Genomic DNA, 55,993 nt, shown 5'->3' with positions numbered 1-55,993 from the left:
CAGGCCGGCCATCCGGGCCAGTTCGACGGAGCCTTCGGTATGTCCGCGACGCACCAGTACGCCGCCGTCCACCGCTACCAGCGGGAACACGTGGCCCGGGCTGACCACGGCATCGAGCCCGGCATCCTTGGCGATCGCCGCGCGAATCGTGGTGATGCGATCCGCCGCGCTCACGCCGGTGGTCACGCCCTCGCGCGCCTCGATCGATACGGTGAACGCCGTTCCGTATTGGCTGCGATTGTTCTCCACCATGGGGCGCAAGCCAAGCTCGCGCACCTTGGCAGCCGTCAGGCAGAGGCAAACGATGCCGCTGCATTCGCGGATCATCATTGCCATGTTCGACGGCGTGAGGCATTCGGCGGCCAGGATGAGATCGGCCTCGTTCTCGCGGTCGTCGTCGTCGAGCAGCACAACGGGGCGCCCTTCGCGCATGGCGTCCAGCGCCTGCGCAATGCGCAAGGCCAATGGGCGCTCGTCGGCATCGGCTACGAGCGTGATGGAATCGGATTCGTTGGAAAAGGTTGGCATGAAACGCTCCTTGCTAGCTGATCAGTGGGCGTTTCAGGGGAGGATCAACGGCAGCGCGCAGGCAAGCACGGCGGGCGCCTGACATGACGGTACGCGTGCGTGCGCGGACAAATGCGTCCTGCCGCGGCAAGCGTGACCATCCATGCCCTGCGCGCGAGGCAGCCAGGCAGGCTCCCGCCCATCTTCTTTCATCCGGACTATGACCGTCGGCCCTGGCTTCGCACCAGGTCTGCTGACCCTGCACGGCATGTGCAGGCGCTCGCGGGCTCGCCGCATCGCACTGGACGTACGCTGCGCCATACCGCCGGTGGGGACTTGCACCCCGCCCTGAAGACGTAACGGTGCCGGCATGCCGCGCCAAACCTTGGAGGCAAGGCGCGAAACGTGCCGGCCGGCGGATGTTAGCACGACTGTTCGTTTTTCTTGGGGTGCAAGGTGCTCCACCGTGTACTACAACTAACTCAGGTGTGATGAAAAAGGGACTATGCGCGTCACCACCCGACCCCGGACGCGCGGCGCGGATCCGGGTCTCCCGACAACAACGAGCCTATCTATGCGACCGCTGCCCGATGCCCGGCCTGGCTGTTCCACTCCTGCCACCCTGCGCCGAACGCTATCCCGGACGCGATGTATCCGACAGGCAGCATTGGTCGCGGTCCTGTCAGGCGCGGCCCTTGGGAGTGGCCCGGTGCAGGCCGCCCCGCCAGTACCCGCCGTCCAGATCGGCTATGGAATCGACACCAGCCACGACGTCCAGAAGGTGGAAGCCGCCTTCCTGTGGGACTCCGGCTTTGCCTGGGGCAACCCGCAGGGCCTGCTCCTCGACCTGCTTTGGGAGGTAAACGTTGCACGCTGGCATAGCACCAGCGATAACAATCCCCGCAATCCCTGGGAATTCGGCTTCTCGCCGGTGGCCAGGCTGGCCTGGAAGCGCTATAGCTGGGTGCCGTTCCTGGAACTGTCGCTTGGCCTGCGCCTTTTGACCGAAACCCGAACTTCCGACGATCACGTCTATTCCACCGCCTTCCAATTCTCGGAATACGCGGGCGTCGGCGTGGCGTTCGGCAAGGAGCAGCAATTCGCGGTCGGCTACCGCTACCAGCACATCTCGAATGCCGGGATCAAGCAGCCCAATCCCGGCACAGGCTTCAGCACGGTGTATCTGCGCTACCGCTTCTGAGGTTGCGGTGCAAAATCTTGCGCCAGCGTCTCGAACACCGCGCGCGTGGCCTCGTCGGCCGGAAAGAAGCACTCGATGCGCATTTCCTGCAGCGTGACGTCCTGCGGAATGCCGAGCGTGGTGATCGTGGAAAACAGCGAAGCGCGGAACGCGCCTGCGCGCAGCGTCACCGGCAGCACCGGCGGCGGCGGACCATCGGCCGCTTCGTCGTCAGGCAACAGCGCGCCGCCCGGCCCCACCATGTCTGGATGCCAGACCGCGATGCGCGCAAAGATTTCGCGCGCGGCCTGGTCGTTTGCCTGGACCTGGAGTTCCTGCCAGACGCGCCGCAGCAGGTAGCGGCCGACCTGCCGGGCGTTCTCGATCACCGGCCACAAGCCATGCGGATCGAACACGGTCAGCATCAGGTTGACGCGACCGCCGCCATCGTCCAGGGCTGCGGGCGCGCGGCCGGCCAGCAACACATCCAGCATGCGGCGATAAGCGGGATTGGCGTCGACAAGGTTCCAGAAGCGGTCGAGCACCACCGCCGGGAACGGCTCCTGCTTGGCAAGGATCAGCGAAATGGCCTGCTGGACCATCTGCAACGGCGGCGAGACGAGAGTGTGCTCGCTATAGCCCGGTGCAAAACCGCCCGCCAGCAACATGCGGTTGCGCTGGCGCAGCGGCACACCGAGCCGTTCGGCCAGCGCCAGCACCATCTCGCGGCTGGGCCGGGAACGGCCGGACTCGAGAAAGCTGATGTGGCGCTGCGATACTCCGGCCGCAAGCGACAGCGCCAGCTGGCTGTAGCCGCGCCTGCCGCGCCAGTATCGCAACAGGGCGGGAAATTCAAGCGCCGTCTCGGAACCAGGTGTCAGGGTTTCCATGTGACGTATTACACCATGAGGCATGCCGTCCGGCGATTACTTTACAGGTAATCAGGACGATTCATGGACCCCGATGCCAATGTGGTGCAACCTCATGAACGGGAACCCCGAATCTGTATTGCATACCCTCGGCCACGCGTTCAGCCGAGGGGAAAAGAACCACTCGTCAGCAGTTGCCTTTCTTGGCATGGCCTGGAGGGCAGAAGCTCTGGTTGCCGTACTGATCCACCCTGCAGTTTCCCTTCTTGGCCTGGCCTGGCGGGCAGCCGGGGCCGCCTTGCTCTGCACGATAACCGTCGTCATATGGAGCCACTACGCAGCCGGCCAGCAGGGCCGTACTCGCAATCAGCAGGGCGAATCCTCGGAGCATTGTTTTTCCTGTCGTGGGGATTGTTGTCAGGCGAAGCATAACGGACCGGCTTGTGCCCGGCAGTAACAATTCGCAATTTGTCCACTTTTATACGATACCTGCACGCAGCTTTGGCCAGTATCTTGTAGTAGCAACATTGCCATTCAGCTGTCGCCTGGAGGTAGATCGAACAAGCGCGGCCTACGCCACACCGTGACTAGGTGTAACAGGCGCGAATGGTATGCTTGATCTTTTGATTCCCGCGCGCAAAGGGCGCGCATCCTGATGGAAATTGCCATACTGCTGGCGCTGATTCTGCTCAACGGTCTGTTCGCCATGTCCGAAATTGCGCTGGTCACCGCCCGCAAGGCGCGCCTGCAGCGCCAGATTGAGGACGGCGACCGGGGAGCGATCGAGGCTGTCAAGCTTGGCGAAGACCCGACCCGGTTCCTGTCGACCGTGCAGATCGGCATTACGTCGATTGGCGTGCTCAACGGCGTGGTGGGCGAATCCACGCTGGCACAGCCGCTTGGCGTGTGGCTGCAGGGCTTCGGGCTGCCGCCGACCACGGCTGGCTACGTGGCTACGGCCATTGTCGTGGCTGGCCTGACCTATTTCTCGATCGTGCTGGGCGAACTGGTGCCCAAGCGCCTGGGCCAGCTGGCTCCCGAGGCCATTGCACGGCAGGTGGCCCGCCCGATCGGCTGGCTTGCCGTGGCCAGCACGCCGTTCGTCAAGCTGCTGTCCGGGTCGACGCGCCTGGTCCTGCGCGTACTGGGCGTAAAGACCGACCGCGGTCCCGGAGTGACCGAGGAGGAAATCCACGCACTGCTGGTGGAAGGCTCGGAGGCCGGCGTCATCGAGCATCACGAGCACACCATGGTGCGCAACGTGTTTCGCCTTGATGACCGTCAGCTGGCCTCTCTGATGGTGCCGCGCGGCGACGTGGTGTATCTCGATATCGAAGTCCCGCTGGAAGAAAACCTCAAGCGCATCGAGGAGTCGGACCACTCCCGCTTTCCGGTCGTGCGCGGCGGCATGCATGACATTGTCGGCGTGCTCAGCGCGCGCCAGTTGCTGGCCCGCCGCCTGCGCGGCGAGGAAGCCGACCTCATGACCGTGGTGCAGCCGGCGGTATTCGTGCCCGAGAGCGTCACGGGCATGGAACTGCTGGAAAACTTCCGCGGCTCCGGCGGCCAGATCGCGTTCGTGATCGACGAGTACGGCGAGGTTCTTGGCCTGGTCACGCTGCAGGACCTGATCGAAGCCATCACCGGCGAGTTCAAGCCGGACAGCGTGGACGAGGAATGGGCGATCCAGCGTGAAGACGGCTCCTGGCTGCTCGATGGCCTGATCCCCATACCCGAATTGAAGGACCGCATCGGCCTGCGCCAGGTGCCCGAGGAAGAAAAAGAGCGCTACCACACGCTCTCCGGGATGCTCCTGCTGCTGCTTGGCCGGCTGCCGCAAACCGCGGACAGCGTCCAGTGGCAAGACTGGCGCTTCGAGATCCTGGACATGGACGGCAAGCGCATCGACAAGGTGCTGGCCTCGCGCGTCGTGCCGTCCGAAGGTCCCGAAGAGGAAACCACCGGCTGACGCCGGCGTCCTCCCTCTGTCGTCGCAGCCCCTGGCCAACAACCAGGCCGGGCGGCTGTCAAGGCCGGCGTGGGAGGTACCGGCCAAATCTATATTGGCGACCCCGGCGGTACGCTCCTGGCGCCCTCCCTGCCGTATGATCGAATCTGCAACACACCGGCCATCGCGATATGCCTGCACGGCAACGTGTGAACGCGGTGGCAGAATTCGAGAATAACTGCAGAACGGGATGCGCGGACAGTGGCTGGCGACTTGCCGGCCCGGTCCGCAAAAATGGATCGCATGCACCAAGACGACGCCGGCGACAGCGCCGGTCAGCGTACCGGAAATGCGTACGACATGGTCCAGCCCGCCGCCTTCGTGGCTGCGCTGGCGAATTGCCGCGCCTGTTCCGGCGGCACGCAACTGGTCATTCTCGTCATTAGACTGGACCGCTTTGCCAGCGCCTGCGAATCCGTGGGGCCCAAAGGGGCGGCGCGCCTGCGCCAGCTCGTACAGGCGCGCCTGGCGCGCTGGCTACTGCCGGAAGCCCGTATGTACTGGCTGGGGCCGGCCGACCTGGCCGTTGTCACCCCACTGTCGGCCACCACGCAGGACCCGGCGCGGCTGGGACAGCGCATGGCCGATGAACTGGCGCGCCCTTTCTCGCTCGATGGCCTTGAGCTGTTCCTGTCCTGCAGCATCGGTCTGGCCCTGGACCACCCCGACATAGCAGCCGAGCGCATCCTGCAGCAGGCGTTTGACGCCATGCTTCGCATCTGCCGCCAGGGGGGACACGGGCTGGGCAGTGCCATGCGCGCCGGCACGCCTGCGGCGGACCAGATGGTCGCGGCCTTGCCGCACGCCCTGGAGCGTGGCGAACTCAGCCTGCACCTCCAGCCGACGGCCGATTTCGACGGCGCGCGGATCAGCGGCTACTCCGTGCGGCTGCGCTGGCGCCATCCCGCCCTGGGCAGGGTTGCGCCGCAGGACTTCCTGCCGGCGCTGGAAAACCTCGGACTGATGGGACCGGTGGGCAACTGGCTGCTCGGGAGCCTGGCGCCGCTGGCGCGCGCGGCAGCCGATATCGGTCCGCTGCAGTTCACCCTTCAGGCATCGAGCGCCCAACTGCATCAACTGGATATGGTCGACGCGCTCGCGCGTACCCTCGATGCCGGAGCCATCGCGCCACAGCGGCTTTGCATCGAGGTGCCCTGCACCAACCTGCCGGACGACGCAGAACTGCTCGCCAGGTTCGAAGCGTTGCGCCGGCGCGGCCTGCAGCTTTCGGTCAGCGATTTCGACAGCCGGCAAGAATGCCTGGAGACATTTGACTGGCTGCGGCCCGACCGTGTCACGCTGGACGTGCGCAGTCTCGGCCACGCCCACCAACCCGCCAATGCGGCTGCCGGCTTGCAAGCGGCCTGCGCCGTGGCACGCAAGGCAGGCGCCGTCGTCTGTGCCAGGGGCGTGGAAACACGCAAGCAGCTGGAGCAGGTGCACGGCTGGGGCTGCCACAGCGTCCAGGGCTATCTGCTCGCCCAGCCATTTCCGGCAGCCTGGCTTGCCCAGACCCATTGGGCAATCCAGCAGCGCGCCAGGGAACTGCTCGGGCCGGCCGCCTAATACGCCCGTAGCCAATACGCCCGTTGCGGCGCGGCCCGGGTGTGCAGGCTCGTCCGATTTACAAATTGCGACATATGAAAATGTGATGCCAATCGGCACTGGCGGTAAAATCTGGAGAAAATGTCCATGACCTGTAAGGAGCCCGGCGTGAAGAAAGGTTGGATCTGGTGCGTACTGTTCGCGACCCTGCTGGCTGGCTGCAATACCATGGCCGGACTTGGCCAGGATATCCAGCGCGGCGGCCAGAAACTGGAAGGCGCGGCAGACCGCCACAAGTAAGCGGCAAGCCCCTCTTGCAGAGGCTCGGCGCCCCCAAGGAAAAACGGCACGCAATGCGTGCCGTTTTTCCGTTCATGCCATATGCGCGACAGCGTCCGGTGGCTCAGCCCCGCCGCAGTGCCGCAGCCTCTTGCGCAAGCTTGCGGATGCGGCCCCAGTCGCCGGCGGCGACGGCGTCCTTGGGCACGACCCAGGAACCGCCTACGCACACCACGTTCGGCAAGGCAAGGTAGGTCGGCGCCAGCGCGGCGTCAATCCCGCCGGTCGGGCAGAAACGCAACTGCGACAGCGGCCCGTACAGTGACTTGAGCATCGGCACGCCCCCCGCGGCCTGGGCCGGGAAGAACTTCAGGAAAGTGAAGCCGGCCTCCAGCGCGGCCATGGCCTCGCTGGCCGTGGCCACGCCCGGCAGCAGCGGGATGCCGGCATCCCGCGCACCTGCCGCCAGCGCGGGCGTCAGGCCCGGCGATACGGCAAACTGAGCGCCAGCATCGCGCACGGCGTGGAGCTGCTCGACGGTCAGCACCGTGCCGGCGCCCACGCACGCGCCCGGAACCTTCGCGGCCACGGCGCGCATCGCGTCCATCGCCACCGGCGTACGCAGCGTGATTTCCAGCAGCGGCAGGCCGCCGGCCACCAGCGCTTCGCTGACATGCAGGGCCTCGTCGACGGAACCGAACTCCAGGACAGGAATGACCGGCACATTGGCCAGTCGCGCGAGCAGCGGGGAAGTTTGAACTTGCATGGCAGTCTGGATCGTTGCGGACTAGAAGTTGGATCGGGAAATCAATCGATCAGGCAATCACGGACACCGACTGCGCCAGCCTGGCGAGCACGGTCTCCGCGGAAGGTATCGGCGCCACCGCGCCATACCCGGTGGTGGACAGCGCCGCGGCCACGTTCGCATAGCGCGCGGCCTCGAACGGATCGGCGCCCGCGGCAAGCCGCGCGATGAAGCTGCCACCGAAGCAGTCGCCAGCACCCGTGGCATCGACAGGCGTGACGGCAAACGGCGGCACTAGCGTGCGCGACTCGGCCGTGGCCACGTAGGCGCCCTCTTCGCCGAGCTTGAGCGCTACCAGGCCAACGCCGCAGCCAAGCAGGTAGTCGGCGATCGCGTCGCGGTCATCGAGTCCGGTCAGCACGGTGATGTCATCCCAGCTGGGCAGGCATACATCCGTGAGCGAGAACGCCTCGCGCATGATGCCGCGCGCCCGCGCCAGCGACCACAGGCGCAGCCGCAGATTGGTATCGAGCGACACCTTCACGCCGGCCTTGCGCGCATGCTCCATAGCGGCCAGGCCAGCATCGCAGGCGCTTGTGCTGATCGCCAGGCTGATGCCCGACAGGTGCAGGAACCTGGCCTGCGCGATCGCGGCCAGCGGCAGCTGCTCGTGATGGTAGCGGGCCGCGGCGGAGCCTTCGCGCAGGTAGTCGAAGCGATGGCCATGGTTGTCATGGCTGACGAAGTACACGCCGGTCGGCGCTGAGGGATCGACGCGGACGTGGCGCGTGTCCACGCGCTCGCTCGTCCACAGCGCCATCAGCCGTTCGCCGAAGCCGTCGGCACCCACCGCGCTGATATAGCCCGTGGTGGCGCCCTGCCGCGCGGCCGCGATGCAGAAGTTCGAAGTGTCGCCGCCAAATCCCTGCAGGTAGCGGCTCGGGTCGTCGGGCTGCTGGTTGAACTCCACCAGCGGCTCGCCATAGGCCAGGATATCGATGCTCATGGCGTGCTCGTCTCAGAAGAAAGTCTGGACAATGTCGATGACGCGCATGTCGCCGTTCAGTACGGGAATATGCCGCCACTTGTCGAAGGTCAGGCACGGGTGCGAGATGTCGAAGGCGATCATGTCGCCGACCCGTATATCGTCACCCGCGTGGATCTGCAGGTATGCATGCTGGTCCATCATGCCCGTGACTTCCCAGTGCGCGGGCACCGCCACCGGCGCGGCGCTGCCCGGGCGGTAGATCACCGCCGGAATCGGCATGCCGGCGTCGAACGCCGCGTCGCGCTTGCCCATGCCGATGATGGCCCGGTCGGGCTCGGGCACGGATTGCACATACGCCCACAGTTGCAGCGCGGGCAGCAAGCCTTCGCGCATCTTCTGTGCCACCGGGTTGCTCGCCAGGATGCGCTCCTGCGCGGCCTTGTAGATGCCCACATCATGCGTCAGGTAGCAGCCGGGGCGCAGCACCACCTCGATCGGCGTGCCGATATCGGTGCGGGCAAATTCCTCCGCCACCACGTCGTACCAGGCCGAGCCGGCACCCGACATGATCACCGGGCTGCGGCCAAAGCGGCCCTGCTGCGCGATCTCGCGGGTGACCGCCACGGTGCGTTGCAGGAAACGGCGGATATCGGCCTCTTCCTTCAATACCCCTTCATAGATCTCCACGCCCGCCAGCGACAGCGCGTCCGGCCAGCGCGCCAGCGCCGCCAGCACATCTGCCTGCTGCACGGCGTCGCGCACGCCGGTGCGTCCGCCCTCCACACCCAGCTCCAGCAGCACCTGCAGCGTCTGGCCGCGCTCGCGGAAATACGCGCCGAGCTGGTCCACCAGGTCCGCGGAATCGACCAGCGAGAAGAACTCGAAGCCAGGATCGCGCAGCAGGTCGGCAATGATTTCCATATTGCGGCGGCCCACCAGCTGGTTGGCCATCAGCACACGGCGCACCCCGTGGGCGTAGGCCGCGGCAGTCTGGTGCGCGGTCGCCAGCGTAATGCCCCAGGCGCCCGCGCCAAGCTGGCGCGCAAACAGCTTGGGCGCCATGGTCGTCTTGCCATGCGGCGCAAGCTGCACGCCGTACTCACGCATGAAGCGGCGCATCCATTCCAGGTTGTGAGACAGGCGCTCCTCGTAAAGCACCGCGGCTGGCAGGCTGAGCTCCTCCTGCAGCAGGCTCCAGCCGGTCTGGCCGGCGTCTTCGGGGGCAAGCGGGGCTTCCAGCCTGCCCAGTGCCTTGTTGAGCGGATCGATCACACCGGCCTGATACTTTGTTTCACGCATGCCTGTCATCACCCTGAAAAAATCTGATTGACGTAATGATATCCCCGAAATTACGATATTTCATCCTTGTTATAAAGTAACACGCCGTTCCCGGACTGGCGGCTTGACTGGAGTCAGTGCCGCCGCCTCGCAACCGGGTTGGCACTACCAGTTATAGCCCTTCGCCAGCCCAGGACCTTCACGAGCCATGACCGCGCCCTTCGATATCCTGACCCGCATCGCCGAGCGCGGCCCCGCGCTGCGCCTGGCCGAGCAGAAGGTGGCGCAAGTCGTTCTGGAAGACCTTGCCGGCGCGGCGGCCGCCAGCATCAACGAACTGGCGCGCAAGGCCGGCGTGAGCGAAGCCAGCGTGACGCGCTTTGCCAAGGCCATCGGCTGCCGCGATGTGCGCGACCTGAAGCTGCGGCTGGCGCAGGCCACCGCGGTGGGCATGCGCTTCCTGCAGCCGGACGGCATGCCGGCGCCTGCCGACACCCCGGCGACGCTGGCCGACCGCATCCATGCCGACGTGCTCGCCGCGCTCGAAGTCAACCGCAAGCTGATCGATGCCGACCGTGTCGAGCAGGCCGCGCGCCTGTTGCTGGGCGCACGCATGGTCTACGCTTTTGGCATGGGCGGCGGCTCGTCCTTCATGGCTGACGAGGCGCGCCACCGCCTGGCGCGGCTGGGCCAGCCCGTGGCCAGCTACCAGGACGCGCTGCTGCAGAAGATGGTGGCGGCAACGCTCAGCCGCGACGACGTGGTGCTCGCGTTTTCGGCGAGCGGCAGCGTGCCGGAGATGCTGGCGAGCTGCGATATCGCGCGCGAATACGGCGCCACGCTCGTGGCCGTGACCGCGCTCGGGTCGCCGCTGGCCGCGCGCGCCGACGTGCTGCTGCCCGTGCGCACGCTCGAGACCGACTTCATCTTCAAGCCGTCGGCCTCGCGCTACGCCATGCTGCTGGTGCTGGACGTGCTGGCCACGCAGTGCGCGCTGCTGCAGCAGGACCAGAGCAAGGAACGGCTGCGCCGCCTGAAATACGTGCTCGACGCCCACCGCGGCCCCGGCGGCGAGAACGGGCACGACGACGGCGCCGGCCCGGACGGCCGCCAGCCGCTGGGAGACTGAACCTATGCCACACCTGTTCGATACCCTGATCCGCTGCGTGACGCTGCTCGACGGCTCGGGCGCCGCGGCCCGCATGGCCGACGTGGCGCTGCGCGATGGCCTGATTGCGCGCATCGACGAAGCCGGCGCCATCGATCCCGACTCCGCCGCCCACGTGGTGGAAGGCCACGGCCTGGTGTTGTCGCCTGGCTTCATCGACGTGCATACGCACGACGACACCAACGTGGTCCGCCAACCTGAAATGAAGCCCAAGCTCTCGCAAGGCGTCACTACCGTGATCGTCGGCAACTGCGGCATCAGCGCGGCGCCCGTCACGCTGTCGGGCGACCCGCCCGACCCGATGAACCTGCTCGGGCATGCCGAAGCCTTCCGCTACCCGGACTTCCGCTCGTATGTGGAAGCCGTCGACGCCGCGCAGCCGGCCGTCAACGTCGCGGCACTGGTCGGCCATACCGCGCTGCGCAGCAACCAGATGGACCGCCTGGACCGCGCCGCCACGCCGGAGGAGATCGCCGCCATGCGCGCGCAACTCGAAGAGGCGCTGCAGCATGGCGCGCTGGGGCTCTCAACCGGCCTCGCCTATGCCAACGCTTTTTGCGCCCCGACTGAAGAAGTACTGGCCCTGGCCGAGCTGCTCGCCAATGCCGGGGCGCTCTACGCCACGCACCTGCGCAGCGAGTTCGCCGAGATCCTCGACGCGATGGACGAAGCGTTCCGCATTGGCCGCCACGCGCGCGTGCCCGTGGTGATCTCGCACCTGAAATGCGCCGGCGTGCCCAACTGGGGCCGCAGCACCGAAGTGCTCGATGCGCTCGATGGCGCGCAGCGCTGGCAGCCTGTCGGCTGCGACTGCTATCCCTACACCGCCAGTTCGTCGACGCTGGACCTCAAGCAGGTCACCGGCGACTTCGACATCATGGTGACCTGGTCCGAAGGCGCGCCCGAGATGGGCGGCCGCCTGCTGGCCGAGATCGCGGCTGAATGGCAGGTCGACCTGCATGAGGCCGCGCGCCGCCTGATGCCGGCCGGGGCCGTCTACCACTGCATGGAAGACGCCGACGTCGACCGCATCCTGAGCCACCCGGCCACCGTAGTGGGTTCGGACGGCCTGCCCAACGATCCGCTGCCGCATCCGCGCCTGTGGGGCGCGTTTCCGCGCGTGCTCGGCCACTATGCGCGCGATCGCGAGCTGTTCCCGCTCGCCGTCGCCGTCAACAAGATGACCGGCATGTCGGCCGAGCGCTTCGGCCTGGCCGGCCGCGGCTTCGTGCGTGAAGGCTATTGCGCCGACCTGGTGCTGTTCGACGCCAACACCATCCGCGACGCGGCCAGCTTTACCGATCCGATGCAACCGGCCGAAGGCATTGCTGCGGTCTGGGTCAACGGCGAGCTGTCCTGGCAGCAGCGCCAGCCCACCGGCGTGCGCGCCGGCCGGTTCCTGCCGCGCGGCACCCGCCCCGTGGCCTGACTTCCCCTCTTTGTTTCACCCGATTTCAGGAGTATTCATGGATATCAAGCGATTCGGCGTAGAAGGCGGCACCGGCCAGGGCGGCCAGCACATGCCGTTTGCCCGCGCGGTGGCGGCCGACGGCTGGCTCTACGTTTCCGGCCAGGTGCCGATGGTCAACGGCGAACTGGTCGACGGCGGCATCGTCGCGCAGACCCACCAGGCCATCAAGAACGTGCTGGCCATCCTGGCCGAGGCCGGCTACGGTCCCGAGCACGTGGTGCGCTGCGGCGTCTGGCTGGACGATGCGCGCGACTTCGCCTCGTTCAACAAGATCTTCAAGGAATACTTCGGCGCCAACCCGCCCGCCCGTGCCTGCGTGCAGTCCAGCATGGTGGTGGACTGCAAGGTCGAAGTGGACTGCATTGCCTACAAGAGGCCGGCGGCCTGAGCCGATCGCCTGCTGCTTGTCAGCCGACTGTCAGCGGATTGCCTGACTGTATTTGCCCCCGCCCGCGACCCGGGCGGGACATGAACTGAACTACAAACCTTGCCGCCAAAAGCGGCCTTTCTTTCCACAAGAGGAGACAACATGGGTGCCGTCACCGGAACCACACTGTTGGTGTACGCGCTGATCGCCGTGATCGCCCTGGTCGTGCTGATCGCGCGCTTCAAGCTCAACCCCTTCATCACCCTGGTCGTCGTCTCGGTCCTGCTCGGCTTTGCCGTGGGCATGCCGATGGGCGACATCATCAAGTCATTCGAGGCCGGCGTTGGCGGCACCCTCGGCCATATCGCGCTGGTGATCGGCCTGGGCACCATGCTCGGCAAGATGATGGCCGAGTCCGGCGGCGCCGAGCGCATCGCGACCACGCTGATCGATTTCTTCGGCGAGAAAAACGTGCACTGGGCGATGGTCACCATCGCCTTTATCGTCGGCCTGCCGGTCTTCTTCGAAGTCGGCTTCGTGCTGCTGATCCCGATTGCCTTCAACGTGGCCAAGCGCACCGGCACGTCGATGGTGCTGGTCGGCATCCCGATGGTGGCCGGCCTGTCGGTCGTCCACGGCCTGATCCCGCCGCACCCGGCCGCTCTCCTGGCCGTGACGGCATACGGCGCGGATATCGGCAAGACCATCATGTACGCGCTGATCGTGGGCATCCCGACCGCGGCTATTGCCGGCCCGCTGTTCGCCAAGCTGATGGACCGCTACGTCAAGCTGCCCGACGTCAACCCGCTTGCCACTCAGTTCACCGAGGAAGACGAAGGCGTCAAGGCCTCGCACCAGCTGCCCGGCTTCGGCATTACGGTGTTCACCATCCTGCTGCCCGTGATCCTGATGCTGATCGGCAGCTGGGCCGACCTGTTCACCACGCCCAAGACCTTCGCCAACGATTTCCTCAAGCTGATCGGCAACTCGGTGATGGCGCTGTTGATCGCCGCTCTGGTGAGCTTCTACACCTTCGGCAAGGCACGCGGCTTCAACCGCGAGGCGATTCTCAAGTTCACCAACGAGTGCGTGGCGCCTACGGCCATCATCACGCTGGTGGTTGGCGCGGGTGGTGGCTTCGGCCGCATCCTGCGCGACTCGGGCGTGTCCAATGCCATCGTCGACGTGGCCACCAACGCCCACGTTTCGGTGCTGCTGCTGGGCTGGCTGGTGGCCGTGATGATCCGCATCGCCACCGGTTCGGCCACCGTGGCCATGACCACCGCCGCCGGCATCGTCGCCCCGATCGCCGCCAACGTGCCGGGAACTCGCCCCGAACTGCTGGTGCTGACCACCGGCGCCGGCTCGCTGATCCTGTCGCACGTGAACGACGGCGGCTTCTGGCTGGTCAAGGAGTACTTCAACATGACCGTGACCCAGACCTTCAAGACCTGGTCGGTCTGCGAGACCCTCATCTCGGTGGTCGCCCTGCTGCTGACCCTGGCGCTCGCCACCGTCGTCTGACCGTCTGAACCGGGCCAGGGCACCCGTGTCAATCGGGATTGCCTTGGTCCGGGCGCCCTCCTACACTCCCTCCTTGATGCGGCCGCGAGTGCCGCACACGTCCTATCGAGGAGACCCTCCATGACCTTCACGCTGTTGCAGCGCGCCATCCTGGCCTGCGGCGCCCTCGCCCTGCTGTCGACCGCGGCGCAGGCCGCCGACCCCGTCAGGATCGGCCTGATCGCGCCCTTTTCCGGCAGCTTCGCCGATTACGGCAAGCAGATGGAAGCCGGCGTGAAGGCCTACCAGTCGCTTCATGGCGATACCGTGGCGGGCCGCAAGGTGCAGGTCATCATGAAGGACACCACGGGACCGGTGCCCGACGTGGCCAAGCGCCTGGCGCAGGAGCTGGTGGTGCGCGACAAGGTCGACATCCTGGCCGGCTTCGGCCTCACGCCGGAGGCCCTGGCGGTTGCACCGGTTGCCGAACAGGCGAAGAAGCCGATGGTGATCTTCAACGCGGCCTCGTCGGTCATCACCACCAAGTCGAACTATATTGTGCGCGTGTCGATGACGCTGCCGCAGATTTCCGCGCCCATGGCCACCTGGGCCGTGAAGAACAATGTGCGCAAGGTGGTCACGCTGGTCGCCGATTACGCGCCCGGCATCGATGCGGAGACCGCGTTCAAGACCAACTTCATCGGTGGCGGCGGACAGGTGATCGAGTCCATCCGCGTGCCGCTGCGCAACCCGGAGTTCGCACCGTTCATCCAGCGCATCAAGGACGCGAAGCCTGAGGCGGTATTCCTGTTCCTGCCCGCCGGCGAACAGGGCGTGGCCTTCATGAAGGGCTTCCGCGAGCGCGGGCTGGCCGAGGCCGGCATCCGCGTGATCGCCACCGGCGACCTGACCGATGACCACGTGCTGCCCGCCATGGGCGACGCGACGCTGGGCGTGATCACCTCGTTCCACTATTCGATGGCGCACGACTCGCGCGAGAACAAGGCTTTCCTGAGCGCCTATTCCGCTGCGAATCCCGGCGCGGGCCGCCCGAACTTCATGGCTGTCGCGGCCTATGACGGCATGGCTGCCATCTACGAGGCACTGAAGCAGACCAACGGCGCGACCGATGGCGACAAGATCCTGGGCGCGCTCAAGGGCATGAAGATCATGAGCCCGCGCGGGCCGATCATGATCGACCCGGCCACGCGGGACGTCGTCCAGACCGTCTACATCCGCAAGGTGGAGAAGCGTGGCAGCGAGCTGTACAACATCGAGTTCGACAAGTTTGCCGACGTGAAGGACTCAGGCAAGTAAGGCCCTCGCCGCCCTGCTTCCGCGTTCGCGCCGCTCAGGGCACCCACCAGTAGCGCGTGAGATGAAAGAAAACCGGGGCGGCGAATACCACCGAGTCCAGGCGGTCCAGCATGCCGCCGTGGCCCTCGATCATGTGGCCCCAGTCCTTGATACCGCGGTCGCGCTTGATCGCCGACATGACCAGGCCGCCCAGGAACCCCATCAGGGCGATCACCAGTGCGATCGCACCGGCCTTCCACGGTGAACCGTAAGGCGTGATCCACCAAAGCGATGCCCCCAGCGCCGTCGCGCTGGCGACGCCGCCCACAAAGCCTTCGACGGTCTTCGACGGCGACAGCAACGGCGCGATCTTGCGCTTGCCGAGCAGCTTGCCCCACACATACTGGAGGACGTCGCTGCCCTGCACGACGATCACCAGGAATGCAATCAGCAGCAGGTTGCGATCCTCGTAGCCCGGAATCGGCAGCGTGAGCAGCGCCGGGACGTGCGAGATGCAGAACACGCAGATCATCACCGCCCACTGCACGCCCGCGCAGCGTTCGAGAAAGCGCGTGGTTTCCGAAGACAGCGCCGAGAGGATCGGCAGGATCAGGAACGCATAGACCGGAATGAAGATCGAGAACAGCCCGTACCAGCTGATGTAGACGAGCAGGTACTGGCACGGCAGGAAGACGAAGAATGCGGCCACGATGGCGCGATGGTCGCCGCGCCGGGTCGTGGTGATCGTAATGAACTCTCGCAGCGCGTAGAACGAAAGCAGGCAGAACAGGACGATGATCGCCGTGCGCCCCATGGCGAAGGCAATGCCGAGGATGGCCACCATCCACCACCATGCCGACACCCGGGCCGCGAGGTTGTCGATAACCGCGTGGGGCGCGCCGCCCGCCACGCGCCAGCGCAGCAGCGCGGTCACGAGCGAGGCCAGCAACAGCACGCACAGCACGCCGCCAAACAGCACGCGGGTTTCGTGGATAACCTGGATACTAGACATGGCTTTACTCCAGCGCCGGCGCCAGCGCGAGCAGTTGCTGCCGGCAGCGGGACAAGAACGATTCTTTCGCTTCTTCGGGCTGCAGCCGCAGCGGCGTGCCGAAGGTTACGGTGCACAGCAGCGGCACGGGGATGACCTCGCCCTTCGGCATCACACGGTTGAGATTGTCGATCCACACCGGCACGAACTCGATGTCCGGGCACGCCCGCGCCAGATGGAACACGCCGCTCTTGAACGGCAGCAGCCGCTCGTCAGTGGCATTGCGCGTGCCTTCAGGGAAGATGATCAGCGAGGCGCCGGCACGCAGCGCCTGCTCCATCTGGGCCACCGGGTCAGGGGCGGTGCCGTCGCGCCCGCCGGTGCGGTCGATCAGCAGCGCACGAAAGACATCGCACCCGATGAAGCGCCGCACCGGCGACGCTTCCCAATAGTCCGCGCCGGCCACGGGCCGCGTCGCCGCGCGCAGGTCCGGCGGCAGGCAGCCCCAGATCAGCACGAAGTCGCCATGGCTGCTGTGGTTGGCAAAGTAGACACGCTGCACCGCGGCGGGCAGGCAGCCGTTCCAGCGCGCTTGCATGCCGGTCAGCGCCTGCGCGAACAGGATGATGGCGCGCGCCGCCAGTCGTGAAGGCCAGGTCATGGGGAACTCATCTCAGTAGCAGCAAAAGAAGCGCCAGCAGTAACTGCGCCGCTGTCAGTACACCCGCAAATTTCAGGAAGCGCAGCGTCGCGCGCGAGCGCTCCGCCAGCGAGCGGCCCGCACGCCCGGGCGCCTGCCAGCCGAGGGCGGCCAGCCCTTGGTCGAGTGCGTCCAGATCAGCGGCATCCGCCGCGACCGCAAGCGCCTCGAACAAGCGACGGTCCAGCTCGATACGGACCAGCAGCCAGAGCTGGGCCACGCCAATGAGGGCCGCCACCAGCCCGAGAACCAGGTAGACCAGCGCAGCGGGCGCGAACAGTCCGGCAAGCAGCAGGTTGGCCATGGCCAGGACCAGGCCCGCGCCATTCAGCCGGGAGGCTGCGTGCATGGCGGCAGCAGTAATACGCGCCACCCAGGCCTCGCTGCCGGACGCGGGACGGGGATCGGCTTCAGTCACCATGGGCGGCTCCTTGCGTATCGGGATCCCGCGGATCGGCTGAGTTGGTTTGCAGGAAATGCGCCAATGCCGCAACGCTCTGCGGGCCCAGCACCACGGCGGGACGGCTTTGGCGCAACCGGGCCAGCACTTGCTGCGGATCACGCAGGCGCGCGTGCGCGCCCAGCCAGGCCGCCGCGACCAGCGCACTGCGCGAGTAGCCAAGGGCGCAGCTGACCAGCACCGTGCACCCTTGCAGCCGCCAGCGCTCGATGATCTCGACGCCGGCCTGCAATTGCGCCTGCGATGGCACGGTCAGGTCCAGCACGGGCACGCAGCGGTAAGCGACGCCGGTCACCAGCCGCGGCAGTTCCGCAGTCAGGTCGAGCACGGCATCGGCCCCCGAATCGCGCAGCTCCGCTTCGCCAGGCAGACGGCCGATCCACACGCCATCGGCCAGCCGGCTGACGGCAGGCTGGCGCCGGGTCCACCAGCGCGAGTTGGCGAAGGCGCCCAGCACGTAGGGCCACAGCACCCACCAGGCCGACATGGGGAGGGTACCGTCCGCGCGCTTCTGGAATGCCGCCGGCTTGCCGGCACGGTAGATCATGGCCACGCAGCCCAGCGCGATGGCCGCCCACACAAGCAGGAAACTTGCCACAACCGACACGCTCAATGCCGCCACCGAGGCCAGCGCCAGCAGCGCCGCCGCCAGCCCATAGCGGCGCGCAAGCCCGGCGTCAGGCGAGCCGGCCGCCGCGGCTGGCTCCCGCGGAAACGCGAATACGCATAGCCACCCGGCCAGCCAACCGGTCGGGATGTCGATGAAGTGGTGCTGGTAGGTCGTCAGGACCGACACGCCGATCAGCGCAAACCAGAGATGCAGCAGCCAGCGCCAGCCGCCACGCAGGTGCGCGGCATAGGCAACCCAGAGGATCACGAGCAGGCTGATATGCAGCGACGGCGCCTGGTTGAAGGGCTTGTCAAAGCCGCCGAGCAACGTGAAAAGCTGCCCTGGCAACCCGTCGGCTTCGGGGCGCGCAAAGGCAAAGCGCAGCGGAAACGCGACAAAGCATGCCACCGAGACGAGTTGGGCCGCGAGCAGGCGCTTCGCGTGGCTCAGCAGGTCGGCGCGCGTCGACCAGAGGAAGAACGAAATGCCATAGAGTAAGTCGATCGACCAGTACGGCACGATGGTCCACGGCACGAACGGAATCCCGCGCTCCCAGCCGAAGTGGAAATACGGTACCTCGGCGCGCTGGCTGGCCAGCCAGTTGGCCAGGCCGTAGCTAGAGAAGAACAGCACCCCCATGCCGGCGAGCAAACCCGCTGCCAGGCGCCACGGCCGGCCCGGCGCTGGCACCGGGTTCCGATCCAGCGCGGCGGGACCATACGATGCGCTGTCGCGCTGCATCAGCGCCCCTCGCCTTTCCTTCGTGCCAGGCTGACCGTGAAGATGCCCCACGGATCGATGCGCTGGGCGAGCTTTTCAAAGCCGGCATGGCGGACAAGTTCGTCCATCTCGGCCTGCGAGCGGCGGCGCATCACCCACGCCGAACCCGCACGGTGGCTGGTCAGCGCCCGCGCGATGAACTCGAGCTGGGGATGCCACGGCTGCCCCGTATAGACGAGATAACCGCCCGGCCGCACGGCCTGCGCCAGCCCGCGCAGCGACCTGCCGACCATCTCGTTGTCGCCGAACAGCTCGTACAGGCCGGAGACGATGGCCAGCGTTGGCGCCGGGTCCAGCGCGGCGAGACTGTCGGCATCGAACGCATCGCCCTTCTCGAAGCGCGCAATCGGATCGAGCCCCTTGCGGCGGATCAGGTTTCGTCCCTGCTCGACATTGATGTCGCTGTAGTCGCGCAGCAGGATGCTCTCCACGGCGTTGCCGTCGATGCTGCCGCGCTGCGAAGTCAGGGCCTCCAGCACGTAGCGCCCGTGGCCGGCGGCGATGTCGACGATGTGCACCGGGGCACCCGCGGCCTGCAGGCGGTGAATCGCCTCGCCAATCAGTTCTTCCACATGCAGCTTGCGCTGCCGGATGCCGCGCCAGCCGATGGCGTCCAGGTAGTTGCGGTCCACAACCTGGCCAATGCCGAAGCGGCCCGTCGCCTGGTTGCGATAGACATAGTCCAGCGTCGAGCCGGAGTCGAAGCCGGTCTGGTGACCCAGGCGCACGCCTTCGGACAGCATGCCGCCCAACCGCAAGCCGGCGCGCACGGTCCCCCAGTAGATGCCGGCCGGGCTTGCCGCCGCCAGCGGCGCGGCCAGCCGGTCGGACTCTTCCTTGAAGGGCCCGCGGCGGTCAGCCTCAAGCCATGACACGGGCTCGGACGGTGCGTCGAATTCGCGAACGATGAAGTTCCGCGCCGCCGCCACGGCGGATGCGCGGTCACGCTCGCCGAGCGTATCGTGGTAGAAGCCGTCGAGGACGATGCGCTCCTTCACGCGCGAGCCCAGGCGGTCGAAGAACGCATCCTGCGGGCCGCGATGCACGACCCAGTCCGCGCCGGAAATCAGCAGCTGCGTGGGTACGGTGATGGCGCCGGCATCGGCCACGACGCGCTCGCCGGCGTCGTAGAGGTCGAGCAGCATGTTGACGGCGATCGGCCGCGTGATCAGCGGATCGGCGTCGTAGCTGGCCACGCGCTGCGGATCGTGCGTGAGGAACTTCGCCTTGACGTAGCTGTTGACGAAGAACTTGCCGCGCAGCCGCTGCATCAGCTTCAGGCCCGGCCGCGCGAACGGCACATAAAGCTTGACCTTGAACGCCGGAGAAGCCGCTACCAGGCACCGGATGCGTGGCGCGTAGTCGTGCACCCAGGTCGCCACCAGTACCGCGCCGACGCTCTGCGCCACCACGGCCATGCGCTCCACGCCAATGCCGTGCGCGGCCTCGATGTGCTCGACAAAGGTCTGGATGTCGCGCACCGAACAGGCCAGCCCGGGGCTGTAGCCGCGCTCGCCCGGCGATCGTCCGTGGCCGCGCGCGTCCCAGGCAAAGAAGTCATGGTCCGGCAGGTTCAGTTCATCCACCAGGTGCGCGACGCGGCCGGAATGCTCGTGCCCGCGATGGAACAGGAGCACGGCCCCGCGCGGCGCGCCGCTCGCGGCCGGCCAGTGCCGGTAGAACAGTTCCTGCCCGTCATGGGTGGCAAAGCGCGATTCGATCGGAGTTCGTTCCACGCGGTGCGTCTCCACAGGTTAGACCGCCGGGCGGCGGGCCTGGCTCTCGCGAGCCTCCTGCACGCCGTGACGTACGCGATTGATGATGGTCGCCACGGACAGCAGCGACAGCAGGATCCAGAACCAGTGCCCGTAGGGACCGAGGCCCAGGCCGCAGCCCACCCATAATCCAAGCGCGCCAAGGACCAGCGCACGGTCGCTCTTGCCGAGCGGGCCGTCATAGCGCCGGCTGGCGCCCGCCAGCGGCCCGATCAGTCCGGCGCATTCGGCCACCACGGCCAGGATGGCGAACAGGATGACCTCGCCGCCCGACGACGGCATGGCCCAGGCGAAGGGGATGGTCAGCGCCAGGTCCGATACGATGTCGCCCAGCTCGTTCAGGTACGCGCCCAGCACGCTTTGCTGCCCGTGTTCGCGCGCGAGCATGCCGTCGATCGCGTTCAGCGCCATCCGCGCGAACAGCCACAGCGGCATCAGCAGGAACACGCCGGGCAGCCAGGCCAGCCCGCCCGTCAGCGCGCCGACGACGAACGAACCGGCCGCCGCCGCCAGGGTGACCTGGTTGGCGGTCACGCCCGACGCCGCAAGCCGCTCCACGGTGGGCCGCAGCAAAGCCTGGAACTTCGGTTTGATCTGGTAAAGCGTCATGTTCGGTCTCGGGTGATCTGCCGCGCGTCACGGACTTGCAGGGGCGCTGAACGTGAGCTTGCCGGCACAGACTGCGGAGCATAGCGGGAGTTCGGGTTTCCGCAAACCATCGTGACTGCCTCGCTACATTTATGCCGGCAGCCGGCCCGGGCCATCCCGCCGGAAAGTGCCTACCCTACGCCCATCAGGCGATCCAGGCACCCTTTGTCCGCCAGCAGGCCCGCGCTGTCGGATGCATGGGCCACCCGGCCCCGGTCGAGCACCATGGCCCGCCGTGTCATGGCCAGCGCCAGCCGCGCGTGCTGTTCGACCACGATCACCGCCATCCCGCCCTGCCCGATCAGCTTGCCGATCACGCGCTGGAGTTCCTGCACGATGATCGGGGCCAGGCCCTCCATGGGTTCATCCAGCAGCAGCAAGGCGGGATTGAGCATCAGCGCGCGCGCAATGGCCAGCATCTGCTGCTCGCCGCCCGACAGCTGGTTGCCGAGGTTGCGCCGCCGCTCCTGCAGGCGGGGAAACAGCGCGTAGACGCGCGCGAGCGTCCAGTGCCCCGGCCGGGACACGGCGCTCAGGTTCTCTTCCACCGTCAGCGACGGAAACACCCATCGCTCCTGCGGCACCCAGCCAATGCCGGCCTGGGCGCGCTGGTGAGGCGGGAGGCACGCCAGGTCGCGCCCTTGCCAGCGCAGCGTGCCCCGGTGCACGCGCGTGAAACCCATCAGCGTGGCGAGCAGCGTGGTCTTGCCCACGCCGTTGCGGCCCAGCAGCGCCAGGCTGTCCCCGCTTTCCAGCGCCAGGTCGATGCCGTCGATGACCACGGCGTCGCCATAGCCCGCGCTCAGCGCTTCCACGCGCAGCAACTCAGCCATGCGCCGCCTCCCCAAGGTAGACCTCTTGCACGCGCGGATCGGCGGCGATCTCGGCCGGCGTGCCTTCGGTGAGCACCTTGCCGCCGACCAGCACCGTGATGCGTTCGGCAAAGCGGAACACCAGGTCCATGTCATGCTCGATGAACACGATCGTCATCTCGCGCGGCAACGCGGCAATGACTTCAAAGAGCTCGGCGCTTTGCGCCGACGGAATGCCCGCCGCGGGTTCGTCCAGCAGCAGGATCGACGGCCGCGCCGCCAGCGCCAGCGCGATTTCCAGCAGGCGCTGCTTGCCATACGGCAGCCGGCGCGTCTCCACATCCGCCTCGCCGTCCAGCCCCAGGCTGGACAGCACCGCCATCGCCTCGTCCACCAGCGCGCGCTGCGACGCCACCGTACGCGACCACATGTGCGCCTCCCCGGTGCGCTCGGCCACGGCCAGCACTACCGATTCGAGCACCGTCAGCCCCGGGAACAGCGTATTGATCTGGAATGTCCGCGTCATGCCAAGGCGCACGCGCGCATGCTGGGGCAGCCGCGTGATGTCCTGCCCGCCAAGCCAGATACGCCCCGAGGTGGGCGCCAGGGCTCCCGTCAGCAGGTTGATGAACGTGGTCTTGCCCGCGCCGTTCGGGCCGATCAGCGCATGGCGGGCGCCGGGCGCGAAGCTGAGCGAGAGTTCGCTGTTCGCCACGAACGCCCCCCAATGGCGCGACAGGCCTTCGGTCCGCAACAAGCCAGTCATGGCGCACCGCCTTCGGGCTGCCGCCCCGCACGCGCGGCCAGCCAGGCGCGCGCCGCATCGACCGCCCCCATGAGGCCTCCTTTCGCGAACAGCACCATCACCACCAGCATCAAGCCAATCCAGAACTGCCAGTACACCGGGTTGATGCCGGCGAGTACATCCTGGGCAATCATGAACAGCGCCGCGCCAGCCAGCGCGCCATACAGCCGCCCGGCGCCGCCGAGCACCAGCATGACCAGCAACTCGGCCGAACGCGGAAAGCCCAGCATATCCATGCCGACAAACTGCGTGGTCTGGGCCAGCAGCGCCCCGGCCACACCGGCAATCGCCGCCGACAGCGTGAACACGGTACGTAGCCGTCGCGGCACATCCGCGCCCAGCGCCGGCATGCGCCGCACGCCTTCGCGCACGCCGCGCAGCGACAGGCCAAAGGGCGATTGCGTCAGGCGCCGCAGCAGCAGGAACAGCACGAACATCACCGCCAGGCTGTACACGTAGGCAGTCCTGCCGGACAGGTCGAACTCGAAGACACCGAACAGGCGGTCCATGACCACGCCGGACAGGCCGTCCACGCCGCCCGTCACGAAAGCGGCCTTGTTGGCCGCCTCGAACAGCATCAGGCCGATGCCCAGCGTCACCATCAGGCGCGTCAGGTCACCGCCGCGCACCACCAGGAAACTGCAGAGCCAGCCAGCTACGCCCGCAATCGCCGCGGCGGCGAGCAGGCCGCTGAACGGCTCGCCCCAGCCATGCGCCGCGAGCAGCCCCGCGGTATAGGCGCCAAGGCCGAAGAATGCCGCGTGGCCCAGCGAGACGATGCCCGCATAACCGAGGATCAGGTCCAGCGACAACGCGAAGAGCCCGGTAATCAGGATCTGGCTGCCGAGGATCAGATAGTCGGGCAAGGCAAAGAAGGCCACCACGGGCAGCAGCCAGAATATGAATTCGGCCGGGTGCCAGTGCCCGTCTGGCAGCTTTCGCCGCGCAGGCGCCGGGGAGCCAGCGGTCTCGCGGGAAGCTGCGGCCGGGCGCAGCGCACGCATCAGCAGCTTCATGCGCGCCTCCCGTACAGTCCGGCGGGAAACAGGACCAGCAGCAGCACCATCATCGCGTAGATGACAAAGGCGCCGACCGCCGGCACGTAGTACTTGCCGGCCACGTCCACGACACCGAGCACCATCGCCGCGAGCAGCGGGCCCCGGATCGACCCCGCCCCGCCCACGGCGACCACGAGCAGGAAGTACACCATGTACTTGAGCGGGAACGCCGGGTCCAGTCCCAGGACATCCACGCCAAGCCCGCCGCCCAGTCCTGCCAGGCCGGAGCCGAGCGCGAACGTCAGACTGAACACGCGCCCTACGTTGATGCCGAGGCCGCGCGCGGCCTGCTGGTTGTCCACCGCGGCCCGCACCTGCGCGCCAAAACGCGTGCGCGCCACCAGCCAGCCAAGCGCTGCCGTCACGACCACCACCACGCCGATCAGGAACAGCCGGTACGCGCCCAGCTCCAGTCCGCCCACGCGCACCTGGCCGCGCAGCGTCCCGGGCAGTTCCACGGGCTGCTGGCCCGGGCCGAACAGGTAGTTGGCCCCAGCCATTGCCATGAAGGTAAGGCCGATGGAAAACAGCACCTGGTCCAGGTGGCTGGCCTGGTAGAGGCGACGGTACAGCATGCGTTCGAGCACCCACCCCACCGCCGCCGCGCCCGCGAATGCCGCCGGCAGCGCCAGCAGAAAGGGTACGCCTGCCCGGCTCATCAGCACCACGGCGACATACCCCCCCAGCATGGCAAAGGCGCCATGCGCGAGGTTGACGAAGTTCATCAGCCCCATGGTGACCGACAGGCCGACGCTGATCAGGAACAGCAGGCTGCCGTAGGCCAGGCCGTCAAACAGCACGCCCAGTAGACGCGTCATCGTGGTCGGTACTCCCGGTGCGGGAACGCTGCATTCAAGGAAAGGCCCTGGCCTGGCTCCGGCACCCCGGGCACGGATGCCCGCTTCGGCATGCGCCTGGGTACAGCTTCGAGGATGACGGAGTCAATCCCAACCAAGCTGCCGCCGTTGCGGCAGCAGCACTTTATCGGGCGGATTGTTGCGGCTGTGCGCACTTTTTGCAATCCGGCCCCACCCGCGGTGGGGTGCGGGCAGGAATCCGGCCAATCCGGCCGAATGCTTTACAAGGCAATCGCAGGGGACTAAGGTCAACCCGTGCCTTCCGCCTGGAAATCCGCCCATGTCGATCGACCGCCGCTCATTTCTTGCGATTGCCGCCGGACTCGCCGCCGCACCCCGCTTCGTGGCTGCCGCCGGCATCGCCGCGGCAGCCACGGTAGCGGCACCCCTTCGGCGGACCATCCCTGGCACCACCGAGGCCCTGCCCGTGATCGGCATGGGCACGGCCGACACCTTCAACGTCGGCACCGGTGCGGATGAACGCGCGCCACTGGCCGAGGTCATGGGCCTGTTGCTGCAGAACCAGGGCTCGGTCATCGACACGGCACCGAGCTACGGCAGCGCGGAAGCCGTGACCGGCGACCTGCTGCGCAGCGCCGGCGCGCGCGGCAAGGTCTTCCTGGCCACCAAGGTGTCCGCCCCCGCCGGCGCACCGGCCCAGGCGCAGTGGGCACGCTCGCTGGCCGACCTGCACACCGACAAGGTGGACCTGCTGCAGGTCCACAACCTCATCGACTGGCGCGACAACCTGCGCTGGATGCGCGGACTCCGGGAACAGGGCAAGATCCGCTACCTCGGCATCACCCACTATCGCGACGACGCCCAGGAGACCGTCGCGCAGATCGTGCGCAGCGAGCGCGTCGATTTCGTGCAGATCAATTATTCGATTGCGGAGCGCGGCGCCGAGCGTACGCTGCTGCCGCTGTGCCAGTGGCGCGGCGTGGCGGTCCTGGTCAACCGGCCGTTCCAGGACGGGCGCCTGTTCCGCGCGGTCAAGGACAGGCCACTGCCTCCCTGGGCGGGGGAGATCGACTGCAGTTCGTGGGGCCAGCTCTTCCTGAAGTTCGTGGTCAGCCATCCGGCCGTGACCGCGGCCATTCCCGCCACGTCCAAGCCCAGGAACATGGCGGACAACCTCGGCGCCGGACTCGGACGCATGCCGGATGCCGGCCAGCGCGAGCGGATCGCGGCGCTGCTCGCGTAGCCGATGGACAAGCATCCGCCCCAGCCCCGCACTGGCCCGCTTGCCCGGCTGCGCCATGGCTTGGGCATCCACCCCGGCGAAACGGGCGCCGTTGTCGCGGGCTTCCTGTTCTTCTTCTGCCTGTTCGCCAGCTACTTCATGCTGCGCCCGGTGCGCGAGACCATGGGCATTGCCGGCGGCGTGAAGAACCTGCAATGGCTGTTCACGGCCACCTTCGTCGTCATGCTGGCCGCGATTCCGCTCTATGGCGCGTGCTGCGCGCGTTTGCCGCGCCGGCGCTTCGTGCCATGGGTCTACGCGTTTTTCATCGCCAATCTGGTCGGCTTTGCCCTGGCCACGCATGCGGTGCCGGACAATGTCTGGCTGGCACGCGTGTTCTATGTCTGGCTCTCGGTCTTCAACCTGTTCGTGGTGTCCGTGGCATGGAGCCTGATGGCCGATGTGTTCCGCCCCGAGCAGGCCCGGCGGCTGTTCGCGATGCTGGCGGCCGGCGCCAGCGCGGGCGGGCTGGCCGGCCCGGTGATGGGCGGCTGGCTGGTATCGCATACCGGACTGACCGGCCTGATGCTGCTATCCGCGGCCCTGCTGGCCGCCACGCTGCCCGGCGTGGGCTGGCTGTTCGGCTGGCGCCGCCGCGCCGGCGCCGGCGTTGTGAAGCCTGGCGACGCCGTGGCCGCAGATCCGGCCCATCCCGTCGGCGGCGGACTGTGGGCCGGCCTGTCGCTGGTGATGCGGTCGCGGTACCTGCTGGGCATCAGCCTGTTCGTCATCCTGCTGGCCACGGCAAGCACCTTCCTGTATTTCGAGCAGGCCCGCCTGGTGGCGGAGGCGTTTCCGGAGCGCGCGCGGCAGACGCAGGTATTCAGTGCGCTCGACGCCGCCGTGCAGGCGCTGACGATCATCATCCAGTTGTTCTTCTCGGGGCGCGTGGCGCGCCGCTATGGGGTTTCCGCGCTGCTGACCATGGTGCCGCTCGCGGTGGTCGCCGGCTTCCTGCTGCTGGCGATGTTCCCGACCTTCAGCGTGCTCGCGAGCGTGATGATCCTGCGCCGCGTGGGCGAGTACGCGCTGCTGCGCCCGGGACGGGAGATGCTGTTCACCGTGGTCGACCCCGAAACCAAGTACAAGGCCAAGAACGTTATCGATACCGCGGTGTACCGCGCCGGCGACGCGGTAAGCGCGTGGGTCAAGACGGCTATCGACGCGATTTCGGGCCATGCCGCCACCGTGGCGCTGACCGGCGCCGCGCTGGCCCTGCTGTGGGCCTTCCTGGGGTGGTGGCTGGGGCGCCGGCATGAACTCCAGCTCGCGCAGCCGGCCCCCGCCTCGGCGCGTAACACCGCGCCGTCATCGGCGACGCAAGCGCGTTAGTGTGCCTGCGCAATCCGGAACGCAGCGACGGCCTGCCGCAGTGCCGCCGCCTGTTCTTCCAGCGAATGGGCCGCCGCGGAGGCTTCCTCGACCAGCGCGGCATTTTGCTGCGTCACCTGGTCCATCTGCGCCACCGACTGGTTGACCTGCTCGATGCCCGTGCGTTGCTCCACGGACGCCGCCGCAATCTCGCCCATGATGTCCGTCACGCGGCGGATCGATTGCGTGATCTCCGTCATGGTCGCGCCCGCGCGCGTGACCAGGTCCGAACCGCTGCGCACGCGATCGACCGAGGTGCCGATCAGCGTGCGGATTTCCTTGGCGGCCCCGGCCGAGCGTTGCGCAAGGCTGCGCACCTCTCCCGCCACCACGGCAAAGCCGCGCCCCTGCTCGCCCGCGCGCGCCGCTTCCACCGCGGCATTGAGCGCCAGGATATTGGTCTGGAACGCAATGCCCTCGATCACGCCGATGATGTCGGCGATCTGCCCGGAGCTGTCCGCAATCTGCGTCATGGTGGTGATGACCTGCTCCATCACCTCGCCGCCGCGATTGGCGATCTCCGACGCATTGTCGGCCAGTCCGCTCGCCTGGCGCGCGCTGTCGGCATTGTGTTGCACGGTGGTCGTCAGCTCTTCCATGCTTGCGGCGGTCTCTTGCAGCGAGGCCGCCTGCTGCTCGGTACGCGACGACAGGTCCGAATTGCCCGCGGCAATCTGCGCGGTGGCCGTGGCCACCGATTCGACGGAGGCGCGGATGCCGCTCACCGTGCCGGCCAGCTTGCCCTGCATGCGCTGCATCGCGAAGAGCAGGCTCGCCGTGTCACCGTGACGCAGCTCGATCTCGCGCGTGAAGTCGCCGTCCGCGATGCTGTTGGCAATCGACGCGGCATAGGCCGGCTCGCCTCCGAGGTCGCGGCGCACGCCGCGCAGCAGCCACGCGGCCAGCAGGGTCGCTGCGCCGCCCAGGATCACCAGCATCAGGATGGAGTGGATCAGCGCCTGACGGAATGCAGCCTCGATGTCATCGACGTAGGCGCCGGTGGTGACAGCCCACTCCCACGTCTTGAAGGCCTTGATATAACTGACCTTGGGCAGCGGCTCGCTCGCGCCCGGCTTCGGCCACATGTAGTTCAGAAAGCCCGCACCCTGGCCGCTCGCGATCTTCGCGATTTCCACGTAGATGGCCACGCCGTTCGGATCCTTCATCGCGGTCAGGTTCTTGCCCTCGTTCTCGGGCTTGAACGGGTGCATCAGCGAGCGGCCCGAGAAATCCGTGATCGAGACGTAGCCGTCCGTGCCGAAGCGCAGCGGGCGCAGGCGATCCTTGGCCAGCTTCTGCGCCTCTTCAACGGACATACCCTGGCTCGCGGCGTCTTTCTCGATGGCCGCGATCAGGCTGACCGAGGCCTCGGCGACGCTCTGCATCTCGCGTTGGCGTCCGGCGAACATCTCCGCGCGCGTGACGAACGCCTCGTACGTGCAGATGCCGAGCATGGCGATCCAGATCAGGCCAAAGGGGATCCAGAGCCGTTGGTTGAGGGTCAGAGTCTTCATTCCATTTACGATGTGGGGACGACGAACGAGCCATTGGGACGGGATGCAAACCCTGAACGCCAATGGCTCCAGCCTGCAAGCAACGGAACAAACCAACCATTGCTCACCCCACTTTCGAGGGGTACGCGATGCAATGCGTCCGATCAGCGGCCACGCGCGTCGAAGAAGTGATGCCTGTGTCTCCCCGCAAGGCCGTATAGTCATGCCTTTGGCCCACGCAGGCCGTCTGTTCCCCTTTCCCCCGGAGGATCCTATGAAGACCAAAGCCGCCATCGCCTGGAAAGCCGGCGCCCCGCTGACCATCGAAGACGTGGACCTGGAAGGCCCGCGCGCCGGTGAAGTGCTGGTGGAAATCAAGGCCACCGGCATCTGCCACACCGACTACTACACGTTGTCAGGCGCCGATCCGGAAGGCATCTTCCCGGCGATCCTGGGCCACGAGGGCGCGGGCATCGTCACCGACGTCGGCCCGGGCGTGACCTCGCTAAAACCCGGCGACCACGTGATCCCGCTGTACACGCCCGAATGCCGCCAGTGCAAGTTCTGCCTGTCGCGCAAGACCAACCTGTGCCAGGCCATCCGCGCGACGCAGGGCAAGGGCCTGATGCCGGACGGCACCTCGCGCTTCTCGATCGACGGCAAGCCGATCTTCCACTACATGGGTACGTCGACCTTCGCCAACCACATCGTGGTGCCGGAGATCGCGCTGGCGAAGATCCGTCCCGACGCGCCGTTCGACAAGGTCTGCTATATCGGCTGCGGCGTGACCACCGGCGTGGGCGCGGTCATCTTCACCGCCAAGGTGGAAGCCGGTGCCAACGTGGTGGTGTTCGGCCTGGGCGGCATCGGCCTGAACGTGATCCAGGGCGCGAAGATGGTGGGCGCGGACAAGATCATCGGCGTGGACATCAACCCCGCGCGCGAAGCCATGGCGCGCAAGTTCGGCATGACGGATTTCGTCAACCCCAAGGACGTGGGCAATGTCGTCGACCACATCATCCAGCTCACCGACGGCGGCGCGGACTACTCGTTCGAGTGCATCGGCAACACGCAGATCATGCGCCAGGCGCTGGAGTGCTGCCACAAGGGCTGGGGCAAGTCGATCATCATCGGCGTGGCCGAGGCCGGCGCGGAAATCTCCACGCGCCCGTTCCAGCTCGTGACCGGGCGCGAATGGAAGGGCTCGGCCTTCGGCGGCGCGCGCGGCCGCACCGACGTGCCGAAGATCGTCGACTGGTACATGGACGGCAAGCTCAATATCGACGACCTGATCACGCACACGTTGCCGCTGGAGCGCATCAACGAAGGCTTCGACCTGATGAAGCGCGGCGAGTCGATCCGTTCCGTGGTGCTGTACTGAGGAGCGCGCCGTGACCCTGGAACTGCTGTCAGAACACGGGTGCCATGGCGGCGTGCAGCGCTTCTACCGGCACGCATCAGCCGCCATCGGCCTGCCGATGCGTTTCTCGGTGTACCTGCCGCCGCAAGCGCGGGCCGGCGGCAAGCTGCCGGCCCTGTTCTACCTGGCCGGGCTGACCTGCACCGAGGAAACCTTCATGATCAAGGCCGGCGCGCAGCGCTTTGCCGCCGAGCACGGCCTGGTGCTGGTCGCACCCGACACCAGCCCGCGCGGCGCAGGCGTGCCGGGCGAGGCGGATACATGGGACTTCGGGGTTGGCGCGGGCTTCTATGTCGATGCAACCGAGGCGCCGTGGAACACGCACTGGCGCATGGAAAGCTACGTCACGCAGGAACTGTTCAACCTGGTGAGCCGCGAGTTGCCGGTCGACCCGGACCGGGTCGGCATCTTCGGGCACTCGATGGGCGGACACGGCGCGCTGGTGCTGGCACAGCGGCATCCGCAGCGCTTCCGCTCGGTGTCGGCGTTCGCGCCCATCGCCGCGCCGATGCAGTGTCCGTGGGGCGAGAAGGCCTTCACCGGCTATCTGGGGACGGACCGCAGCCGCTGGGCCGGGCATGATGCCAGCGCGCTGATGGCCGCCCAAACCGCGGCGCCCTTCCCGGCCGGCATCCTCGTCGACCAGGGGCTGGCGGACCAGTTCCTGCCGAACCAGCTCCATCCCGAAGCGTTCGAGGCCGCCTGCGTCGCGGCAGGCCAGCCGCTGACGCTGCGCCGGCATGCCGGCTACGATCATGGCTACTACTTCATCAGCACCTTCGTAGCGGACCATATCCGGCATCACGCCGGACAACTCTGACGACGCGGCGATGACGATGCGCGGCTCGCGCCGCGCATCGCTCAGATATAGCGTTCGGTCATGACCAGCGCGCTGAGGCGGCGGCGCTTCCAGAACATGCCGTGGATGCGCGTGAGCAGCTTGCGCAGCGTCGCCGGGTCCAGCGCGCTGAAGGTCAGCATGACCGCCGGATTGCTGCCATCGCCGGGCACATGCTCGGCAGCGTCGAATTCCGGCAAGCCGTACTTCACCAGGAACTCGCGGATCTCGTCATCGGTCGTGCCGGGCTCGATATTGCCGAGCAGCAGTACAGACATGGTGGCCTCCCTCCGTTCGCCACGTCGCCGTCATTCCCTGCGTTTCATCGGGCGCAGTCGACATCGCCCTGTGTGCCAAGCGGCAATGTGACGATGCGCACGGTCGCATCGTCGGGGCAGGCAACGTCGGAAAAACCAAGGCGACGCGCCAGGCGACGCATGGGAGTATTCATGGCCAGCACGAATCCCTCCATGCGCGCATAGCCCCGCGCACGCGCCGTGTCGATCAGCGCCGACATCAGCATGCGCGCCAGGCCTGCGCCATGCCAGTCATCATCGAGCGTGATGGCGAACTCGCAGACATCGCTGCCAGGCGCCGCCACGAACCGCGCGCCGCCCACCAGCCTGCCGCCGCGGTCCTTGCCCTCGGCCTCGCTGATGGCGACGAGCGCGCATTCATGGTCTGGTTGCGGGTGCGTGGCCTGTTCCACCATGGCTTCCGGCAGTTCCCGCATGGGGGCCATGAAGCGCGTGTAGCGGGCGTCGTCCGACAACCGGGCAAACGCGGCAAGCAATCCGGCGCGGTCCTGCTCACAGATTTCGCGCAGCAGGATCTGGCGGCCATCCCGCAAGGTCAGGCGGGTTGGCGTAAACGGCAATGGTATGGGTGCGGGCATCTGAGCACGGTTTGCGTCACGGGATGAACAGGAAACCCGGCTGAATCGCCGAAGCTCATTCACTGTAGTGCCAAATGACGCGCCGTGCAGGGCGCATGCGCCACGGTCGCGTATGAACGGGATTGATTCGAGCGTGATGACAACGCCGGAATGACGGAATGAAAAAGGGCTTCCGTTTCCGGAAGCCCTTTTCTTTCTGCATAGGTGGCGCGGCTGGCAGGATTCGAACCCACGACCCCTTGGTTCGTAGCCAAGTACTCTATCCAACTGAGCTACAGCCGCACGCGAGACATAGATTGTATCGCACTTTGGCTTTTGTGCAAGCCCCTTCCGGAAAAAACTTTGCTACCAGCGATAACGCGCGCCGACAGTGCCCCCTGCATTGTGTCCCGCCTTGACCTTGAACCACAACTTGACGCCGGACGCGGTATTGCCATGTGCGCCGATATTGAACGAGAACAGTCCGCGCAGCAGGTCCGTGTCGATCTTGGTTCCGTTGATGTTGATGGTCTGCTTGCGGCTGTCCTGCCACCAGTCGGCTTCGACAAACGGGTAGACGCCCGCAAGCCGGGTTGGCTGGGCGCCATACAGGCGCACGCCGAAACCCGTCGCACTGGAATCGCCCAGCATGTCGGGCGCCTGTGTCCCCGTGGCGGCATTGCCCGGCTGATAGGCAAGTTGCACGCGAGGTTGAATGGTCAGGCCGCCGGCATGGGGCACGACCGCATCGAGTGCCACCGCCATGGTGCGCACGCGGCTGTCCACGAATCCGCTGGCGGTGGTGATATCGTCGACATGAACCAGGATCCGCCTCGGGCCGTAGCGCAGGCGTTCGGTATCGCGGTCGATGTCCGCGAGGCCAGGTGCGTCGTCATCAGGCCCCGCACCTGTCGATACCTCGATGCGGGGGGAATAACCGGGTGGCGGCGCACTGTGTTCGACGGAGGAGACAGAACCTCGGCCAGCGGAGGCCGCACCGGCAGTCATCCCGCCAAGGTCGCTCGCCTGCACATGTTGCCAGCCGAGGATGGAATCCGTGCCCGGAGCACCCTCGTCCGCCCTGGCCACGGAACACACCAGCATGGCCAGCACGCAACAGCATTGCAGGGGATGGTGGCGCGCCCCATGCTGTGTCGCGGCACAGTCGTCGTGACACACGGGGTACACCCCGGCCTCCCTCTCTCTCGATGATGACAAGACCACAGTCATGGCAACCACCTTCGGACGTTATCAACGCTTGCCCGATTTGTTTGAGCATAGGTCAAATGCCCGCCAACTGGTAAGCGGCGAATGTCTGTTGCCACGCAGCCGCTGAGCCAGCGTTCCGGACAGTCGCGGTGACGTCCCGTTTAGTGGAGCAATGGCGTCGGCTTTGCCCGGGGCCCTGGTGGTTTTCATCAATAATGTCGAAATTCAACGATTTCCTATGCCTGTCCTGGCCGAAGCGGCGCGGGAGGAGACAACCATGGCGTTCTGGCGAAGACTTCGCCCGGTCGGCAATACCCACGCCAGCAATCCGGCAGCAGGCCGAAGCCGGAGCCTGAAGCGCAAGCTGTCGGCCGCCACCGCGGTGGCCGCGCTGTGTACGGTTGGCCTGGCTGCCCTGGTGATGGCCCGCGCGTATGGCGATTTCGCCGCGGCGCGGCAGAACCTGTATGACATCTGGGAATACCGTGTCCTGCTGGACGCGGCCAATGTGCTGTCGGCCGAACGCGGCCCCGCCAACAGTGTGCTGGGAGAGGCGCCGGCCGAAAGAAGCGCAGCGCGGGAGAGGCTGCGCGAATTCCGCGCGCGCAGCGACGCCGCGCTCTCGCGGCTGCTGGCGCCGCCACCCGCGCCAGCCGGCCTGCACCAGCACTCTAAGCCGCCATTGATGGTGGAGCGCGTGCGCGAGCGGCTGCGCCGGGCGCGCGCGGACATCGATGCGCTCGCAAGCCGCCAGCGCGAAGACCGGCAGATGGATGAACTCCAGCACGCCATCGAAGCCATGTTCGAAGCCGTGGATGCCTTGCAGCCGCTGGTCGGCTGGCAGGTACGGCAGTTGTCGGCATGCCACCCCGGCCTCTCGGCGCCTGCACTCACCGGCAAGATGCTCGGCGACCTGCGCGAGTACGGCGGGCGCGCGGCCTCGCAGATCATGGCGCCGGTTGCCGCGCACCAGCCGATCCCGATCCGCACCCTTGCCGATACATCACGCTCGCGCGGTCGCCTGGTGGAACTGTGGGAACTGGCCGGACCCGCCTACAACATGTACGGCGAAACCCCGCAGCTCCAGCAGGCGTACGCCGACGCGAGCTACCAGTTCTTTGGCCACGGGTTGGCCATGGTCGACAGCATGGTGATGCAAGGCCGCCAGTCGGGGCGCTACTCGATGACGCCGACGGAGTTCACCAACCGCTATGTGCCCACACTGGAGCCGCTGGAACGACTGCGCAGCGCATTCCTCGATGAGGTCATCGCGCATTTCGAGGCCGACCGCAAACGCGCATTGCACGTGCTCGCAATCGCCGGCGGCGCCACGGCGCTGATTCTGCTGGTGCTCGGCTACCTGCTGGTGTTCGCGCAGCGCTCGGTATTCCTGCCGTTGCTGCACGCGCGCGATGCCGTCATCGCCCTGGCCGAGGGACGCAGCCGCCCGGGCTTCGCCATGCCGGCAACCAGCCGCGAGATGCGGCGCCTGTTCGATGCGCTCGATATCCTGCGCCGCAAGCTGCGCGAGCGCGCAACGCTCACCGAGCAGCTCGAGCACCAGGCCCGTACCGACAGCCTGACCGGACTGCTGAACCGGCGCGCGCTGGAGCATATTGCCGCGCAACCCGCCAATCCGGACGGACCCGCGACCGTGAGCCTGATCCTGATGGACGTCGATCGGTTCAAGCAGATCAACGACCGGCATGGACACCCCGCCGGCGACGAGGTGCTGCGCGTGGTGGCTGACCTGATGCGCGACCTGGTGAATCCCGGATACGCGCTGGCCCGCTTTGGCGGCGAGGAATTCGCGGTGCTCGTGCCGGGCGCCGGCACCGACGAAGCCGCGTCCATCGCGCAGGCATTGCGCACGGCGATCTGCGCCGAGCCCATCCGCCTGGCCGACGGCAACCGGCTGCCCGTGACCGCCAGTTTTGGCGTGGCGACCGGTCGCATCGGCGCGATCCACTGGCCGCGCTTGTTTGCCGAGGCCGACGCCGCGATGTACCGCGCCAAGACCGACGGCCGCAATTGCGTGCGGCGCGCCGATCAACCCGCCGAGACCGTCGACGATTGAACCGGCACGCCGCGCCGTTCGGCGCGGTGCCCGCCCCAAGCCGTTGCCTCGGGCAAGGTCGCGACAGTAATTGTCGTGACCGTAAACGGAAAAAGGCCCGCATCGCTGCGGGCCTTTTCTGAATTTGGTGCCCAGAAGAGGACTCGAACCTCCACAGTGTTGCCACCGCTAGGACCTGAACCTAGTGCGTCTACCAATTCCGCCATCTGGGCTTCGTTCCGCTGCATTTCTGCAGCGATGCGAAGAACAAGATTATGCGTGGCAGCATGAACCTTGTCAACACTCTTTCGCAAAAAATCTCTGCGCGTCAGCGACCCTGCACGGCTTCCCCGCGCCTGGCCATGAAATCTACCTGCGCCGGCCGTCCCGGCAGCTGCAGCGCGGCCGTGGCCGGCGGCATGCTGGCCACGGTCTTGCCCCCGCGCAATACCAGCAGGCGCGTGGCGCGCAAGCGGATGGCCTCGACGGGATCGCGCGCCTGCAGCAGTACCAGGTCCGCGCGACAGCCCGGCGCAAGGCCGTAGCCCTCGAGACCAAGAATCTGCGCGGGCGTGGATGTCACGGCCGCAAAGCAGCTGCGCATCGCGTCCTGCCCGGTCATCTGGCCGACGTGCAGGCCCATGTGGGCCACCTCGAGCATGTCGCCGCTGCCCAGGCTGTACCACGGGTCCATCACGCAGTCATGCCCAAACGCAACCGGCACGCCTGCCGCGAGCAATTCGGGCACACGCGTCATGCCGCGCCGCTTCGGGTAGGTATCGTGGCGGCCCTGCAAGGTGATGTTGATCAGCGGGTTGGCGATTGCGGCCACGCCGGCCTCGCGCATCAGCGGCAGAAGCTTGGACACGTAGTAGTTGTCCATCGAATGCATCGAGGTGAGATGCGAGCCGGCGACGCGTCCGTGCAGGCCCAGCCGCACGGTCTCGCTGGCCAGGGTTTCGATATGGCGCGACATCGGATCGTCGCTCTCGTCGCAATGCATGTCGACGCGCAGGCCCCGCCCGGCGGCGAGTTCGCACAGCAGGCGCACAGACGCCGCGCCGTCCGCCATGGTGCGCTCGAAATGCGGAATGCCGCCGACCACCTCCACGCCCATATCCAGCGCGCGGCAAAGATTGTCGAGCGCGCCCGGCGCGCGCAGCACGCCGTCCTGCGGGAACGCGACGAGCTGAAGGTCGAGGTAGGGACGCACGCGCTCGCGCACGTGCAACAGCGCCTCCACCGCAAGCAGGCGCGGGTCGCACACATCCACGTGCGAGCGGATCGCCAGCAGCCCCCTGGCCACGGCCCAGTCGCAGTACGCCAGCGCGCGCTCGACCAGCGCATCCTGCGTCAGCAGCGGCTTCAGTTCGCCCCACAGCGCAATGCCTTCGAGCAGCGTGCCGGACTGGTTCACGCGCGGCAGCCCGTACGACAGCGTGGAATCCATATGGAAATGCGCGTCGACGAACGGCGGCGTCACCAATTGCCCCGCCGCGTCGATCTCGCTGGCCGCCTGCGCGGCGAGCGCGGGTTTCACCGCAACAATGCGGCCGTTGTCGATACCGATATCGATGCCAGTGCGCCCGTCGGGCAGCGTGCAGTGGCGCAGGATCAGTTCCAGCATGGTGGCTCCAGGCTCGGATGGTTCAGGTCAGCGCTCGCCCCGGCGGTACGGCTTCATCAGCGCCTGCGGATAGGTGGCGCGTCTAGCCACCAGGATCAGCGCGACGATCGACAGCACGTAGGGCAGCATCAGGTAAAGCTGGTAGGGCAGCGGCGGCAGCCCCGGCAGGCTGGCGCCGCCCTGCTGCAGGCGCAGCTGCAGCGCATCGAACGCGGCGAACAGCAGCGCGCCCAGCAGCGCCCGGCCGGGCCGCCATGACGCGAACACCACCAGCGCCACGCAGATCCAGCCGCGCCCGTTGATCATGTTGAAGAAGAAGGCATTGAACGCCGACAGCGTCAGGAACGCGCCGCCCACCGCCATCAGCGCCGATCCTGCCATGACCGCGCCGATGCGCACGGCGCCCACGCGGATGCCCTGCCCTTCGGCCGCCGCAGGGTTTTCGCCCACCATGCGCACCGCAAGCCCGAGCGGCGTGCGGTACAGCAGCCACGCAATCACCGGCGCGAGCAGCAAGGCCAGCAGCGTCAGCGCTGTCTGCGCGCCCAGCACCGGACCGAGCCAGGGCCCTGCGACCGGCACCTGCGCCAGCCAGCCCATCGGCGCGAAAGGCGTGATGGTCGGCGGCGACGATACCGAGGCAAAGCCGATCCGGTAGGCGTAATAGGACAGGCTCGTGGCCAGCATGGTGACACCGAGTCCTGCCACGTGCTGTGACAACGCCAGTGTCACGGTCAGCCAGCCGTGCAGCAGCCCGAACACCAGCCCCGCACCTGCCGCCACCGCCACGCCTCCCCACAGCGGCGCACCGTGGTATACCGCGAGCCAGCCGGAGAACGCGCCGGCCACCATGATCCCTTCGATGCCAAGGTTCAGCACACCGGCCCGTTCGCACAGCAGCACGCCCAGCGTGCCGAACACCAGCGGCGTGGCCACGCGCAGGACGGCGACCCAGAACGGCGCGGCGGCAAGGATGTCGAGCAGGTCCATCAGGCCACTCCCCGCACGCGGTCCAGGCGGATGCGATAGCGCGTCAGCATGGTCGCGACCAGCATGGCCAGCAGCGCCACCGCCACGATCACGTCGGCAATGGCGTTGGGCACCCCGACCGCGCGGCTCATGCCATCGGCCCCGACCAGGACTCCGGCCACGAACACCGAAGCTGCCACCACGCCGAGCGGGTTGAGCCCGGCCAGCATGGCGATGACCACGCCCGCGTAGCCGTAGCCCGGCGACATGTCGAGTGTGAGATAGCTCGTGCGCCCCGCCACCTCCACCACGCCGGCCAGGCCCGCCAGCGCGCCCGACAACAACGCCGCGAACAGCGTCACACGGCCCACCGGCATGCCGGCGAATGCGGCGGCACGCGCATTGGCACCCACCGCCCGCATCTGCAGGCCGAACACGGTGTAGCGGTTCATCGCCCACACCGCCAGCGCCAGCGCGCACGCCGCCAGCAGACCGCTGTGCACGCGCGAACGTTCCATCAGGCGCGACAGCTCCAGTTCCGGCAGCAGCGTTACGGACTGCGGCCACCCCATTGCCAGCGGATCTTTCATCGGGCCGTCGAGCATCATCGAGACCAGCAACAGCACGATGAAATTCAGCAGCAGCGTGGTCACCACTTCATCGACACCGAGCCGCAGCTTGAGCCATGCGGGGCCGAGCAGCAGCAGCGCCCCGGCCAGCATCCCGGCCGCGACCATCAGCGCGAACAGCACGCCGGCCGGAAGCTGCGCGGCCCACGGCGCGGGGCCGCCATCCACCTGCCCGCCAATGGCCACCGCAGCCAGCGCGCCAAGATAGAGCTGGCCCTCGGCACCGATATTGAACAGCCGCGCGCGAAACGCCACGGCCACGGCCAGCCCGGTCAGCATCAGCGGCGTAGCGCGCGTCAGCGTCTCCGACCAGGCAAAGCGCGAACCGAAGCCGCCTTCGAGCAGCGTCAGGTAGGCCCGCCCAACCGGCGCATCCGCCCAGGCGACCAGCAGCGCGCAGATCGCCAGCGTGGCCGCCACGGCGCCCACCGGCGCCGCCACCAGTGCCACGCGCGACACCGTTGCCCGCGCTTCAAGCCGCATCGCACACCTCCGTCCCGCCCGCGGCCGCGGCGCCTTCCGGGGCAGCCGCCGCGCCGGCCATGGCCAGGCCCAGTGTCGCCAACGTCCAGGCCTGCGCCGGGAGTGCCTCGGTCAGGCGTCCGCGATGCATCACCGCAATCCGGTCAGCGAGTGTCATCAATTCGTCCAGATCTTCGGAAATCAGCAGCACCGCGGCCCCGGCGTCGGCGGCGTCCAGAAGCTGCCGGTGGACATAGGCCACGGCGCCGATATCGAGGCCCCACGTCGGCTGGCTCGCCACCACCACGCGCGGCGCCTCGCCCTCGCCGGCCACCGAGAGCGCCCGCCCGAGGATCAGCTTCTGCATATTGCCGCCGGACAGCGTGCGCGTGGGCACATCGATGCCGCCGCCACGCACGTCGAAGCGCGCAGCCAGATCCCGCGCGAAGCGCCTGGCGGCGCCGCGCAGGATCACTCCCGCGCGCGTGAAGGCCGGCTGGCCGAGCTGCTCCGCGATCGCGTTCTCCCACACCGCGAGTTCTCCGACCGCCCCCTGCGCGTGGCGATCCTCGGGCACGCGCGCCACGCCGGCCGCGATCCAGCGTTGCGGCTCGGCCGGCATGACCTGGCCCGCCACCGTCACGGTGCCCGACGCAGGCGCGAGCATGCCGCTCATGACCTCCGCCAGCGTCACCTGGCCATTGCCCGCCACGCCGGCAATGCCGACGATCTCCCCACTGCGCAGCGACAGCGATACGTCTTGCAGCGCGACGCGCCCCGGCGATGCCGGCACGCTGACCCGCGCGAGTTCGGTGCGGACCTCCGCCGCATTGCGCAGCGCGGACCGCGTGCGCGCCGGCATCTGCACGACACGCCCGACCATCAGCTCGGCCAGTTCCGGACGCGACGTGGCCGCGGCGTCGCGCGTGGCCACAAGCCGGCCGCCGCGCAGCACGGCCACGCGGTGCGAGACGCGCAGCACTTCGTCGAGCTTGTGGCTGATGAAGATGACCGACATGCCATCGCCAATCAACTGGGCCAGCGTGGCAAAGAGGCTGTCGGCCTCCTGCGGCGTCAGCACGGCCGTCGGCTCGTCAAGGATCAGCACGCGGGCACCGCGATACAGCGCCTTGATGATCTCCACGCGCTGGCGCTCGCCCACTGAAAGCGCACCGACCCGCGCGTGCGGCTGCACGGCCAGGCCAAAGCGGTGCGACAGCTCCTGCACGCGCGCTCGCGCGGCGCGCCGGCGTTGCTGCAGTTGCCATAGCGGTTCGGTGCCTATCAGGATATTATCGAGCACCGACAAGTTGTCGGCCAGCGTGAAATGCTGGTGCACCATGCCGATGCCGGCCGCCAGCGCCGCGCGCGGATTGCCGGGCGGCAACGCCACGCCGTCGATCTCGACACTGCCGGCATCGGCCACGTAGTGGCCGAACAGGATATTCACCAAGGTGCTCTTGCCCGCGCCGTTTTCGCCGAGCAGCGCGAGCACCTCGCCACGCCGCAGGTGGAGCGAGATATCGTCGTTGGCCAGCAGCGCGCCAAAGCGCTTGGTGATGCCGGCCATGCGCAGCACCGGCGGCGATTCAGGCAGGAACATGGATGTCAGGAAGGGAACAAAAAAGGGATGTCTGGCGGCCGCCCGCCAGACATGGCCATCCGCTTGGCATCGCCGCAGGACGCCTACGGTGTGGACTTCGGCTCCGTTTCGACCACCTTCACGGGTTCCTTGCCATCAAGGATGGCCTTTTCCCTGGCGCGCACCTTGACCATCAGCTCGGCCGGCACCTTGCCCTCGAAGGTCCCGAGCGGCGCCAGTTCGGCCCCCTTGTACTTCATCAGCGAATACTGGCCGTAGTCCTCGTTCCTGAACTGCCCCGCCTTGACCTTGGCCAGCGCCGCGCCGATGGTCGGTTCCATGTTCCACAGTGCCGACGCCACCACGGTCGCCGGATACTGCGGCTGCGTGTTGATGACGTTGCCGACGGCGAGCTTGCCGCGCTCCTTGGCGGCATCGGATACGCCGAAGCGTTCCGCGTACAGCACGTCGGCCCCCTTGTCGATCATGGCGAAGGCCGCTTCCTTGGCCTTGGGCGGATCGAACCAGGAGCCGATGAAGCTGACCGTGAACTTCACTTTCGGGTTGACCGAGCGCGCGCCATCCATGAATGCGTGCATCAGTCGGTTGACCTCGGGGATCGCATAACCGCCCACCATGCCGATGTGGTTGGTCTTGGTCATGCCTCCGGCGATCATGCCGGTCAGGTAGGACGGCTCCTGGATGTAGTTATCGAACACGGAGAAATTCGGCGCCTGCGGCTTGCCCGACGAACCCATCAGGAACGCCGTCTTCGGGTAGTCCTTCGCCACCTTGCGCGCGGCGGATTCCACCGCGAATGACTCGCCGACGATCAGCGCTGCGCCCTGCTCCGCATACTGGCGCAGCACGCGTTCATAGTCGGCGTTCGAGACGCTTTCGGAGAACACATAGTCCACCTCGCCGCGGGCCTTGGCTTCATTGAGCGCCTTGTGGATGCGCGACACCCACTGCTGCTCCACCGGCACGGTGTAGACCGCTGCCACCTTCAGCTTCGCCTGCGCGTGGGCCAGCGGCACGGTGCCGATGACGGCCACGGCTGCGCCTGCGGCGGCCAGCTTCAGCCAGGTCCTGCGATTGCGTCCAGACCTCATGGTTCTCTCTCCCTTGTTTGAGTACTACGGTGTTGGCACATCCCGGGCAAGCGGCGCGGCCATGGGCAGGAGCCCGCAACCGCGCAGCAGCAGCGCCACCAGGTGCTCGGTGGCCAGCTCGAAATCGCGCCGCCCCAGTCGGCTCACACCGAGCACGGCGCAAATCTGCGATTCGAAATCGGCATAGGTCTGGGTGGCGGCCCAGATCGTGAAGAACAGGTGCTGCGGATCCACGCTGGCCATCTGCCCGTTGGCGATCCACTGGCGGATGACCGCGGCCTTGTGCGCCACCAGTTCGCGCAGCGCATGGCGCAGGACTTCGCCGATCTCCGGCGCGCCGTGCAGCAGTTCATTGGCGAACACGCGCGAGGCATCGGGATGGCTGGCGGACAGCCGCATCTTCGCGCGGATGTACTGTTCGAGCGCCACCTGTGGCGGCAGTTCGGCACGGATGGTCTCGGTCTCGGACAGCCAGAGCTGCAGCGTGTGCGCCAGCACCGCGCGGTACAGCGCCTGCTTGGTGCGGAAGTAGTAGTGCAGGTTGGACTTGGGCACGCCGGCACGCACGGCAATCTCGGCCATGGTGGCCCCCGCGAAGCCGGCGCGCGCGAACACGTGCTCGGCCGCGCGCAGGATCATGGCTTCGTTCTCCTGCCGGATGCGCCCGCCGCACGCTTCCCGCGCCAGGGGCAGGCGCCGCGCCGTGGCGGTCGCGGGCCCGTCCATCACCGCGTGCCGTAGAGGCGGTCCCCGGCGTCGCCAAGCCCGGGCACGATGTAGCCGTGCTCGTTCAGCTCCTCGTCGATGGCCGCCGTGACGATGGCGACGTCCGGGTGCGCGGCCTGCAGCGCCTTCAGCCCCGGGCGCGACGCGATCAGGCACACGTACTTGAGCATGGTCACGCCGCTCTCCTTGAGCCGGTTCAGCGCCGCGATGGCCGAATTGCCCGTGGCCAGCATCGGGTCCACCACGATCACGAACCGCTCCCGAATGTCCTCCGGCATCTTGAAGTAGTACTCGACGGGCTCGAGCGTTTCCGGATCGCGGTACAGGCCGATATGGCCCACGCGCGCGGCCGGCAGCAGCTCCAGCATGCCGTCGAGGAAGCCGTTGCCGGCCCGCAGGATCGACACCAGGCAAAGTTTCTTGCCTGCCAGTACCGGCGACTGCGTGGGCGCGATCGGCGTCCTGATGGCGATGGTCTCCATCGGCAGGTCGCGCGTGGCTTCGTAGGTGAGCAGCTGGCTGATCTCGCGCACGAGCCGGCGGAAGTTGTCGGTGGTGGTCTCCTCGCTGCGCGCCAGCGTGACCTTGTGCTGGACCAGCGGGTGGTCCACCACCAGCACGGAGGCGGCGGCAACCGGGGCATTGGCGGCTGCGGCCGGTGCCACGGGGACGGCAGACATGTCGTTCATGGTGACGCTCCTATGCAATCGGACTGAATCGGACTGGCGTGGAAATCAGGGATTGCACCGCCGGTCGGCGTCGGCCGGCGGGCAAGCGTAAGACTGCGCGTTCGCGGCGCTCAGAACACCGTGCCGTCGCTGTGGATCGCGAATGGCGGCGGCCCGCCGGCCCTGCGCTTGGCGGCAATCCGCCGCCCCGCGGCCCAGGTGCCGCCTTCGAGCACGCGCGCCAGCGGAAACGCCGTCTCGCTCAATCCGAGCGCCTGGCGCACGCCGTCGGCCACCAGGTCCAGCCCGGTCACCGTCAGCGCGCGCCATTCGACAATGACGGGCTCGTGCACCTCGTGCACCACCTGTGCAAACCCCGCGTCGCGCGGCACCATCAGCTCGAAATCGAACAGCAGGCCGCCGTTGCGGTACTCGGGCAGCCCGGTCAGCGCATCCAGTCCGGTAACGATCAGCCCGGCATCCTCGAGCGGCTCCAGCAGCGAATACGTCAGCCACTGGGTCAGCTTGTGGAACGGCACCAGCCCGCCGGGAGCCGCCGGGTGGCGCCAGGTATCGCCGAGCGAGATGCCGTCGAGCACGACCCGCCCCGGCCACACCGGCCCCAGCGCCACCAGCAGCGTCTTCAGGATGAAGCTCGCGTCGATGCGGTCATCGACCGCATTGGCCTTCAGATAGTCGAACAGGTTGCCGAGCCGCGCCGGCGAGCCGAACACGGCCGGCGTGGCCTGCATGACTTCGCCCAGCCGGCGCAGCAGCCCGGCGCGCCCCTCCAGGCCGACCAGCGGATTGTGCTGCGCCACCTGGAACGCCGTGGCAATGCTGGACGCATCGATGCGCAACAGGCGTTCGGCATCGGCACGCAGCGGATTGCCCGGCTCGGCCGAAAAGCCACCGCGCGCGAACAGGTCGAAGCTGGCCACGCCGAGCCCTTCGGAGCGGGTCAGGATCAGGTCGCTGGCCGGATCGCGGTAGCGCCAGTCGGGCCCGGCTCCGGCATCCAGCAGGACGCTGGGAATGACCAGGTCGATGCCGATGCGTGCGCGGTCCTCGCGGTGCTCGGGGCCGCTCAGCGCGGCGCGCTCGCACAGGATCTGCCAGCGGTCGAGCCGCTCGCCGGAGCCGCCGCTTTCGAAATGGCGCCAGCGGCTGTGGTACGGCACCCGCAGATCGGGGTAGCGCTGGCGGATGGTGCTGGCCACATAGTCGGCAATGGCATGCACGCGATCGGGATGCCAGGTGAACAGTTCAGACTGACCGGCCGCCACATGTTCCGTGATCGCCGCGCAATGCGTGCGCACCGCTTCGGCACAAAGCAGCGCCGCGGCCGGGTGCCCCGCCGGCACCGGACTGTACCAACCGCTGCCGAGGCCTTGGTCCGGCCCGCCGGGCCGGTCCGCTTCGGGATACGTGCTCATTCGTTCAACCCCCTGCCCTTTGCCAGGGCGAGTTCGTCGGCGTCAGGCGGCGTGTAGCGCGTGAAATAGCCGGCCGCCACCTTGGCGTCGATTTCCACGCGCGCATCCGCCGGAATCAGTTCTTCAGGTATGGCCACCTGCTCGACCACCTCGATGCCCTGGGCCACCAGCGCACCGTGCTTCATATTGCTCATCGACGCCCAGCGGTCGATGCGCCGGATGCCCAGCCAGTGGAAGACATCCGGCATCAGTTCCTGGAAGCGCATGTCCTGCACGCCGGCCACGCATTCCGTGCGGGCGAAGTAGGTCTCGGCGCGGTCGCCGCCCACCTGGCGCTTGCGGGCGTTGTAGACCAGGAACTTGGTGACCTCGCCCAGCGCGCGTCCTTCCTTCCGGTTATAGACCACCAGGCCTACGCCGCCCTGCTGCGCCATCTCGATGCAGACTTCGATGCCGTGCGCGAGGTAGGGCCGGCAGGTGCAGATGTCGGAGCCGAATACGTCCGAGCCGTTGCACTCGTCATGCACGCGGCAGGCCACGCGCGTGTCCGGCTGGCCCAGCTTGGCGACATCGCCAAAGAAATATAGCGTCATGCCGCCGATCGGCGGCAGGAAGACTTTCAGGTCGGGCCGCGTCACCAGCTCCGGGAACATGCCGCTGGTCTGCTCGAACAGGCTTCGGCGCAGCGCGGTTTCCTTGATCTCGAAACGGCGCGCGAGCCCGGGCAGGTACCAGACCGGGTCCACCGCGGCCTTGGTGACCCGCACGTCGCCGTTGGCATGGAGAATGTCGCCGTCCGGCCTGAGCCGTCCCGCGGCAATCGCGGCGGCCAGTTCGGGCATGTTGATATGCGCCCGCGTCACGGCAATGGTCGGACGGATGTCCACGCCTGCGGCGATGCGGTCGGCAAATGCGCTGGAAACGAGATGGCCCCACGGGTCGAGCGAGACAATCTTGTCCGGGTCCGCCCACTGCGGATGCGGGCCGATCGCTTCGGCCGGCGCGGTATCGGTCAGGTCCGGACGATGGTCGCGCTGCAAGCGGCCCGAGGCCACGGCGAGGGCCCGGTAGATGGCATAGGCGCCCGAATGCGTACCGATCACATTGCGTCGCTCCGGGTCTGTCAGGCTGGCGATCACCGGCCCGCGTTCCGCGGCCGTGGGCGCTCCCCAGTGGATCGGCTCGGCCGGTTTGTCGCGGCGCGCGTGCGAAGTCAGGACGATATGGTCGGACATGAGAGCCCTCGATTCCGTGATGGAATCCTGACCAAACGGTCAGGTTTACGATTCCATACTAGGCAATCTCTGTGCCATCACCCAATGCCCGTTTCCGGGCCATGGTGGGTCGTCGCACGGTGGCAACGGCGCCCCATTTTGCACTGAGGCATCGCACGCCTCTGGCGCTTGTGGTGCACGCGCACCACGAAAAAGCGGCACGGGCCGGGTTAGCCACGTGCCGCTCATGTCCTCAGCCGCTTTGCGCCGGATTGCACGCTCGGGCGGCCCGGATCCGCTTATGTCGTCGATTCCCCTCGGGCGCTGCGGCGACCGCCTGCCAGCAGTGCTCGCAACGCGGCGAACGGGTTGGTGCTTTCTACATAGCGGTGGAACAAGGTCCCGGCAACATTGCTCGCCAGCCAGGCGAACACCATGCCCAGTGCATTGAGCACCGGGCTGCCCGGCGCGAAGTGCGACACTACCGCGTTAACGATGAGGCAGACCGGGAAATGCACCAGGAACACGGAATAAGAGATGCGGCCGAAGAAGCCCACCACCGCCGCGCGCGGCCAGCTTTCGAGCCAGCCGCCGCGCCTGGCCACCGCCAGCAGCAGGGCCGTCGCCAGCGCGACCGCGATCCGCAGGCGGAAATCGACGATCAGCGCTGCCAGCCCGAGCGCCCCAAGCAGCAGCAGCGGAATGGCCGAGCGGTCGGCGTTGGACGCCCAGTACGCCAGCGTGCCCATGCCATAGGCGCCGAAGAAGTACACCGCCCAAATATCCCATCCGGCATCGCGGTTGAACCAGAACAGCGATGCCACCGCCAGCGCCGACACCAGAACGACGCCCGCTTGCGCACCCTGGCCCGAAACCCCGCGCGCCAGCCATAGCGCCGTCACCAGCAGCGCAAACAACTGCAGGTCGATCGCCACATACCAGACTCCTGCAGACAAGGCATCGACATCCAGCACGTTATGCAGCAGCAGCACATGGGCAAGGAATTGCATCAGGTGCGGCGGCGCGGGAATCGACTCGTGGACCATCCAGGTACGCGCGATGGCCGCGCCCGCGATGCTCAGCAATATCGCCGCGGCATAAGGCGTGACCAGCTTCTGGTAGCGGCGCCAGACCGCGGCCAGCGGATGCTGCCGGAGCGTCAGCCGCCCCTCGGGCGCAAGGCTGCGTGCCGCCAGGAAGCCGCTGACGACCAGGAATACCTGCACCGCAATGCGGGCGTACTGCGACAGCCAGTCCAGCGCGTCCGGGGCCAGCGAATAGGCTGCGTCGGACATGGGGCCGTAGAACGCCAGGTGATGGAGCACGATCAGTTGCGAACTGACCGCCTTGAGGGCGTCTATGCACGCCAGGCGCGAAGGACGGGGGCTCATTGTTATAAGAACGTTACAAATGCGATGGGCGCGATTTTACCCCCATATCGAGCACTGTTTGCGCCTTATTTGTCACAAAATGCGTAATCGTTACACAAATCACCAGCATGTGCCGTTTCCGGGGCGGCGAGCGCTTGTCTTGCCGACAAGGCATTTGCTTATGACAAAGTTGTCCTTCTCGTGCGCCAGTTCCGGGTATACCCTCACACCTTTGCTGCAACTGGCGTCACTGCGCCGCGCCTGCCTTCCACATGCTGTCCATCCAATCGTTCGCTTCCCCTCGCAAGCTATTCCGTCCTCTGGCTGCCCTGCTGCTGTCCCTGGCCGCACTGTCTCCGCTTGGCGCCCACGCCCAGAGCCCGGTGCTGGACAAGATCCGCGACAGCGGCACCATCGTGCTCGGCTATCGCGAATCCGCGCTGCCGTTCTCGTTTGCCGATGACAAGGGCCAGCCGGCCGGCTATGCCGTCGACCTTTGCCTGCGCGTCGCCGAGGCTGCCCGCCAGAAACTGGGCCTGAAAGACATCAAGGTACGCTGGATGCCGCTCACGCCGCAGAACCGCTTCCCCGCCATGGTCAATGGCCTGGTGGACCTGGACTGCGCGCCCAATACCAACTCGCTGGAACGTCAGAAGCAGGTGGCCTTCAGCGTGTCGCACTATGTGTCGACCGTGCGCATGCTGGTGCGCGCGGACTCCGGCATCCAGTCCTTCGCGGACCTGCGCGGCAAGACCGTGGTCACCAGCGCCGGCTCCACCGGCGACCGCCATGTGCGCCGCCTGAAGCAACAGTACGGTTACCGCGACATCTACGCCAAGGATCATGGCGAGTCGTTCCTGCTGCTGGAATCGGGCCGCGCGCAGGCCTTCGTGATGGACGATGTCCTGCTGGCGGGCCTGCGCGCGCGCGCCAAGGATCCGTCCCAGTATGTGATCGTCGGTCCGGCCCTTTCGACGGAGCAGAACGCGCTGATGATGTCGAAAGCCGACCCCGAATGGAAACAGTTCGTGGACCAGACGCTGGCCACCACCTTCGCGGGCCAGGACATCGCGTCGCTGCAGAAGCACTGGTTCCAGCAGCCCATCGGCAGCCGCCGCATCAACCTCGCCCTGGCCCCGTCGAACCAGGTGCGGGAAGCCTGGAAGCATCCGTCCGACACCGCGACGGAGTGATGTCAACGTATCAGGCTCAGGCCGCCTGATGTGGCAATCCATGATTTCCATAAGACCTACCGCCGGGTAGCCCCCAAGTTGACAGCCCGACAGGAGCTTGGCGACACTGAAACCGGTCGCTCCCGCCAGAGGAGCAACCGCGAGGAACCGCCCGACGGGGTGGCATAACCAGGCAGGACTCAGGAGAAATCATGAACAAGTTCGTTGCGACCGCGATCGCGCTCGCATTGGGCACGGCTGCTGTGGCCGCCCACGCGCAATCCGGCGGCAAGAAGTTCGACCCGTATACCCAGGGCGCCAAGTCCGGTCAGAAATTCGACCCGTACACCGAGGGTGCCAAGACCGGCGACAAGTTCGACCCGTACAGCCAGGGCGCCAACAAGAGCACCCGCAGCGACCTGACCGACGCCTCGGCCCCGGAAGCCAAGAAACCGGCCAAGTCGAAGTCCAAGAAGAGCAAGAAGAAGGCCGCTTCGGCGCCGGCGGCCAGCTGATACACGGCTAGCCATGCAAGAAAGCCCGTGCGTGTGCACGGGCTTTTTTGCATTTCGGGGATGCAGCGCCGGAAGCCTGCCGATGGGGATCTACGGCGCTTGCGTATCCTGCTCCAGCGCCGTCACGTCGATGCGCTGCACTTTCCCGTCCTGCCTGACCTCCGTCCGCAGCACGAAAGCCTCGGCCGGGCAATACCAGTCGGTGATATGCATGACCGAAGGTTCGACCTGCACGACTTCTTCACCGACCAGCAGCGGCCCGAGGGACGTGCGCTTGTCATAGGTAATCGGCAGGCATTCCTTGCGGCCCATGACGGTATCGATCATCTGCCGGCGGCCGACCTGGCGCGAACTGATATGGATGGAGGCGTGCAGCGCGCGCATGGTGCTGACCACCTCGTCCGAACCGAGCGGATAGACCTTCAGCGACAGGCTCGATTCGAACGTCTCGCCCTCCAGCGTGGTCCCTTCGCGCAGGTTCATGCCGGCATAGTTGAACACCCCGCTGCCTTTGAACGCCGCCTCGCCATACATGCGCGCGTAGCGCGCACGGGCATTGATGACGGCGTGCTGGCTTTCGATGCTGGTCTGGTCCGCGGGCGTGCGCCGGTCGATATTGACCTGGTGCACCTGGTCCATGATGACGGGCGGCCCCATCAGCGCCGACATGGCCGATTTCGACTTCACCTCGAGTTGCGCGCGGCACCCGGAGGCACTGCGCCCGACATCACGCAATGTCATGGTGATCGACATCGGCAGCGCACCGTCCCCCTCCATCTGCACGTGCGAACCCGAGCGGAACCAGGGCGCGTCGCAGAGCACGGCGCCGGCCGATGGTGGCGCGGAAGGCCCGGGCGCGATGGGGCCCGGATGCGAATCTGGCCGCTGCTGGGCCCCGGCAACACTGGCCAGCAGTAGTGCCAGCACGCCCGCAGCGCCGTTTCGCCGGAAATGCTGCGCCTTTGTCTTCACATGAATCCCTGTCTAGAATGATCTTGCGCCCGATCCGGCCGCGACTGGATCAGGCTGGCAATCGGCCTGTTCCAAAGTTAGCGCGTTTCCCGTGCACTGTCTCGCCGTGCTTTCGGAGTCTCGCCGTGCTTTCGGAGGCCGGTCCTGGCTGGCGCCCCCGATACCTCGCAGGAGATCCCATGCTTCAGTACTACGCGAAATTATGGTGGGTGATCGCATTGCGCGGTCTGCTGGCGCTGGTTTTCGGCATTTGCGCGTTCTTCGCCCCGATCGCCACGCTGGCCGCGCTGATCATCCTCTTCGGCGCATTTACGGCGGCCGACGGCCTGATGGCCCTGCTGATGGCGATCTCCGGCAAGCAGCGCGAAAGCAGCGACCGCTGGATCCTGGCGCTGCAGGGCCTACTGGGCCTGGGCGTCGGTGCGCTCACCTGGCTGAGCCCGACCATCACGGCATTGTCCCTGCTGATCTATATCGCGGCATGGACGCTGGCCACGGGCGTGCTGCAGATTGTCGCAGCGGTGCGCCTACGGAAGGAGATTCCCAACGAATGGTGGCTGATCCTGACCGGGCTGGTCAGCATCGCGTTCGCCTTCCTGGTGCTGTGGCGGCCATTGGCCGGTGCGCTCGCCGTGCTCTGGCTGATTGGGTCCTGGGCCATCGTGTGCGGCATCCTGCTCCTGGGGGTTGCGCTGCGGCTGCGCAGCATGCGGCCGGGGGCCATTTCCCAGCCAGCCTGACTTCGGCAGAACGGTTGCCCACGGGGCGGTCACCGGCCACCCGAAATCAGGACGGGTGCCTCACCCGTGCTACCATTGCCGCCCGCGAGAGGGACGGTCGGAGCACCGGGGAAAAGATACGCTTGAATCACAAATCAGGTCAAAAACTGGCCTGACGGCTTGCCTTGTCCACCGGGGACCGGCCGCAAGCGTTGTGACGGCTTCCCGCCATGCCCGGTATCCCAGTTGCAGTCGGTTCTGCCTGTCGCGCCACGCGATGCAAGCCATTCATCCGTCGACAATTCCATGGAGTTCTATGCGTAGTACATCGACCTCGCGCTATGCCGGTCTGTCAGTTGGCGTGATCGCCCTGATCAGCATCGGCATCCTGCTGGTCTGGTTCGGCTCGCTCGAGATGCGCCACTTGCTGCGCTCGGACGAAGGCCGCTACGCCGAAATTGCCCGCGAGATGTTCGTCAGCGGCGACTGGGTGACGATTCGCTACCAGTCGCTCAAGTACTTCGAAAAACCGCCCTTCCATCTCTGGGTGACCGCGCTGTCCTATACGCTGTTCGGCATTGGGGACTGGCAGGCGCGGTTGTGCGTGGCGCTGTCCGGCGCCATCGGCCTGCTGGTTTCGATGCTCGCCGCGCACCGCTGGTTTGGCGCGCGCGCGGCCCTGCTGACGGGGCTGGTGCTGGTCGCCGCGCCGATGTGGAACGTGGCGGCGCATTTCAATTCGCTGGACATGGCGCTGTCGGGCGCGATGGCCTGCGTGCTCGCCTTCATGCTGCTGGCCCAGCACCCCGAAGCCACGCCGGCGGCCCGCCGCAACTGGATGCTGGCGTGCTGGGCCGCCGTGGGCGTGGCCATCCTGACCAAGGGCCTGGTTGGCATTGCCCTGCCCGGGCTGGTGCTGGTGGTCTATACGCTCGTCACGCGCGACTTCGGCCTGTGGGGCCGCCTGCATCTGGTGGCTGGCATCGCGCTGATGCTCGTGGTCACCGTGCCCTGGTTCTGGCTGGTGTCCGAGCGCAACCCCGAATTCCTGAACTTCTTCTTCATTCACGAGCATTGGCAGCGCTACACCTCCACGGTGCATTCGCGCAAGGGCCCGCTGTGGTACTTCGTGCCGCTGCTGGTCGCGGGCTTCCTGCCATGGCTGGGCGCCTTCCCGGGCATGTGGCAGGCCGTGCGCGAACGCGCCGGCGTGGCACGCGGCAGTGCCCCGCGGCCGTTCCAGCCGGCGCTGCTCGCCGCCATCTGGGCCATTGCCATCTTCGTCTTCTTCAGCCTGTCGGGCTCGAAGCTGCCGGGCTATATCGTGCCGATCTTCCCGGCGCTGGGCATCCTGGCTGGCGTGGCGCTCGACACCACCACCGAGCGCTCATGGCGGCGGCAGGTGAACTTCATGCTGGTGCTGGCCATTCTCGGCTTGCTGGCCAGCCCTTACCTGGCAACGCTCGACAAGCCCAGCACGCCCAATGCGGTCTACCGCGAATTCGCGCTGTGGATCGGCCTGGCCTTTGCCTGCATGCTCGCCGGTGCGTTGCTCGCCCGTCACCTGATGCGTGCGCGTGGCGTATTCCCCAGCATCGTCGCTTATGCTGTGGCCATGTTCCTGTGCGCGACACTGGCCTTGCGCGGGCATGAAGCCATGGGCCGCCCGGCTTCGGGCGCCGACCTCGTGCCCGCGATCAGCGCGGTGCTGACGCCCGACATGCCGGTCTACAGCGTGCGCCTGCTGGACCACACCCTGCCGTTCTACCTGCGCCGGACTACCATCCTCGTGGAGCACCCCGACGAGCTGGAGTTCGGTGTCGGCCAGGAGCCGCAGAAATGGATTCCGACCGTCGACGCGTTTGTCGAACGCTGGAAACAGGGTCCGCACGCCATCGCCATCATGTCGGCCGACACGTTCCAGGACCTGAGCGCGCGCGGCGTGCCGATGCGCACGGTCGCCGAAGACAAGCGCCGCATCGTCGTTGCCAATTTCCCGCTGCCGGCACAGGTCCGGCCGCAATCTTCCAAGGACTGAACCCGGCGCCATGACGCTATCCACTTTTGCCTTTATCTTTACCGGCGTACTGCTCAACGCCGCCGCGCAACTGCTGCTCAAGGCCGGCGTCAACGCCGTCGGCGCCATCACCATCGAACGCAGCACGCTGCTGGTGACGGCACTGCGCGTGCTGACGCAGTGGCCAGTGCTGGCCGGGCTGACGCTCTATGTCGTCAGCGTCGGCGTGTGGATCGTCGGGCTGTCGCGCGTGGACGTGTCGATCGCCTATCCCATGCTCTCGCTCGGCTATGTGGTGAATGCGCTGGCCGCATGGTGGCTGTTCGGCGAGATGATCGGACCGCTGCGCGTGTGCGGCATCCTGCTGATCCTGGCCGGCGTGTTCCTGATCGCGCGCTCGTGAACCGGCGCCCAACTGTGCTGCATTTCTACTGGCAAGCTTCCCGATGACCGCTACCGCCGCTTCCGAATTCCTTCCCTTCGTCCGGCCCGAGATCGACGCCGGCACCATTGCCGAAGTCGGCAAGGTGCTCGCATCCGGCTGGATCACCTCCGGCCCGAAGATGCAGGCGTTCGAGGACGCGCTGTCCCAGCTCTTCGGCGGGCGCCCCGTGCGCACCTTCGCCAATGGCTCGGCGACGATGGAGATCGCCCTGCGCATCGCGGATATCGGGCCTGGCGATGAAGTCATCACCACGCCGATCACGTGGGTCGCCACTGCCAACGTGGTGCTGGCGGTCGGCGCAAAGCCGGTGTTCGTCGACATCGACCCGCGCACCCGCAACATCGACCTGGACGCCGTGGAAGCGGCCATCACGCCGCGCACGCGCGCGATCATGCCGGTGTACCTGTCGGGCCTGCCCGTCGACATGGAGCGGCTCTATGCGATCGCCGCAAAGCACAGGCTGCGCGTGATCGAAGACGCCGCCCAGGCCATCGATTCGCGCTGGCAGGGCAAGCGCATCGGCGCGTTCGGCGACCTGGTCAGCTTCAGCTTCCAGGCCAACAAGAACATCACCAGCGTCGAAGGCGGCTGCCTGGTGATGAATACGCCCGAGGAAGCCGTGCGCGCCGAGCGCCTGCGCCTGCAGGGCGTGATCCGTTCCGGCATGGACGGCATGGACGTGGAAGAGCCCGGGGGCAAGTTCAACCTGACCGACGTGAATGCCGCGATCGGCCTGGCGCAGCTGGCCAAGCTGGATGGCATCACCGCGCGCCGCGCGGAACTGGCCGAAACCTATTTCCGTTGCGCCGCCGAAGCAGGACTGGCCGAGCTGGGCATTGAACTGCCGCTGCCGCTGGATCCGCATCAGGCCACCACCAACTGGCACATGTTCCAGGTCGTGCTGCCCACGGAGCGCCTGGAAGGCGGCCCGCAGCAGGCGCGCCACAACGTCATGCAGGCCATGCGCGAGCGCGGCATCGGCACCGGCGTGCACTATCCCCCGATTCATCTTTTCACCTACTACCGTTCCCTTGGCTGGCGCGAAGGCATGCTGCCGCACGCCGAGCGCATCGGGCGCGGCATCGTCACGCTGCCGCTCTTCCCTGCCATGCAAGCCGCCGACGTGGAACGGGTCTGCGCAACTCTCAGCGAAACATGCAAACGTCTCTCCAAATGAGCCCGGTCGAGGTTTCGGTCGTCATCCCGGTCTACAACGAAGAGGACGGGCTGCAAGCCCTGTTCGACCGCCTGTATCCGGTGCTCGACGACCTTGGCGACTCGTACGAGGTCATTTTCATCAATGACGGCAGCGTCGACCGCTCGGCGGCGATGCTCGCGGCGCAGTTCCACAAGCGCCCGGACGTGACCCGGGTGGTGCTGTTCAACGGCAACTTTGGCCAGCACATGGCCATCCTCGCCGGCTTCGAGCATACGCGCGGCAAGATCGTGATCACGCTGGACGCCGACCTGCAGAACCCGCCCGAGGAAATCCCGCGCCTGGTGCAGACCATGCGCGAAGGCCACGACTACGTCGGCACCATTCGCCGCCAGCGCAACGACACGGCCTTCCGCCGTTATGCGTCGCGGGCCATGAACGGGCTGCGCGAGAAGATCACCCGGATCCGCATGACGGACCAGGGCTGCATGCTGCGCGCGTATGACCGCAACGTGGTGGACACCATCAATGCCTGCCGCGAGGTCAACACCTTCATTCCCGCGCTGGCCTACACGTTCGCGTCGAGTCCGGTGGAGATCGAGGTCGGCCACGAGCAGCGCCACGCGGGCGAGTCCAAGTACTCGCTGTACCAGCTCATCCGCCTGAATTTCGACCTGGTCACCGGCTTCTCGATCGTGCCGCTGCAATGGTTCTCGGCCATGGGGACGATCCTGTCCCTGTTGTCCGGGGTCCTGTTCGTCGTTCTGGTGGCGCGCCGCTTCCTGTTCGGCTCGGAAGTCCAGGGTGTGTTCACCCTGTTCGCCGTGAACTTCTTCCTGATCGGCATCCTGCTGTTCGGCCTGGGCCTGCTCGGCGAATACGTGGGCCGCATCTACCAGGAAGTACGCGACCGGCCGCGCTACCGCATCAAGGCCGTCCTTGAGGCGGACCCGGCCCGCCAACGGACGGAGGCATGATGCGCGCGGTTGTCTTTGGCTACCACAATGTCGGCGACCGCTGCCTGCGCGTGCTGCATGCGCGCGGCGTAGAGGTGGCGCTGGTCATCACGCATCGCGACCGTGCCGACGAGAACATCTGGTTCCGCCGCGTGGCGGACACCGCCACGGAACTGGGTATCCCATTCGTGTACGGCGAGGATCCGACCGACCCGGCGATCGCGCAGGCCGTGCGCGACGCCCGGCCCGACGTCATCTTCTCCTTCTACTACCGCTCGATGATCCCGGCCAGCGTGCTGACGCTGGCGCCGCAAGGCGCGTTCAACATGCACGGATCGCTGCTGCCCAAGTACCGCGGCCGCGTGCCGGTCAACTGGGCCGTGCTGCACGGCGAGACCGAGACCGGCGCCACGCTGCACGCGATGGAAGCCAAGCCCGACGCCGGCTACATCGTCGACCAGACGGCCGTGCCGATCCTGCCGGACGACACCGCCGGCGAAGTCTTCGAGAAAGTCACCGTGGCGGCCGAGCAGACACTGTGGCGCGCGCTGCCGGCCATGATGGCGGGCAAGACGCCGCAGCTGCCTAACGTGCTGGCCGAGGGCAGCTACTTCTCGGGCCGCCGCCCCGAGGACGGCCGCATCGACTGGAGCCGTCCCGCGGCCGAGGTCTACAACCTGATCCGCGCGGTGGCGCCGCCCTACCCGGGCGCATTCACCGACATTGCCGGCCAGCGCTTCATCGTTGCGCAGGCGCGCCGCCCGCTGTCCGCCTCTACGCCGGCTACGCTGCCGACCGGATGGCGCCCCGGCCTGCATGTCAGCCAGGGCCAGATCGTCGGCCTGTGCGGCGACGGCGGCCAGGTGCGCATTGACACCCTGCTTGCCGCCGCGACGTCGTCCCCGGTCACCCCGGAGTCGCTTGCCCCCATTCTTACCGAACAGTCCAACGAGGAAAACCGATGAAAAAGGTCCTGATTCTTGGCGTCAACGGCTTCATCGGCCACCACCTGACGCGCCGCATCCTGGAAACCACGCCGTGG

52 protein-coding genes, 2 tRNA genes and 1 riboswitch (1 of these 55 cut by a window edge) are annotated in these 55,993 nt (G+C 67.1%); of the genes, 22 read left to right on the top strand and 32 right to left on the bottom strand.

Annotated elements, in window-relative coordinates; translation table 11 throughout:
• On the bottom strand, positions 1-528 hold the 5' portion of the coding sequence (ribB, locus tag AC3FNH_RS06600; RefSeq protein ID WP_276101330.1) for a 3,4-dihydroxy-2-butanone-4-phosphate synthase. 144 nt of this gene lie to the left of the window's left edge; the window shows 528 of its 672 coding nt (coding positions 1-528); its start codon is at positions 526-528; its stop codon lies off the left edge, out of view.
• A gap of 176 nt (positions 529-704) precedes the next feature.
• A riboswitch (FMN riboswitch) is annotated at positions 705-867 on the bottom strand.
• 349 nt (positions 868-1,216) lie between these two features.
• Here ribB and AC3FNH_RS06595 point away from each other — a divergent pair.
• The gene (locus AC3FNH_RS06595; RefSeq protein ID WP_488719453.1) at positions 1,217-1,708 is read left to right on the top strand and encodes an acyloxyacyl hydrolase; all 492 of its coding nucleotides are present in this window, start codon (positions 1,217-1,219) and stop codon (positions 1,706-1,708) included.
• Here AC3FNH_RS06595 and AC3FNH_RS06590 read toward each other — a convergent pair.
• On the bottom strand, positions 1,696-2,577 hold the full coding sequence (locus AC3FNH_RS06590; RefSeq protein WP_276101328.1) for a helix-turn-helix domain-containing protein: 882 nt from the start codon (positions 2,575-2,577) through the stop codon (positions 1,696-1,698). The genes AC3FNH_RS06595 and AC3FNH_RS06590 overlap by 13 nt on opposite strands.
• 634 nt (positions 2,578-3,211) lie before the next feature.
• Between AC3FNH_RS06590 and AC3FNH_RS06585 the strand changes: the two genes are divergently transcribed.
• The 3 genes from AC3FNH_RS06585 (at position 3,212) to AC3FNH_RS06575 (ending at position 6,409) form a co-directional block, all read left to right on the top strand.
• Positions 3,212-4,525 (top strand): hemolysin family protein, encoded by a 1,314-nt coding sequence (locus AC3FNH_RS06585; protein WP_276101327.1) that lies wholly within the window; start codon positions 3,212-3,214, stop codon positions 4,523-4,525.
• Positions 4,526-4,807: 282 nt separating this feature from the next.
• On the top strand, positions 4,808-6,130 hold the full coding sequence (locus AC3FNH_RS06580; protein WP_488719452.1) for an EAL domain-containing protein: 1,323 nt from the start codon (positions 4,808-4,810) through the stop codon (positions 6,128-6,130).
• A gap of 147 nt (positions 6,131-6,277) precedes the next feature.
• Entirely contained in the window at positions 6,278-6,409 is a 132-nt protein-coding gene (locus AC3FNH_RS06575; protein WP_041680161.1) for an entericidin A/B family lipoprotein, read from the top strand.
• Between the two features lie 103 nt (positions 6,410-6,512).
• Here the strand turns inward: AC3FNH_RS06575 and AC3FNH_RS06570 are convergent, their stop codons facing one another.
• Genes AC3FNH_RS06570 through AC3FNH_RS06560 form a run of 3 tightly spaced genes read right to left on the bottom strand, consistent with a single transcriptional unit; the run spans position 6,513 to position 9,420 of the window.
• On the bottom strand, positions 6,513-7,154 hold the full coding sequence (locus AC3FNH_RS06570) for a bifunctional 4-hydroxy-2-oxoglutarate aldolase/2-dehydro-3-deoxy-phosphogluconate aldolase (RefSeq protein WP_488719451.1): 642 nt from the start codon (positions 7,152-7,154) through the stop codon (positions 6,513-6,515).
• 49 nt (positions 7,155-7,203) lie between these two features.
• On the bottom strand, positions 7,204-8,139 hold the full coding sequence (locus tag AC3FNH_RS06565) for a sugar kinase (protein WP_488719450.1): 936 nt from the start codon (positions 8,137-8,139) through the stop codon (positions 7,204-7,206).
• Between the two features lie 12 nt (positions 8,140-8,151).
• Positions 8,152-9,420, bottom strand: coding sequence for an amino acid deaminase (locus tag AC3FNH_RS06560; RefSeq protein ID WP_488719449.1), 1,269 nt, complete (start codon positions 9,418-9,420; stop codon positions 8,152-8,154).
• A gap of 187 nt (positions 9,421-9,607) precedes the next feature.
• Between AC3FNH_RS06560 and AC3FNH_RS06555 the strand changes: the two genes are divergently transcribed.
• The 5 genes from AC3FNH_RS06555 to AC3FNH_RS06535 all read left to right on the top strand — a co-directional run bounded on the left by AC3FNH_RS06555 (position 9,608) and on the right by AC3FNH_RS06535 (position 15,225).
• Positions 9,608-10,528: a MurR/RpiR family transcriptional regulator gene (locus AC3FNH_RS06555; protein ID WP_488719448.1), complete on the top strand. Its 921-nt coding sequence runs from the start codon at positions 9,608-9,610 to the stop codon at positions 10,526-10,528.
• Between the two features lie 4 nt (positions 10,529-10,532).
• Entirely contained in the window at positions 10,533-11,996 is a 1,464-nt protein-coding gene (locus AC3FNH_RS06550; protein WP_488719447.1) for an N-acyl-D-amino-acid deacylase family protein, read from the top strand.
• A 37-nt stretch (positions 11,997-12,033) separates the two neighbouring features.
• On the top strand, positions 12,034-12,426 hold the full coding sequence (locus AC3FNH_RS06545) for a RidA family protein (protein WP_488719446.1): 393 nt from the start codon (positions 12,034-12,036) through the stop codon (positions 12,424-12,426).
• 141 nt (positions 12,427-12,567) lie between these two features.
• On the top strand, positions 12,568-13,929 hold the full coding sequence (locus AC3FNH_RS06540) for a GntP family permease (protein WP_488719445.1): 1,362 nt from the start codon (positions 12,568-12,570) through the stop codon (positions 13,927-13,929).
• Between the two features lie 120 nt (positions 13,930-14,049).
• Positions 14,050-15,225, top strand: coding sequence for an ABC transporter substrate-binding protein (locus AC3FNH_RS06535; protein WP_488719444.1), 1,176 nt, complete (start codon positions 14,050-14,052; stop codon positions 15,223-15,225).
• A 34-nt stretch (positions 15,226-15,259) separates the two neighbouring features.
• On the opposite strand, the gene AC3FNH_RS06530 is transcribed toward AC3FNH_RS06535, so the two are convergent.
• The 10 genes from AC3FNH_RS06530 to AC3FNH_RS06485 form a co-directional block, all read right to left on the bottom strand.
• Complete coding sequence (locus AC3FNH_RS06530) at positions 15,260-16,216, bottom strand: phosphatidate cytidylyltransferase (RefSeq protein WP_488719443.1); 957 nt, start codon at positions 16,214-16,216, stop codon at positions 15,260-15,262.
• Positions 16,217-16,220: 4 nt separating this feature from the next.
• Positions 16,221-16,856: a lysophospholipid acyltransferase family protein gene (locus AC3FNH_RS06525; RefSeq protein WP_488719442.1), complete on the bottom strand. Its 636-nt coding sequence runs from the start codon at positions 16,854-16,856 to the stop codon at positions 16,221-16,223.
• Positions 16,857-16,863: 7 nt separating this feature from the next.
• A complete protein-coding gene (locus AC3FNH_RS06520; RefSeq protein WP_488719441.1) occupies positions 16,864-17,316 on the bottom strand; it encodes a hypothetical protein in 453 nt (150 codons plus the stop codon).
• Positions 17,306-18,706, bottom strand: coding sequence for a phosphatase PAP2/dual specificity phosphatase family protein (locus AC3FNH_RS06515; protein WP_488719440.1), 1,401 nt, complete (start codon positions 18,704-18,706; stop codon positions 17,306-17,308). Before AC3FNH_RS06515 ends, AC3FNH_RS06520 begins: the two co-directional genes overlap by 11 nt.
• Entirely contained in the window at positions 18,706-20,481 is a 1,776-nt protein-coding gene (locus AC3FNH_RS06510; RefSeq protein WP_488719439.1) for a bifunctional alpha/beta hydrolase/class I SAM-dependent methyltransferase, read from the bottom strand. Before AC3FNH_RS06510 ends, AC3FNH_RS06515 begins: the two co-directional genes overlap by 1 nt.
• A gap of 18 nt (positions 20,482-20,499) precedes the next feature.
• A complete protein-coding gene (locus tag AC3FNH_RS06505) occupies positions 20,500-21,129 on the bottom strand; it encodes a CDP-alcohol phosphatidyltransferase family protein (protein ID WP_276101312.1) in 630 nt (209 codons plus the stop codon).
• Positions 21,130-21,299: 170 nt separating this feature from the next.
• Positions 21,300-22,001 (bottom strand): ABC transporter ATP-binding protein, encoded by a 702-nt coding sequence (locus AC3FNH_RS06500; RefSeq protein ID WP_276101311.1) that lies wholly within the window; start codon positions 21,999-22,001, stop codon positions 21,300-21,302.
• The gene (locus AC3FNH_RS06495; protein WP_488719438.1) at positions 21,994-22,746 is read right to left on the bottom strand and encodes an ABC transporter ATP-binding protein; all 753 of its coding nucleotides are present in this window, start codon (positions 22,744-22,746) and stop codon (positions 21,994-21,996) included. The genes AC3FNH_RS06500 and AC3FNH_RS06495 overlap by 8 nt, the downstream gene beginning before the upstream one ends.
• Positions 22,743-23,801 (bottom strand): branched-chain amino acid ABC transporter permease, encoded by a 1,059-nt coding sequence (locus AC3FNH_RS06490; protein ID WP_488719437.1) that lies wholly within the window; start codon positions 23,799-23,801, stop codon positions 22,743-22,745. The genes AC3FNH_RS06495 and AC3FNH_RS06490 overlap by 4 nt, the downstream gene beginning before the upstream one ends.
• Positions 23,798-24,661 (bottom strand): branched-chain amino acid ABC transporter permease, encoded by an 864-nt coding sequence (locus AC3FNH_RS06485; RefSeq protein ID WP_488719436.1) that lies wholly within the window; start codon positions 24,659-24,661, stop codon positions 23,798-23,800. Before AC3FNH_RS06485 ends, AC3FNH_RS06490 begins: the two co-directional genes overlap by 4 nt.
• 319 nt (positions 24,662-24,980) lie before the next feature.
• Between AC3FNH_RS06485 and AC3FNH_RS06480 the strand changes: the two genes are divergently transcribed.
• Both AC3FNH_RS06480 and AC3FNH_RS06475 read left to right on the top strand, forming a co-directional pair.
• On the top strand, positions 24,981-25,904 hold the full coding sequence (locus AC3FNH_RS06480; RefSeq protein WP_488719435.1) for an aldo/keto reductase: 924 nt from the start codon (positions 24,981-24,983) through the stop codon (positions 25,902-25,904).
• A 3-nt stretch (positions 25,905-25,907) separates the two neighbouring features.
• Positions 25,908-27,275: an NTP/NDP exchange transporter gene (locus AC3FNH_RS06475; RefSeq protein ID WP_488719434.1), complete on the top strand. Its 1,368-nt coding sequence runs from the start codon at positions 25,908-25,910 to the stop codon at positions 27,273-27,275.
• On the opposite strand, the gene AC3FNH_RS06470 is transcribed toward AC3FNH_RS06475, so the two are convergent.
• The gene (locus AC3FNH_RS06470; RefSeq protein WP_488719433.1) at positions 27,272-28,828 is read right to left on the bottom strand and encodes a methyl-accepting chemotaxis protein; all 1,557 of its coding nucleotides are present in this window, start codon (positions 28,826-28,828) and stop codon (positions 27,272-27,274) included. The two genes, AC3FNH_RS06475 and AC3FNH_RS06470, sit on opposite strands and share 4 nt — an antisense overlap.
• A gap of 253 nt (positions 28,829-29,081) precedes the next feature.
• Here AC3FNH_RS06470 and AC3FNH_RS06465 point away from each other — a divergent pair, with 253 nt between their 5' ends.
• The gene (locus AC3FNH_RS06465; RefSeq protein WP_488719432.1) at positions 29,082-30,188 is read left to right on the top strand and encodes an S-(hydroxymethyl)glutathione dehydrogenase/class III alcohol dehydrogenase; all 1,107 of its coding nucleotides are present in this window, start codon (positions 29,082-29,084) and stop codon (positions 30,186-30,188) included.
• A 16-nt stretch (positions 30,189-30,204) separates the two neighbouring features.
• Positions 30,205-31,047, top strand: a complete 843-nt coding sequence (fghA, locus tag AC3FNH_RS06460; protein ID WP_488719602.1) for an S-formylglutathione hydrolase — start codon at positions 30,205-30,207, stop codon at positions 31,045-31,047.
• Positions 31,048-31,088: 41 nt separating this feature from the next.
• Here fghA and AC3FNH_RS06455 read toward each other — a convergent pair whose 3' ends face one another.
• The 4 genes from AC3FNH_RS06455 to AC3FNH_RS06440 all read right to left on the bottom strand — a co-directional run bounded on the left by AC3FNH_RS06455 (position 31,089) and on the right by AC3FNH_RS06440 (position 33,043).
• Complete coding sequence (locus AC3FNH_RS06455) at positions 31,089-31,343, bottom strand: RNA-binding protein (RefSeq protein WP_276101303.1); 255 nt, start codon at positions 31,341-31,343, stop codon at positions 31,089-31,091.
• Positions 31,344-31,387: 44 nt separating this feature from the next.
• Entirely contained in the window at positions 31,388-31,960 is a 573-nt protein-coding gene (locus AC3FNH_RS06450) for a GNAT family N-acetyltransferase (RefSeq protein WP_276101302.1), read from the bottom strand.
• 205 nt (positions 31,961-32,165) lie between these two features.
• Positions 32,166-32,242: transfer RNA gene (locus AC3FNH_RS06445), tRNA-Arg, on the bottom strand.
• A 63-nt stretch (positions 32,243-32,305) separates the two neighbouring features.
• Positions 32,306-33,043, bottom strand: coding sequence for a hydrolase (locus AC3FNH_RS06440; protein WP_488719431.1), 738 nt, complete (start codon positions 33,041-33,043; stop codon positions 32,306-32,308).
• 382 nt (positions 33,044-33,425) lie between these two features.
• On the opposite strand from AC3FNH_RS06440, the gene AC3FNH_RS06435 reads away from it, so the two are divergent.
• Positions 33,426-35,225, top strand: a complete 1,800-nt coding sequence (locus tag AC3FNH_RS06435; protein ID WP_488719430.1) for a GGDEF domain-containing protein — start codon at positions 33,426-33,428, stop codon at positions 35,223-35,225.
• Between the two features lie 125 nt (positions 35,226-35,350).
• Here AC3FNH_RS06435 and AC3FNH_RS06430 read toward each other — a convergent pair.
• From AC3FNH_RS06430 to AC3FNH_RS06380, 11 genes are all read right to left on the bottom strand, one after another.
• Positions 35,351-35,437, bottom strand: a tRNA-Leu gene (locus AC3FNH_RS06430).
• Between the two features lie 95 nt (positions 35,438-35,532).
• On the bottom strand, positions 35,533-36,831 hold the full coding sequence (locus tag AC3FNH_RS06425) for an amidohydrolase family protein (RefSeq protein ID WP_488719429.1): 1,299 nt from the start codon (positions 36,829-36,831) through the stop codon (positions 35,533-35,535).
• A 27-nt stretch (positions 36,832-36,858) separates the two neighbouring features.
• Positions 36,859-37,824: an ABC transporter permease gene (locus AC3FNH_RS06420; protein WP_488719601.1), complete on the bottom strand. Its 966-nt coding sequence runs from the start codon at positions 37,822-37,824 to the stop codon at positions 36,859-36,861.
• The gene (locus tag AC3FNH_RS06415) at positions 37,821-38,912 is read right to left on the bottom strand and encodes an ABC transporter permease (RefSeq protein ID WP_488719428.1); all 1,092 of its coding nucleotides are present in this window, start codon (positions 38,910-38,912) and stop codon (positions 37,821-37,823) included. Before AC3FNH_RS06415 ends, AC3FNH_RS06420 begins: the two co-directional genes overlap by 4 nt.
• Entirely contained in the window at positions 38,902-40,494 is a 1,593-nt protein-coding gene (locus AC3FNH_RS06410) for an ABC transporter ATP-binding protein (protein WP_488719427.1), read from the bottom strand. The genes AC3FNH_RS06415 and AC3FNH_RS06410 overlap by 11 nt, the downstream gene beginning before the upstream one ends.
• 83 nt (positions 40,495-40,577) lie before the next feature.
• Entirely contained in the window at positions 40,578-41,585 is a 1,008-nt protein-coding gene (locus AC3FNH_RS06405; protein WP_276101295.1) for a BMP family protein, read from the bottom strand.
• Between the two features lie 24 nt (positions 41,586-41,609).
• Positions 41,610-42,311, bottom strand: coding sequence for a TetR/AcrR family transcriptional regulator (locus tag AC3FNH_RS06400; RefSeq protein WP_276101294.1), 702 nt, complete (start codon positions 42,309-42,311; stop codon positions 41,610-41,612).
• On the bottom strand, positions 42,311-43,000 hold the full coding sequence (gene upp / locus AC3FNH_RS06395) for a uracil phosphoribosyltransferase (protein ID WP_488719426.1): 690 nt from the start codon (positions 42,998-43,000) through the stop codon (positions 42,311-42,313). The genes AC3FNH_RS06400 and upp overlap by 1 nt, the downstream gene beginning before the upstream one ends.
• A 110-nt stretch (positions 43,001-43,110) precedes the next feature.
• The gene (locus AC3FNH_RS06390) at positions 43,111-44,415 is read right to left on the bottom strand and encodes a URC4/urg3 family protein (protein WP_276101293.1); all 1,305 of its coding nucleotides are present in this window, start codon (positions 44,413-44,415) and stop codon (positions 43,111-43,113) included.
• Complete coding sequence (locus AC3FNH_RS06385; protein ID WP_276101292.1) at positions 44,412-45,650, bottom strand: GTP cyclohydrolase II; 1,239 nt, start codon at positions 45,648-45,650, stop codon at positions 44,412-44,414. Before AC3FNH_RS06385 ends, AC3FNH_RS06390 begins: the two co-directional genes overlap by 4 nt.
• 278 nt (positions 45,651-45,928) lie before the next feature.
• Positions 45,929-47,020 (bottom strand): acyltransferase family protein, encoded by a 1,092-nt coding sequence (locus AC3FNH_RS06380; protein ID WP_488719425.1) that lies wholly within the window; start codon positions 47,018-47,020, stop codon positions 45,929-45,931.
• Positions 47,021-47,271: 251 nt separating this feature from the next.
• Here AC3FNH_RS06380 and AC3FNH_RS06375 point away from each other — a divergent pair, with 251 nt between their 5' ends.
• Together AC3FNH_RS06375 and AC3FNH_RS06370 are read left to right on the top strand one after the other, a co-directional pair.
• Positions 47,272-48,192 (top strand): amino acid ABC transporter substrate-binding protein, encoded by a 921-nt coding sequence (locus tag AC3FNH_RS06375; protein ID WP_488719424.1) that lies wholly within the window; start codon positions 47,272-47,274, stop codon positions 48,190-48,192.
• Positions 48,193-48,383: 191 nt separating this feature from the next.
• A complete protein-coding gene (locus AC3FNH_RS06370; RefSeq protein ID WP_488719423.1) occupies positions 48,384-48,686 on the top strand; it encodes an amino acid ABC transporter permease in 303 nt (100 codons plus the stop codon).
• Positions 48,687-48,776: 90 nt separating this feature from the next.
• Here the strand turns inward: AC3FNH_RS06370 and AC3FNH_RS06365 are convergent, their stop codons facing one another.
• On the bottom strand, positions 48,777-49,658 hold the full coding sequence (locus tag AC3FNH_RS06365; protein WP_488719422.1) for a hypothetical protein: 882 nt from the start codon (positions 49,656-49,658) through the stop codon (positions 48,777-48,779).
• 179 nt (positions 49,659-49,837) lie between these two features.
• On the opposite strand from AC3FNH_RS06365, the gene AC3FNH_RS06360 reads away from it, so the two are divergent.
• From AC3FNH_RS06360 to AC3FNH_RS06335, 6 genes are all read left to right on the top strand, one after another.
• Positions 49,838-50,398: an HdeD family acid-resistance protein gene (locus AC3FNH_RS06360; protein WP_488719421.1), complete on the top strand. Its 561-nt coding sequence runs from the start codon at positions 49,838-49,840 to the stop codon at positions 50,396-50,398.
• 295 nt (positions 50,399-50,693) lie between these two features.
• Positions 50,694-52,415, top strand: coding sequence for a glycosyltransferase family 39 protein (locus AC3FNH_RS06355; protein ID WP_488719420.1), 1,722 nt, complete (start codon positions 50,694-50,696; stop codon positions 52,413-52,415).
• Positions 52,416-52,425: 10 nt separating this feature from the next.
• A complete protein-coding gene (locus AC3FNH_RS06350) occupies positions 52,426-52,797 on the top strand; it encodes an EamA family transporter (RefSeq protein WP_276101285.1) in 372 nt (123 codons plus the stop codon).
• Positions 52,798-52,840: 43 nt separating this feature from the next.
• Entirely contained in the window at positions 52,841-54,016 is a 1,176-nt protein-coding gene (locus AC3FNH_RS06345; protein ID WP_488719419.1) for a DegT/DnrJ/EryC1/StrS family aminotransferase, read from the top strand.
• The gene (locus AC3FNH_RS06340; protein ID WP_276101283.1) at positions 53,995-54,972 is read left to right on the top strand and encodes a glycosyltransferase; all 978 of its coding nucleotides are present in this window, start codon (positions 53,995-53,997) and stop codon (positions 54,970-54,972) included. The genes AC3FNH_RS06345 and AC3FNH_RS06340 overlap by 22 nt, the downstream gene beginning before the upstream one ends.
• Positions 54,972-55,916, top strand: coding sequence for a formyltransferase (locus AC3FNH_RS06335; RefSeq protein WP_488719600.1), 945 nt, complete (start codon positions 54,972-54,974; stop codon positions 55,914-55,916). The genes AC3FNH_RS06340 and AC3FNH_RS06335 overlap by 1 nt, the downstream gene beginning before the upstream one ends.
• Positions 55,917-55,993 lie beyond the last annotated feature (77 nt).

This window comes from Cupriavidus sp. 22TCCZM01-5 (assembly GCF_057798915.1).
The sequence above is the reverse complement of the archived record's forward strand: the minus strand, read 5'-3'. Positions and strand labels throughout refer to the sequence as shown.

Excerpts from the sequence above, each read along its gene's own strand:
- AC3FNH_RS06590 (WP_276101328.1), bottom strand. The coding sequence starts at position 2,577 with ATGGAAACCCTGACACCTGGTTCCGAGACGGCGCTTGAATTTCCCGCC.
- AC3FNH_RS06585 (WP_276101327.1), top strand. The coding sequence starts at position 3,212 with ATGGAAATTGCCATACTGCTGGCGCTGATTCTGCTCAACGGTCTGTTC.
- AC3FNH_RS06580 (WP_488719452.1), top strand. The coding sequence starts at position 4,808 with ATGCACCAAGACGACGCCGGCGACAGCGCCGGTCAGCGTACCGGAAAT.
- AC3FNH_RS06570 (WP_488719451.1), bottom strand. The coding sequence starts at position 7,154 with ATGCAAGTTCAAACTTCCCCGCTGCTCGCGCGACTGGCCAATGTGCCG.
- AC3FNH_RS06565 (WP_488719450.1), bottom strand. The coding sequence starts at position 8,139 with ATGAGCATCGATATCCTGGCCTATGGCGAGCCGCTGGTGGAGTTCAAC.
- AC3FNH_RS06560 (WP_488719449.1), bottom strand. The coding sequence starts at position 9,420 with ATGCGTGAAACAAAGTATCAGGCCGGTGTGATCGATCCGCTCAACAAG.
- AC3FNH_RS06555 (WP_488719448.1), top strand. The coding sequence starts at position 9,608 with ATGACCGCGCCCTTCGATATCCTGACCCGCATCGCCGAGCGCGGCCCC.
- AC3FNH_RS06550 (WP_488719447.1), top strand. The coding sequence starts at position 10,533 with ATGCCACACCTGTTCGATACCCTGATCCGCTGCGTGACGCTGCTCGAC.
- AC3FNH_RS06545 (WP_488719446.1), top strand. The coding sequence starts at position 12,034 with ATGGATATCAAGCGATTCGGCGTAGAAGGCGGCACCGGCCAGGGCGGC.
- AC3FNH_RS06540 (WP_488719445.1), top strand. The coding sequence starts at position 12,568 with ATGGGTGCCGTCACCGGAACCACACTGTTGGTGTACGCGCTGATCGCC.
- AC3FNH_RS06535 (WP_488719444.1), top strand. The coding sequence starts at position 14,050 with ATGACCTTCACGCTGTTGCAGCGCGCCATCCTGGCCTGCGGCGCCCTC.
- AC3FNH_RS06530 (WP_488719443.1), bottom strand. The coding sequence starts at position 16,216 with ATGTCTAGTATCCAGGTTATCCACGAAACCCGCGTGCTGTTTGGCGGC.
- AC3FNH_RS06525 (WP_488719442.1), bottom strand. The coding sequence starts at position 16,856 with ATGACCTGGCCTTCACGACTGGCGGCGCGCGCCATCATCCTGTTCGCG.
- AC3FNH_RS06520 (WP_488719441.1), bottom strand. The coding sequence starts at position 17,316 with ATGGTGACTGAAGCCGATCCCCGTCCCGCGTCCGGCAGCGAGGCCTGG.
- AC3FNH_RS06515 (WP_488719440.1), bottom strand. The coding sequence starts at position 18,706 with ATGCAGCGCGACAGCGCATCGTATGGTCCCGCCGCGCTGGATCGGAAC.
- AC3FNH_RS06505 (WP_276101312.1), bottom strand. The coding sequence starts at position 21,129 with ATGACGCTTTACCAGATCAAACCGAAGTTCCAGGCTTTGCTGCGGCCC.
- AC3FNH_RS06500 (WP_276101311.1), bottom strand. The coding sequence starts at position 22,001 with ATGGCTGAGTTGCTGCGCGTGGAAGCGCTGAGCGCGGGCTATGGCGAC.
- AC3FNH_RS06495 (WP_488719438.1), bottom strand. The coding sequence starts at position 22,746 with ATGACTGGCTTGTTGCGGACCGAAGGCCTGTCGCGCCATTGGGGGGCG.
- AC3FNH_RS06490 (WP_488719437.1), bottom strand. The coding sequence starts at position 23,801 with ATGAAGCTGCTGATGCGTGCGCTGCGCCCGGCCGCAGCTTCCCGCGAG.
- AC3FNH_RS06485 (WP_488719436.1), bottom strand. The coding sequence starts at position 24,661 with ATGACGCGTCTACTGGGCGTGCTGTTTGACGGCCTGGCCTACGGCAGC.
- AC3FNH_RS06480 (WP_488719435.1), top strand. The coding sequence starts at position 24,981 with ATGTCGATCGACCGCCGCTCATTTCTTGCGATTGCCGCCGGACTCGCC.
- AC3FNH_RS06475 (WP_488719434.1), top strand. The coding sequence starts at position 25,908 with ATGGACAAGCATCCGCCCCAGCCCCGCACTGGCCCGCTTGCCCGGCTG.
- AC3FNH_RS06470 (WP_488719433.1), bottom strand. The coding sequence starts at position 28,828 with ATGAAGACTCTGACCCTCAACCAACGGCTCTGGATCCCCTTTGGCCTG.
- AC3FNH_RS06465 (WP_488719432.1), top strand. The coding sequence starts at position 29,082 with ATGAAGACCAAAGCCGCCATCGCCTGGAAAGCCGGCGCCCCGCTGACC.
- AC3FNH_RS06455 (WP_276101303.1), bottom strand. The coding sequence starts at position 31,343 with ATGTCTGTACTGCTGCTCGGCAATATCGAGCCCGGCACGACCGATGAC.
- AC3FNH_RS06450 (WP_276101302.1), bottom strand. The coding sequence starts at position 31,960 with ATGCCCGCACCCATACCATTGCCGTTTACGCCAACCCGCCTGACCTTG.
- AC3FNH_RS06440 (WP_488719431.1), bottom strand. The coding sequence starts at position 33,043 with ATGCTGGTGTGTTCCGTGGCCAGGGCGGACGAGGGTGCTCCGGGCACG.
- AC3FNH_RS06435 (WP_488719430.1), top strand. The coding sequence starts at position 33,426 with ATGGCGTTCTGGCGAAGACTTCGCCCGGTCGGCAATACCCACGCCAGC.
- AC3FNH_RS06425 (WP_488719429.1), bottom strand. The coding sequence starts at position 36,831 with ATGCTGGAACTGATCCTGCGCCACTGCACGCTGCCCGACGGGCGCACT.
- AC3FNH_RS06415 (WP_488719428.1), bottom strand. The coding sequence starts at position 38,912 with ATGCGGCTTGAAGCGCGGGCAACGGTGTCGCGCGTGGCACTGGTGGCG.
- AC3FNH_RS06410 (WP_488719427.1), bottom strand. The coding sequence starts at position 40,494 with ATGTTCCTGCCTGAATCGCCGCCGGTGCTGCGCATGGCCGGCATCACC.
- AC3FNH_RS06405 (WP_276101295.1), bottom strand. The coding sequence starts at position 41,585 with ATGAGGTCTGGACGCAATCGCAGGACCTGGCTGAAGCTGGCCGCCGCA.
- AC3FNH_RS06400 (WP_276101294.1), bottom strand. The coding sequence starts at position 42,311 with ATGGACGGGCCCGCGACCGCCACGGCGCGGCGCCTGCCCCTGGCGCGG.
- upp (WP_488719426.1), bottom strand. The coding sequence starts at position 43,000 with ATGAACGACATGTCTGCCGTCCCCGTGGCACCGGCCGCAGCCGCCAAT.
- AC3FNH_RS06390 (WP_276101293.1), bottom strand. The coding sequence starts at position 44,415 with ATGAGCACGTATCCCGAAGCGGACCGGCCCGGCGGGCCGGACCAAGGC.
- AC3FNH_RS06385 (WP_276101292.1), bottom strand. The coding sequence starts at position 45,650 with ATGTCCGACCATATCGTCCTGACTTCGCACGCGCGCCGCGACAAACCG.
- AC3FNH_RS06380 (WP_488719425.1), bottom strand. The coding sequence starts at position 47,020 with ATGAGCCCCCGTCCTTCGCGCCTGGCGTGCATAGACGCCCTCAAGGCG.
- AC3FNH_RS06375 (WP_488719424.1), top strand. The coding sequence starts at position 47,272 with ATGCTGTCCATCCAATCGTTCGCTTCCCCTCGCAAGCTATTCCGTCCT.
- AC3FNH_RS06370 (WP_488719423.1), top strand. The coding sequence starts at position 48,384 with ATGAACAAGTTCGTTGCGACCGCGATCGCGCTCGCATTGGGCACGGCT.
- AC3FNH_RS06360 (WP_488719421.1), top strand. The coding sequence starts at position 49,838 with ATGCTTCAGTACTACGCGAAATTATGGTGGGTGATCGCATTGCGCGGT.
- AC3FNH_RS06355 (WP_488719420.1), top strand. The coding sequence starts at position 50,694 with ATGCGTAGTACATCGACCTCGCGCTATGCCGGTCTGTCAGTTGGCGTG.
- AC3FNH_RS06350 (WP_276101285.1), top strand. The coding sequence starts at position 52,426 with ATGACGCTATCCACTTTTGCCTTTATCTTTACCGGCGTACTGCTCAAC.
- AC3FNH_RS06345 (WP_488719419.1), top strand. The coding sequence starts at position 52,841 with ATGACCGCTACCGCCGCTTCCGAATTCCTTCCCTTCGTCCGGCCCGAG.
- AC3FNH_RS06340 (WP_276101283.1), top strand. The coding sequence starts at position 53,995 with ATGCAAACGTCTCTCCAAATGAGCCCGGTCGAGGTTTCGGTCGTCATC.
- AC3FNH_RS06335 (WP_488719600.1), top strand. The coding sequence starts at position 54,972 with ATGCGCGCGGTTGTCTTTGGCTACCACAATGTCGGCGACCGCTGCCTG.